We start from the raw sequence: 55,862 nt of genomic DNA on the forward strand, positions 1-55,862 counted from the left end.
GACTCGTAGGACGGCTTGCACGCGCAGACACACATGGCGGCGATCATCGCGGACATCTCGACCGCGACGACCACCCCCAGCGATCACGCCACGCAGTTGATCAATTACCCCACACTTTCTCAGGCGGCGAGCCGGACCGGCAGGTCCCGCAGGGCCTCGCGGAGGGCGGCGGCGAAGCGGGTGTACTCGGCGGTGCGGGCGGAGCCGGGGCGGTGGGCGAGGCCGATCCGGCGGCCGGGGGCGGGGTGGGCGAAGCGGACGGCGGCGAGGCGGTCGGTGCGTCCGGTCTCGACGTCGAGGGCGGTGGCGGGCAGCAGGGTGACGCCGAGGCCGCCGGCCACCAGCTGGACCAGGGTGGAGAGCCCGGCGGCCCGGGTGCTGCCGCCGGCCGGTTCGGCGCCGACCTCGCGGCAGATGTCGAGCGCCTGGTCGCGCAGGCAGTGCCCCTCCTCCAGCAGCAGCACGTCCAGGTCGAGCAGCGCGTCCCGGGGGACGTCGACCCGTCCGGCGAGGTCGTGCCCGGGCGGCACGACCAGCACGAAGTCCTCGTCGAACAGCGGGATCTCGGCCACCGGCAGCGCCCCGCCCGCGGGCAGCGCGAGCAGGAGCAGGTCGAGCCGCCCGTCGGCCAGGCCGCCGAGCAGCGAGGGGGTGCGCTCCTCGTGGACGTGCAGTTCGAGGTCGGGGTAGGCGTCGCGGACCAGCCGCAGCACGGTGGGCAGCAGGTACGGTGCGACGGTGGGGATCACCCCGAGGTGCAGCGGCCCGGTGAACGGGCGGCGGGCGGCCTCGGCCTCCTCGGTGAGCGCGTGCAGCGCGGAGAGCACCCGGCGGGAGTGCTCGGCGATCCGCTCCCCGAGCGGGGTGATCACGACCCGGCGGGTGGTGCGCTCGACGAGCTGCGCGCCGAGCGACTCCTCCAGCGCGGCGACCGCCCCGGACAGCGCGGACTGGCTGGTGCCGATCGCGGCCGCGGCGTCCCGGAAGTGCCGGTGCTCGGCGACCGCGGCGAAGGCCCGCAGCTGGGAGACGGTGGGGGTGCGGGGCGCGCTGGGCTTCACGGGGCGGTGCTTCCTGCCGGTGGACGGGGTGCTCCGTTCCAGTCTGCCGCACTGATCGGACTTGCCTATCGCGGATCGCGGCAGAACCGATTTCACTGATCAGTGGTGATGTGCGAGGCTGGGAAATGTCCGCAATCCGGACAACCCTCGTCCCAAACCTTGGAGAAGCGAACGTGCTGACGATCGGTGACAAGTTCCCCGAGTACGAACTCAACGCCTGCGTGGACCTCGACGCCGCCAACGCCTTCGCCGAGATCAACCACAAGTCCTACGAGGGCAAGTGGCGTGTCGTGTTCTTCTGGCCGATGGACTTCACGTTCGTCTGCCCGACCGAGATCGCCGCCTTCGGCAAGCTGAACGAGGAGTTCGCCGACCGCGACGCCCAGATCCTCGGCGTCTCCGGCGACTCCGAGTACGTCCACCACGCCTGGCGCAAGGACCACAAGGACCTGCGCGACCTGCCCTTCCCGATGCTCGCCGACGTCAAGCACGACCTGATGCGGGCCTGCGGCGTCGAGGGTGCGGACGGCACCGCCCAGCGCGCGGTGTTCATCGTCGACCCGAACAACGAGATCCAGTTCGTCATGGTGACCGCCGGCTCCGTCGGCCGGAACCCCAAGGAGGTGCTGCGGGTCCTCGACGCCCTGCAGACCGACGAGCTGTGCCCGTGCAACTGGAACAAGGGCGAGGACACCCTCGACGCCCAGTCCCTGCTGGCCGGCTGACCGATGGCGCTCGACGAACTCAAGGCCGCCCTGCCGGACTACGCCAAGGACCTCAAGCTCAACCTCGGCTCGGTGATCGGCAACTCCGACCTGCCCGAGCAGCAGCTCTGGGGCACCGTCCTCGCCTGCGCGATGGCCACCCGCTCCCCGATCGTGCTGCGCGAGCTGGAGCCCGAGGCCAAGGCCAACCTGAAGCCCGAGGCCTACGAGGCCGCCAAGGGCGCGGCCGCGATCATGGCGATGAACAACGTCTACTACCGGACGCTGCACCTGCTCTCCGACAAGGAGTACGGGACGATGCGGGCCGGTCTGCGGATGAACATCATCGGCAACCCGGGCGTCGACAAGGTCGACTTCGAGCTGTGGTCCTTCGCCGTCTCGGCGATCAACGGCTGCGGCCAGTGCCTCGACTCGCACGAGGGCGTGCTGCGCAAGGCGGGCGTCGAGCGCGAGGTGATCCAGGCCGCGGTGAAGATCGCCGCGACCGTCCAGGCCGTCGCCGCGGTGCTGGACGCGGAGGCGCAGCTTCCTCGCTGAGCACGCCGAACACGCCGAACGGCACGGTCCGCCCCGGGAGGGGGTTCCCTCCTCGGGCGGACCGTGCCGTTCGCGCGTGGTTGCTCGCGCAGGTGCCCGCGCCCCCGACGGGGGCGCTACTGCTTCCGGGCGGCCTCGATGGCCTGGAAGACCTCCTGGCCCGCCGCGTTGCGCTGGCGGAGGTGGCCGGTGACGGTGTTGGTGACGGCGATCAGCGGGACGGCGACGATCGCGCCGGGGATGCCGCCGAGGATGGAGCCCGCGGCGACGCCGAGCACCACGGCGAGCGGGTGGACCCGGACGGCGCGGCCGAGGATGAGGGGCTGGAGGATGTGGCCCTCCAACTGCTGGACGCCGATCAGGATGGCGAGGGCGATCAGTGCCTTCGCCGGGCCGACCGTGACGACCGCGATCAGCACCGCGATGGTGCCGGTGACCAGGGCGCCGACCAGCGGCACGAAGGCACCGAGGAAGATGATCACCGCGAGCGGGATGGCCATCGGCACGCCGAGCATGAACAGCCCGATGCCGATGCAGAGCGCGTCGATGAAGGCCACGGTGACGGTGCCGCGGACGTACGCGGTGAGGGTGGCCCAGGCCTTGGGGCCCGCGCCGGCCATCGCGTAGCGGGAGTGCCGGGGCAGTCCGCGCAGCACCCAGCTCCAGATCCGGGCGCCGTCGTAGAGCAGGAAGAAGGTGGTGAAGGCGGTGAGCACCACGCCGGTGAGCAGTTCGACGGCGATGGTGACGCCGGTGAAGCCGGCCGAGGTGAGTTCCTCGGAGTTCTTGCCGATGGCGGTGGTGATCTGGTTGGTGAAGTTGTTGAGCTGGTCCGGGGTGAGGTGGAACGGCCCGGTGAGCAGCCAGTCGCGCAACTGCCGGACGCCGCGCTGGACCTGGACGGTGACCGGGTCGAGGTTGCTGGAGACCTGCCAGAACACGAACCAGCCGACCAGGGCGATGCTGGCCAGTCCGGCCAGGAAGGTGACGACGGCGGCGACCGAGCGGGGCACGCCGTGGCGGCGCAGCCAGGAGACGGTGGGTTCGAGCAGCGCGGAGATCAGCAGGGCGGCGACGGCGGCGAAGGCGACCAGTTTCAGGGTGTCGACGACCTGGAGGACCACGTAGAGGGCGACCCCGATCAGCAGCAGCCGCCAGGTGGACTCGGCGGCGACCCGCAGGGTCCAGGGGACGGCGTCGACGGGGTTGGCGGGGCGGCCGAGCGGAGCGCTGGGGAGCGGGTGCTCGGGGGTGCCGAGCGGCAGGTCGTGCTCGGGGGCGCGCGGGGCGGGTACGGTGTCGTCGGTGCGCACGGCCCCTCCTTCCGGTGGTGCGGCTGGTGCGTCCGCCGGTCCGCCGACGCGCTCGGCGAGTTGACGGGCCGTCTGCTCGGCGGTGCGCAGGGCGGCCAGTTCGGCGGCGAGTTCGACGGCCTGTTCGTTGGCCAGGACGTGCGCCTCGGCGGAGATGGCCGCGCGGCGGCGGCGTTCGGCCGCGGCGAACAGTCCGGCGGCGACCGCCCCTATCTTGGCGAGGCCGCGCCAGCGGCCGCCGCCCGTCTCTTCCGTCACTGCCGGTCTCCCCCCGCGTCGTCTGCCCGTGCCGTCTGCTCGGGGCCGCGGATCGCGCGGCCGTCGGTGAGGAACGCTACCCGCCGACGGGGCGCCCGGTCTCGGGGGTCTCTCGGCGAACGGCCGGGACAATCCGGCAAATCACCAGCTTTCCGGAGGTTTCGTTCGGGGGGCGAGGGGAAGGGGTCTGAGCAGAACGGACCTTCTGTCGGCGGACCGGCCGGGAGCGGAGGAACCAGGACCCGCTCCGTTCCCCCGCGTCCGCACCGAGCCGTCACCGCCCGCGGCGCACTGGTCAGCGCCGCCGGGGCGGGGCGGCCCGCGCCGTGGCCGCTGCCTCGCGGCGGCAGCACGAAGGGCCCGCGCCCCGCGGGAGAGCGGGGGGCGGGCCCTTCGGTGCTTCGACGCTCCGGTGCGCGGCCGGCGGGCCTAGTACCAGCTGTGGGCCTGCCAGAACGACCAGGCGCCGCAGGGGCTGCCGTAGCGGCTGTTCATGTAGCTGAGGCCCCACTTGATCTGGGTCGCGGGGTTGGTGCGCCAGTCCGCTCCGGCCGAGGCCATCTTGGAGCCGGGCAGCGCCTGCACCAGGCCGTAGGCGCCGGAGGAGGCGTTGGTGGCGGTGTAGTCCCAACCGCTCTCGCGCTTCACGATCTGGCTGAAGCACTGGAACTGGTTGGCGTCGCCGATGATCTGGAGCGCCATGTCCTGGACGGAGCCGGGGCTGACGGTGGCCAGCACGCTGCGGGCGGCGGCGCGGTTGGCCTCCTCCTTGGCGCGCTTCTCCTCGGCCGCCTTGGCCGCCTTCTCCGCGTCGGCCTTGGCCTGGGCGTCGGCCGCGGCCTTCTGCCGGGCGGCCTCCTCGGCGGCCTTCTTGGCGGCGGCGTCGGCGGAGACCTGCTGGGCGTCGGCCTGACGGCCGATGCCGTCGCTGACGTTCTGGGCCTGCGTGCCGGTGGGAGCGTCGGCGAGCAGCGTGGCGCTCGCGACATCGACCGTCTGGACGTCGGCCTTGCCCTCACTGCCAGAGGCCGCACCCACGACGGCACCGACGGCGGTCACCGCGGTGGCGGAGGCGACAGCGACTCCCCGGACCGAGATCCGAGTCACATGGTTTCCTTCCAGCGTCGCCCGTCCTGTGACCGTACGGGCGCGTATCTGCCCCTGGCACTGGCCTCCGTCGAACGCTGGTCACGGGAGGCGCGGGCTCGCCGCCACCCGGACGGCGTCCGGGAACTGCGGCTGGAACGAGCGGCGTACGGCTCTGCGGTGTTCAGTTGTGCGCCCGCCGACCGGAGTTGCCGGGCGTGCATTGCCGTACGCGGGGCCTGACAGAACCCTCACCATGCCGCACGCGGACGTGTCTACGCAATTCCCTGTGCCGTGGCGGATCTCACAAACTTTTCGACCTGCGGCTTTGGCCCGGAGGCCGCCGAGGGGACGTCAGTTCGACTGACAGCGCAGGGGCCTGACGCTATGCGTCAGGCCCCTTTGCCCCGTTGTGTCCGGTTATGCCTAGGGCTGGATGTCCTCCAGCATCTCGGTCACCAGGGCGGCGATCGGCGAGCGCTCCGAGCGCGTGAGGGTGACGTGGGCGAACAGCGGGTGGCCCTTCAGCTTCTCGACCACGGCGACCACCCCGTCGTACCGGCCGACCCGCAGGTTGTCGCGCTGGGCGACGTCGTGGGTGAGGACCACGCGGGAGTTCTGGCCGATCCGGGAGAGCACCGTGAGCAGCACGTTGCGCTCCAGCGACTGGGCCTCGTCCACGATCACGAAGGCGTCGTGCAGCGAGCGGCCGCGGATGTGGGTGAGCGGCAGGACCTCCAGCATGCCGCGGGAGATGACCTCCTCGATCACGTCGGGCGTGGTGACGGCGGAGAGGGTGTCGAAGACCGCCTGGGCCCACGGGCCCATCTTCTCGGCCTCGCTGCCGGGCAGGTAGCCGAGCTCCTGGCCGCCGACCGCGTACAGCGGGCGGAACACCATCACCTTGCGGTGCTGGCGGCGCTCCAGGACGGCCTCCAGGCCGGCGCACAGGGCGAGCGCGGACTTGCCGGTGCCGGCCCGGCCGCCCATCGAGATGATGCCGATCTCCGGGTCGAGCAGCAGGTCGAGGGCGATCCGCTGCTCGGCGCTGCGGCCGCGCAGGCCGAACGCCTCGCGGTCGCCGCGCACCAGCTGCACCCGGCCGTCGGGGGCCACCCGGCCCAGCGCCCGGCCGCGCTCGGAGTGCAGCACCAGGCCGGTGTGCACGGGGAGCTGCTCGGCGCCCTCGATCTGCAGGGCGTGCTCCTGGCCGGCGAACAGCTGGTCCACCTGGTCGGCGGGGACGTGCAGTTCGGTCATGCCCGTCCAGCCGGAGGTGATCGCCAGCTCGGCCCGGTACTCCTCGGCCAGCAGGCCGACCGAGCTCGCCTTGATCCGCAGCGGCAGGTCCTTGGAGACCACGGTGACGTCGTAGCCCTCGGCCTGCAGGTTGCGGGCGACCGCGAGGATCCGGGTGTCCGCCTCGCCGCCGCCGACCCGGTAGCCGGCCGGGAGGATCGAGGTGTCGGAGTGGTTCAGTTCGACCCGGATGGTGCCGCCGAGCTCGCCGACCGGGATCGGCTCGTCCAGCCGGCCGTGCCGGACGCGGTAGTCGTCCAGCATCCGCAGCGCCTGACGGGCGAAGTAGCCCAGCTCCGGATGGTGCCGCTTGGCCTCCAACTCCGTCACCACGACGACCGGGAGGACCACTTCGTGCTCCTCGAAGCGCGTCATCGCGAGGGGGTCGGCCAGGAGCACGCTGGTGTCGAGGACGTACGTGCGCCGGTCAGGTGTCCGGCGGCTCTTGGAACTGACCACTAGCCCTCCAGAGCGGGTGACCCGACGTCACCCGCGGCCCACCGGTCCCCGCGGCCCCGCTGGCCGGGGGGACGGTCTGAGGGGAGTGTTCCCAGGCGAGGGGCCCCGCATTCGTGCCGGAGCGAACGGCGGGATCACAACCGGTGAACGTTTTCCCACCCGTCCCAGGGGTAGGTGGACCTGACCCGCGGTCAGCGCCCCATCCGCCGGTTGCGCTGCTGGTAGTCGCGCAGCGCGCGGAGGAAGTCGACCTTCCGGAAGGCCGGCCAGTACGCCTCGCAGAAGTAGAACTCGCTGTGCGCGGACTGCCAGAGCAGGAAACCGGACAACCGCTGCTCGCCGGAGGTGCGGATCACCAGGTCCGGGTCGGGCTGGCCCTTGGTGTACAGGTGCTCGGCGATGTGCTCGACGTCGAGGACCTCGGCCAGCTCCTCGATCGAGGTGCCGCGGCCGGCGTGCTCCTGCAGCAGCGAGCGGACGGCGTCGGCGATCTCCTGGCGGCCGCCGTACCCGATCGCGACGTTGACGGTCAGGCCGTCGACGTGCGCGGTGTCCTGGGCGGCGCGCTTGAGCAGTTCGGCGGTCCGGGCGGGCAGCAGGTCGAGGGCGCCCACCGGGTGGACCTTCCAGCGGCCCGCCTCGACCAGGCCCTGCACGGTGTCCTCGATGATGCCGAGCAGCGGGACGAGCTCCTCGGCGGGGCGGGCCAGGTTGTCGGTGGAGAGCATCCACAGGGTGACCACCCGGACGTCGGTCTCCGCGCACCAGCCCAGGAACTCGCCGATCTTGTCGGCGCCGCGCTGGTGGCCGTACGCGGTGGTGCCGCCGGTGGCCTTGGCCCAGCGCCGGTTGCCGTCCAGGATCACGCCGATGTGGTGCGGGGTGTTGGCCAGGTGCACCTCGACCCGGCGGCCGTAGAGCCGGTAGGCCCTGTCCAGCAGGGTGCGCAACCCCGGCGTCCGTTCCACCACATCGCGCAGACCCATCGTGAACGGCCTCTCCGTACTGATTGCTCCGGGTGCGAAATCCCTGCGGCAGCCTACTCCGCCCGGGTTTGCGCGCGGCAAAACCGCAGGTACCGGTCTTGTCACAGTGCGCGCACGGGACAAGCTACGGAACGGTATCCGATTCCTTAAACCGCCCCTAAACCGGATTCCGGGTCTTGACGCTTGCCATTGGTCTAGTCCAGCGTGTGGGCAGCACCACAGCGGACCCTCCCCCACAGCGGAGCCGCCGCGACCCCCACCGCGGCGGCTCTCCCCGACCTTCCCGGCGTGCCTCCCCACACCCACACCCCCACTCTCCTGCACTGGAGCCTGTCATGGCCCGTACCCTGCAGCAGCCGTCCCACCGGCGCCGCAACAAGATCCCGGCCGTCCTCGCCACCGCGACCGCGCTGGCGCTGGCGGGCACCGGCCTCGCCCTGTCGGCCGGCGGCGCGAACGCCGCGGTCGGCAACCTGGTCAACAACGGCGGCTTCGAGTCCGGCCTGTCCGGCTGGAACTGCGTCGGCACCACCTCCGCGGTCGCCACCCCGGTGCACTCGGGCACCGGCGCGCTGGCCGCCACCCCCGGCGCCTCCGACACCGCGGAGTGCACCCAGACCGTCTCGGTCCTCCCCAACACGTCCTACACGCTGAACGGCTGGGTCCAGGGCCAGTACGTCTACCTGGGCGCCCGCGGCACCGGCGGCACCGACCCGTCCACCTGGTCCGCGCAGAGCGCCTGGAACCAGCTGAACACCACCTTCACCACCGGCGCCGGCACCACCAGCGTCACGCTGTACGTGCACGGCTGGTACGGCCAGCCCACCTACTACGCGGACGACGTCCAGCTGATCGGCCCGGGCGGCACCGCCTCCCCGACCCCGTCGGCCTCCGCCACCTCGGCCTCCCCGTCGGCCTCCGCCTCGCCGACCAGGAGCGCCTCCCCCTCGGCCTCCGCCTCGCCGACCAAGAGCGCCTCCCCGTCGGCCTCGGCGTCCTCCTCGCCCAGCCCGTCCTCCTCGGCGACCACCACCACCCCGCCGAACACCGGCCTGCCGAAGCACGTCCTGACCGGCTACTGGCAGAACTTCGACAACGGCTCGACCGTGCAGAAGCTGCGCGACGTGCAGTCCGCGTACGACATCATCGCGGTCTCCTTCGCCGACGCGACCACCACCCAGGGCGCGATCTCCTTCACCCTGGACCCGGCGCTGGCCACCAAGCTCGGCGGCTACACCGACGCCGACTTCAAGGCCGACATCGCCGCCAAGCACGCGGCCGGCAAGAAGGTCGTCCTCTCCATCGGCGGCCAGAACGGCGCCATCTCGGTCGGCAACGCCACCGCCGCGACCAACTTCGCCAACTCGGCGTACGCCCTGATCCAGCAGTACGGCTTCGACGGCATCGACGTCGACCTGGAGAACGGCGTCGACCCGACCTACATGTCGCAGGCGCTGCACACCCTGCAGTCCAAGGTCGGCTCCGGCTTCGTCCTGACCATGGCGCCCGAGACCATCGGCATGTACTCCACCGCCGGTGCGTACTTCCAGCTCGCGCTGAACACCAAGGACATCCTGACCGTCGTCAACACCCAGTTCTACAACTCGGGCGGCATGAACGGCTGCGACGGCAAGGTGTACACCCAGGGCACCATCGACTTCATCACCGCGCAGGTCTGCACCCACATCCAGGGCGGCCTGCGCCCGGACCAGGTCGGCATCGGCGTCCCGGCCTCGACCAAGGCGGCGGGCGGCGGCTACGTCAACTCCACCGTGGTGAACAACGCGCTGGACTGCCTGGCCACCGGCAACCACTGCGGCAGCTTCGTCCCGCCGGCCAAGTGGCCGACCATCCGCGGCGCGATGACCTGGTCGACCAACTGGGACGCCAACAACGGCAACGACTTCTCCACCAACGTCGGCGCCTTCGCGCACGCCATGCCGTAACCGGAACCAGTGCGCCGCTCCTTGAGGGTGGGGTAGGTGCACGCACAGGGGCCCGCCGTACCGCTGGGGTACGGCGGGCCCCGCCCGTTCCCGGGCCGGTCAGCCCGCGGCGCGCTGCCGCTCCAGGTCGCCCGCGGCGCGCACCAGGGCCATCAGGCCGGCCACCGCGGCGACCAGCGCGCCGTAGTCCAGGGACGCGCTGGCCGTGGCCGGCAGCGCCTGCAGGCTCCGGTGCAGTTCCGCCACGGCCACCGCGACGCCCCCGAACGTGCAGGTCGCCGCCAGCAGCGCCGCCCCGGCCAGCCGGACGCTCGGCGCGCACGCCCGCACCAGCGACAGGACGGCCAGCGCGCCGCCGGACCACTGCACGACCCGCAGGGCCGTCACCGCGTGGCTCAGGGCACCGGTCCTGATCTCGTCGGCGCGCTCGACGAGCTGGAAGGCGGAGACCGTCTTGCCGCCGGCCCCGGCCCAGGACAGGGCGAGGGACCAGAAGACCACCACGGCGTACAGGCACACCTCCCAGGCCCGGGAGCGGGGCCGGTCGGTGGCGGGAGGGTCCTGCGGCGGCCGGGGGTCGGGATCCGGTGTCATGACTCGATGGTGGAGGCTGTTTCCCTTGGAGGACAAGGGAGTTGGCGTGCCGACCGGTCAGCCGCCGACCGCCGCCAGCACCGCCGCCAGGGTGCCCAGCAGCATCGCCGGGCCGAGCGCCAGCTCGCTGCGCCGCCCGGCCCGGCGCAGCGCCAGCAGCGCCACCGCCCACAGGGCGGCGAGCAGCCAGGTGTAGAGGAGTCCCGCGTACACCGCCCGCCAGCCCGCCAGCCCGAGGACCGCGCCCAGGCTCGGTGCCAGCTTGGCGTCGCCCAGGCCCATTGGGGCCAGCAGCGCCATCAGCAGGTAGAGCAGCCCGAGGGCGCCCGCGGCCAGCGCGCAGCGCAGCCACACCGCCGGGTCGTGGTCGGTGAGCGGCACCAGCACGGCGGTGCCGAGGAACAGCGGCCGGGTGAGGGCGTCCGGCAGCCGCTTGACCGCGGCGTCCACGAAGGCCAGCACGGTGCCGAACAGGGCCAGCCAGACCAGCAGCGGCAGCCAGCGGCCCGGTGCCCAGGCGGCCAGCACCGCGCCGAGCGCGGCGGCGGCGGCCTCGACGGTCAGCGGCGGCGGGCCGACGCGCGGCTCGCCGTGCCGCGGGCAGCGGCCGTACGGGGTGGGCAGGCAGTCGCGCCAGGGTTCGCCGGGCGGCACCGCGTACCGGGTGGCGGCCGCCCGCAGCGGCACCCCCGCGCACAGCCCGAGTGCGGCTCCGACCACTGCTGCGAGCATCCGGCCCCTCCCCTGACGGTCCGCCGCGACCCTACCGCCCGGGGCGGTTCGCCCGTCCGTGTCCAGGTGGCGAACAGCACTCGGTGATCGGCGTAACGCGCCCGTAAAGTAGGCGGGTATGCAGGTCATCCAGTCCAGCAAGCTCGCCAATGTCTGCTACGACATCCGCGGCCCGGTGCTCGACGAGGCGATGCGGCTGGAGGACCAGGGCCACCGCATCCTGAAGCTCAACACCGGCAACCCCGCCGCGTTCGGCTTCGAGGCGCCGCCAGAGATCCTCCAGGACATCCTCCGCAACCTCAACTCCGCGCACGGCTACGGCGATTCGAAGGGCCTGCTCTCGGCGCGCCGCGCCGTGGTCATGCACTACGAGGAGCGCGGCCTGCACGGCCTGACCGTCGACGACGTGTACCTCGGCAACGGCGTCTCCGAGCTGATCCAGCTCGCCATGACCGCCCTGCTCGACGACGGCGACGAGGTGCTCGTCCCGGCGCCCGACTACCCGCTGTGGACGGCCTCGGTCTCGCTGGCCGGCGGCACCGCGGTGCACTACCGCTGCGACGAGCAGTCCGAGTGGTACCCGGACCTGGCGGACATCGCGGCGAAGATCACCGACCGCACCCGGGCGATCGTGGTGATCAACCCGAACAACCCGACCGGCGCGGTGTACCCGAAGGAGCTGCTGGAGGGCCTGGTCGACCTCGCCCGCCGGCACAGGCTGGTGGTCTACGCGGACGAGATCTACGACAAGATCCTCTACGACGGGGTGGAGCACACCCCGCTGGCCACCCTGGCGCCCGACCTGTTCTGCGTGACCTTCAACGGCATGTCCAAGTCCTACCGGGTGGCGGGCTTCCGCTCCGGCTGGATGGTGCTCTCCGGCGACCGGCACCGGGCCCGCTCCTACATCGAGGGCCTCAACGTGCTCGCCTCGATGCGGCTGTGCGCCAACATGCCCGCCCAGCACGCGGTCGCCGCGGCGCTCGGCGGACGGCAGTCCATCCGGGACCTCGTGCTGCCCGGCGGCCGGCTGCTCGCCTCCCGGGACGCCGCGTACAAGCTGCTGAACGAGATCCCCGGCGTCTCCTGCGTCAAGCCCAAGGGCGCGCTGTACGCCTTCCCGCGGCTCGACCCGCAGGTCTACAAGATCAAGGACGACGCGCAGATGGTCCTGGACCTGCTGCGCGCCCAGCGGATCCTGATCGTCCAGGGCACCGGCTTCAACTGGCCCGACCCGGACCACTTCCGGCTGGTCACCCTGCCGCACCCGGAGGACATCACGGACGCGGTCACCCGGATCGGCGACTTCCTGTCCGGGTACTCCCAGCCGTAGCGGCCCCGGCCGCGCGCACGGCGACGCCCCGCACCCCTCCCGGGGTGCGGGGCGAACGTTTCGCCGGGCCCTCACCGGCCTCGGCGGGTCAGTCGCCGAGCCGCTTGACCAGCGCCCGGTACTCGTCCCACAGCTCGCTCGGGGTGTGCTCGCCGAACAGCTCCAGGTGGGCCGGGACGAGCGCGGCCTCCTGCTTCCAGATCTCCCGGTCGACCGTGAACAGCAGCTCCCGGTCGGCGTCGCTGATCTCCAGCCCGTCCAGGTCGAAGCCGTCGACCTCGGGCAGCACGCCGATCGGCGTCTCGACGCCCCCCGCGGTGCCCTCCAGGCGCTCGACGATCCACTTCAGGACGCGGCTGTTCTCGCCGTAGCCGGGCCACACGAACCGGCCGTCGGCGTTCTTCCGGAACCAGTTGACGTAGTAGATCTTCGGCAGCTTCTCGGCGTCCGCCGCGGCGCCGACCTTCAGCCAGTGCGCGAAGTAGTCGCCCATGTTGTAGCCGCAGAACGGCAGCATCGCGAACGGGTCGCGGCGCAGCTCGCCGACGGTGCCCTCGGCGGCGGCGGTCTTCTCGGAGGCGATGTTGGCGCCGAGGAAGACGCCGTGCTGCCAGTCGAAGGACTCGGTGACCAGCGGGACGGCGGTGGCCCGGCGGCCGCCGAACAGGATCGCCGAGATCGGCACGCCCGCCGGGTCCTCCCACTCCGCGGCGATGGTCGGGCACTGCGCGGCGGGGACGGCGAAGCGCGCGTTCGGGTGGGCGGCGGGGGTGCCGGAGTCCGGCGTCCAGTCGTTGCCGCGCCAGTCGGTGAGGTGCGCGGGCGGCTCCTCGGTCAGGCCCTCCCACCACACGTCGCCGTCGTCGGTGAGCGCGACGTTGGTGAAGACGGTGTTGCCCCAGAGGGTCCTGATCGCGTTGGCGTTGGTGTCCTCGCCGGTGCCGGGGGCGACGCCGAAGAAGCCCGCCTCCGGGTTGATCGCGTAGAGCCGGCCGTCGGCGCCGAACCGCATCCAGGCGATGTCGTCGCCGATGGTCTCCACCTTCCAGCCCGGGATGGTCGGCTGGAGCATCGCCAGGTTGGTCTTGCCGCAGGCGGACGGGAACGCGGCGGCGACGTACTTGACCTCGCCGGAGGGCGGGGTGAGCTTGAGGATCAGCATGTGCTCGGCCAGCCAGCCCTCGTCGCGGGCCATGGTGGAGGCGATCCGCAGCGCGTAGCACTTCTTGCCGAGCAGGGCGTTGCCGCCGTAGCCGGAACCGTAGGACCAGATCTCCCGGGTCTCCGGGAAGTGCGAGATGTACTTGGTGCTGTTGCACGGCCACGGCACGTCGTCCTGGCCCTCGGCGAGCGGGGCGCCCACGGTGTGCACGGCCTTGACGAACTCGCCGTCCTCGCCGAGCTGGTCGAGCACGGCCTGCCCCATCCGGGTCATCACGCGCATCGAGACGGCGACGTACGCGGAGTCGGTGACCTCGACGCCGTACGCGGCCAGCGGGGAGCCGACCGGGCCCATCGAGAACGGCACCACGTACATGGTGCGGCCGCGCATCGCGCCGCGGAACAGGCCGTCCTCGCCCTGGAAGACCTCGCGCATCTCGGCGGGGGCCTTCCAGTGGTTGGTCGGGCCGGCGTCCTGCTCGCGCTCGGAGCAGATGAAGGTGCGGTCCTCGACGCGGGCGACGTCGGACGGGTCGGAGGCCGCGTAGTAGGAGTTGGGTCGCTTGGTCTCGTCGAGCTTGGTGAAGGTGCCCTGGGCGACGAGCTGCTCGGCGAGGCGGTGGTACTCCTCCTCCGAGCCGTCGCACCAGACGACGCGGTCCGGCTGGGTGAGGTCGGCAATCTCGTTGACCCAGTCCACCAGGCGCTGGTGGCGGGTGGGCGCGGACTCGGCGAGCGCAGAGATCTGAGGCGGCACGATCGCTCCGTTTCACACCATCTCGGCCAGGAGACGGCTTCGCGGGGGTTGAGGGTGGTTACACGGTAGACCCGGTTCGGCACTCCTTCTTCTGCCATTTGGCGTCATTGGCGAGATCTTTACTCCAGAGTGTCCGGTTAGGTGGCTCCGTGATGCTCTGCGCATGCCCCGGAGAGACCTTGATCACGCAGGTCGACTTGTACTCCGCGTACAAGAGTGAGGATGACCACTTCCTTACGCGCCAGTAACCTACGGTTCCGTAAGATGCTGCCCATGACCGCGGAAGCGCTGGAGCTCATGAAGCCCAAGTGGCGCGGCTGGCTGCATGCCGGGATGTTCCCGGCCGCCCTGGCCGCCGGAATCGTGTTGATCTGCCTGGCCGACTCGACGGCGGCGCGGGTCGCCTGCGTCGTCTACTCGGTGAGCGCCTGGATGCTGTTCGGGGTGAGCGCGGTGTACCACCGCTTCACCTGGGGCCCGCGCGGCGAGGCGGTGCTGCGCCGGCTCGACCACGCCAACATCTTCCTGATCATCGCCGGGACGTACACCCCGTTCACCATCCTGCTGCTGGACGGCGCGCGGCAGCAGGTGCTGCTGTGGCTGGTGTGGGGCGGGGCGCTGGCCGGGATCGCCTTCCGGGTGTTCTGGGTCGGCGCACCGCGCTGGCTCTACACCCCGTGCTACGTGGCCCTCGGCTGGGCGGCGGTGTTCTTCCTGCCGGACTTCCTGCACAGGGGCGGCCCCGCCGTGGTGACGCTGATCGTCGTCGGCGGCGTGCTCTACACCGTCGGCGGCGTGGTCTACGGCCTCAAGCGCCCGAACCCGTCACCGCGCTGGTTCGGCTTCCACGAGGTGTTCCACGCCCTCACCCTGGGCGCGTTCATCGTGCAGTACGTGGGGGTCTCGCTGGTGGCGTACGCCGCCACCGCCTGACCCCCCTCAGCGGCGGACCGGCTGGACCCTGGTCTCCAGCCGCTCCCGGGCCCGACGGCAGCGCTCGCAGTGCGCCGCGTCGGGCCCTTCGCCTGCCGCGCGCTGGTGGGCCCGGCCGCGGAAGCGGTGGCCGACCCAGGCCATCACCGCCAGCACCTCGACCGCGGAGACCACCCAGACCAGGCGGGCGCCGCCGGCCAGGTACCCGGCTATGACGGCCAGCGCGGCCAGCACACCGACCACGCCGCTCCAGAACCGCGCCGCACCGTACTCCATCGGCAAACCTCCCGCCGGCCGACCGGTCTCCTGACACACCGTCAGGGAACTCCCCACCTACAGTGACATGTTCAGCACGCTCCGCGGGAGAACGGGGGATCAACAGCGCATCAACAACAGAGGCAGGAATCCCGCAGGGGGCTCTTCGCTTGACGGCAGCCATCTTTTGATAGTTACTCTCATTTGAGAGAAACTACCGGATGGAGGCTCCGCATGCCCGCGCCCCAAGCACCGCCGCCCGGCCCGCGCCGCTGGATCGCCCTGGTGGCGGTCGCGCTCAGCGTGCTCGTCATCGGCTTCGACACCACCGTGCTGAACGTCGCCCTGCCCGACCTGGCCCGGCAGTTGGAGGTCGGCACCGGGCAGCAGCAGTGGATCGTCGACGCCTACACGGTGGTGTTCGCCGCCGCCCTGCTGCCCGCCGGGCTGCTCGGCGACAGGTTCGGCCGCCGCCGCACCCTGGTGCTCGGGCTCGCCCTGTTCGGCGCCGCCTCGCTGCTCGGCACGCTCGCCTCCGGGCCCGGGTCGCTGATCGCCGCCCGGACGGTGATGGGCCTGGCCGCCGCGTTCGTGATGCCGATGTCGATGGCGGTCGTCCCGGCCGTCTTCCCGCCCGCCGAACAGCGCCGCGCCACCGCCCTGCTGACCACCATGACCGCGATCGGCGTCCCGCTCGGCCCGATCGTCGGCGGGCTGCTGCTGCGCCACTACTGGTGGGGGTCGATCTTCCTGGTCAACGTCCCGCTGGTGCTGCTCGGCACCGTCGCCTGCCTGCTGCTGCTCCCCGAGTCCGCCGACCCGGCCGCGCCCCGGCTCGACCCGCTCGCCGCACTGCTCGCCACCGGCGGCCTGTCCGCGCTGACCTGGGGCGTCATCGAGGGCGGCGACCTCGGTTGGGGCGACGCCCGGGTGCTCGGCGCGCTGGCCGGGTCGCTGCTCGCGCTGACCTGGCTGGTGCGGCGCAGTCGCCACCGGGAGCACCCGATGCTGGACCTCCGGCTGCTGGCCGAACCGGTGTTCCGGTGGTGCGCCGTCGCCGTCACCCTGGTCTCGGTCGTCCTGCTCGGCGGCTTCTTCGTGCTGCCCGCCTACTTCCAGAGCGTGCTGGGCACCGACGCGCTCGGCAGCGGGCTGCGCCTGATGCCGATGATGGGCGGCCTGCTGGTCGCCTCCCGGACCGGCGAACGGCTGGTGCGCCGCTTCGCCCCGCGCGGGGTGATCGGCGCCGGGCTGGCGCTCACCGGCCTCGCCCTGCTGCTCGGCAGCCGCACCTCCGCCGGGGACGGCTACGGCTGGACGGCGCTGTGGCTGCCGCTGTTCGGCGCCGGGCTCGGCCTGGTGCTGATCACCGCGACCGCCTCCGCGCTGCTCCTGCTGCCGCCCGCCAAGGCCGGGGTCGGCTCGGGCCTGGTCCAGACCCTCCGCCAGGTCGGCGGCGCGGTCGGCGTGGCCGTCTTCGGCGCCCTGCTCGCCACCGGGTACCGCGACCGCCTCGACACCGGCGGCACGCCCGAACCCGCCGCGCAGCTGGCCCGCGGCTCGGTGACCGCCGCCGACGCGGTCGCCGAGCGGATCGGCGACCCGGCGCTGGCCGCGTCCGCGCACGGCGCCTACCTGCACGGCATGACGCTGGTGATGCTGGTCGCCGGGGTGCTCGCGCTGCTCTCCGCCGTCCTGGTCACGGCCCGGATGCCCGGCACCGACCCGGCGGCCGCCCCCGGCCCGGGCCCCGGACCGGTGGCCGGTGCCCCGGTGCCCGGCGGTCCGACGCCCGGCGGTCCGGTGCGGCCGGTGGTCGCGGCGGCGGGTGATCCCGGAGAATCGTCGGCATGACCACCCCGCGCAGCGCCCGGCCCCGCCCGTCCGACCCCTCCCCCCGCTCGTTGGAGGAACTCGCCGGGGCCCCGCTGTCGCTGCGCGAGCGCAAGAAGCTGAGGACCCGGCAGACCCTCCGCCGGGAGGCCATGCGGCTCTTCGCCGAGCAGGGCTGGGAGGCCACCACCGTCGACCAGATCGCGGCCGCGGCGGAGGTCTCCCCGTCCACCTTCTTCCGGTACTTCCCGACCAAGGAGGACCTGCTGCTCACCGACGAGTACGACCCGCTGATGGCCGAGGCGATCCGGGCCCGCCCGGCGGACGAGCCCTTCCTGACCTCCGCCCGCGCGGTGCTGGTCGGGCTGGTCCGCCGGATGCTCAGCGAGCAGGAGCGCGCCGAGCTGTACGAGCGGATGCGGCTGGCCGCCTCCGTCCCCTCCGTCCGGGTCCGGATGCTGGAGGGCGCCGGCCAGCCGCGCGGCATGCTGCTCGACCTGCTCACCGAGCGGGCCGGCCTGGACGCCCCCACCCTCGAGGTGCGGATCACCGCCGCCGCGATCTCCGCCGCGCTCACCGAGACCTCCCTGTACTGGGCCGACCGCGGCGGCCGGGAGGACCTCGCCGACCTGCTCGACCTCGCCCTGGGGCACCTCCAGGAGCTGGACGCGCACTGACGGTCCGGCGGCTCAGTCGCCGAGCAGCACCAGCTTGCCCGCCACCCGGCCGCTGTCGCCCACCTCGTGCGCCTTCGCGGCCTCCGCCAGCGGGAACGTCCCGGCGATCTCGGCCCGCAGCAGGCCGCGCTCCGCGAGGTCCGCGACCGCGGTCATGCCCGCGTGGTCGGCCTCCACCAGCAGCATCGAGGTGCGCACCCCGAGCCGGGCCGCCTCCTCGGCCAGGCCCTCGACCGGGAACGGCAGGATCGACACCAGCAGTCCGCCCCGGCGCAGCGTGCGCAGCGAGCGCAGCTGGTACTCGCCGCCGATGGTGTCCAGCACCACGTCCACGTCGCGCACCGCCTCGGCGAAGTCGACCGCCCGGTAGTCGACCGGCTCGTCCACCCCGATCCGGCGCAGGAAGTCGTGCTTGGCCGCGCTGGCCGTCCCGATCACGTGCGCGCCGCGGGCCTTGGCGATCTGCACCGCCAGGTGCCCGACCCCACCGGCCGCGGCGTGCACCAGCACCCGGTCCCCGGCCCGGACCTGCGCGGTGTCCGCCAGCGCCTGCCAGGCCGTCAGCGCGGCCAGCGGCAGCGCGCCCGCCTGCACCACGTCCAGCGAGGCGGGGCGGCGGACGAACGCCCGGGCCGGGCCGACCGCGTACTCGGCGTGCGAGCCGACCCCGTACGGGTAGGGCAGCATGCCGAACACCTCGTCGCCCGGGGCGAACAGCGTGACGCCCAGGCCGACCGCCTCCACGGTGCCCGCCACGTCCCAGCCCAGCACGAACGGCGGTTCGCCGAGGAAGAGGCCCGCGGCCCGGTGCTTCCAGTCGGTCGGGTTCAGGCCCGCGGCGCGCACCCGGACCAGCACCTGGCTCGGGCCGGGCACCGGGCGGGGCCGCTCCACCAGGTGCAGCACCTCGGGGCCGCCGAGGACGTCCTGGCTGATCGCGCGCATGGTGGGCACCTGGTTCGTCGTGTCGTTCGTCATGCCCCCACCCTGGCGGGTGCGGGCGGCCCGCCGTGAGTGGCAAGATGGTCACCGTCCGATGGGATCCTGCCAGGAGGTCCGCCATGGCCCCCGCGTCACCGTCCGCCCCCTCGCCTGCTCCGCACCGGGTCGTGGTGCTCGCCCTCGACGGCGTGTACCCGTTCGAACTCGGCATCCCCCGGAGGGTGTTCGGCAGCTTCGCCGACCGCTACGAGCTGACCACCTGCACCGTCGACGGCCGCCCCGTCCGGACCGACGCCGACTTCGCCGTCACCCCCGACCACGGGCCGGAGGTCCTGGCCGACGCCGACACCGTGGTGATCCCGCCGTTCGGTCCCGTCCCGACCACCCCCGAACCCGACCCCGCCGTCAGCGCCGCGCTCGCCCTGGTCCGGCCCGGCACCCGGCTGATCTCCATCTGCACCGGCGCCTTCGTGCTCGCCGCCGCCGGACTCCTCGACGACCGGCCCGCCACCACCCACTGGGCCCTCGCCGAACACTTCCGCACCCTCTTCCCGCGGGTCCGGCTCGACCCCGACGTGCTGTTCGTCGACGACGGCGACGTCCTCACCTCCGCGGGCGCGGCCGCCGGGGTCGACCTCTTCCTGCACGTCCTGCGCGGCGACCACGGCACCGCCGCCGCCAACCACGCGGCCCGGATCTGCGTCGTCCCGCCGTGGCGCGACGGCGGCCAGGCCCAGTACATCCAGCAGCCCGTGCCCAGCACCGGCAGCACCGGCACCGCCCCCACCCGCGAATGGGCCCTCACCCGGCTCCACGAGCCGCTCAGCCTCGCCGAACTCGCCGCCCACGCGAACATGAGCACCCGCACCTTCGCCCGCCGCTTCCAGGAGGAGACCGGCCAGAGCCCCGGCCGCTGGCTCACCCAGCAGCGCATCGAACTGGCCCGCCACCTGCTCGAAGCCACCGACCTCAGCATCGACCGGATCGCCACCCGCGTCGGCTTCGCCAACCCCGTCTCGCTCCGCCAGCACCTGCACTCCGCGATCGGCGTCTCCCCCCTCGCCTACCGCCGCACCTTCGCGGGCGCCTCCTCCTGACCCTGTCGGAGGCCCCGTCGGGGGCCGGGGAACGGCGGCTCCGAGCTGCCGGCGGCCGGAGCCCGTCGGAGGGTCCGTGCTGCTTCGGGCCGAACCGGGAGCCCGGGACCACCGCAAGCCCGTCCCCGGACCTGCGGCAGCCCCGGGCTCCCGGTTCCGCGCTAGTACGCGATGCGAGCCTTCCGCCGCCGCAGCCCGACCGCCGTCCCGGCCAGCGCGGTCAGCCCGACCGCACCGCCCGCGGCGAGCAGCGGCGCACCGTCGCGGCCCGTCCCCGTCGAAGCGGCCGCCGTCTCGAAGCCGCCCGCCTTGCCGGAGGCGTCGTACGCGGAGCCGGGCAGCTTGTCCCCGTAGCGCTGGTGGACGAGTTGCTGGTACGCGGCGACGGTGGTGCCGCGGTCGCCGACCGAGCGGCGGGCGTCCTCGTCGAGCGGCAGCACGCGGCCGCCCTTGACCTCGTACCAGGCGTCGATCTGCGGTTCGCGGAAGGCGGTGCCGCCGTCCGCCGCGGCCCGGGCCGCGTAGTCGGTCTCGTCGCCGCCGGAGGCGATGTTGACGACCCGCCAGCTGCCGCCCTGCCGGGCGGTCCAGACCGAGGCGCGCTGCCCGTCCGCGGCGACGGCGGCGGTCGCGGTGAACTCGACCTCGGCGACCGGGGTTCCGGCCCGTCCGGCGACGAAGGCCGCGGAGAGGGTGTAGACGGGCACGGTGTCGCCGGTGAGGCGGGGGGCGGCCGCGGTCGCGGCCTTCGCCTCCTCGGCCGCGCTGATCCCGAGCTGCTGGGTGGGCGGCACTCCCCTGCGGGCGAAGAAGTGCCCCAACTGGTCCAGTACGGCGGGCTGTTGGGTCGCGCTGCGGGCGGCGGCGAGCTCGCCGGAGCCGAGCGCGGCGGGGGTGTCGGCGGCGTGCGCCGCCGGGGCGAGGGCGACGGCGGCGAGGGCGACGGCCGCCAGGGCGGTCGCGGTGCGGGTGGTCGCGGTGCGGGTGGCGTGGACGCGGTGGCTGCTCATGGTGTGGCTCCTCACGCGCCGATCCGGTACAGGGAGTGGGTCCAGGAGAAGGACCCGTTGCTCACGTAGTAGGCGTAGTCGCCCCAGTTGTAGCGGTAGTTGGACGGCCACGGGTCGCCCCAGTACAGCCAGTTGCTGTTGACGTCGTAGCCGTACAGGACGTTCATGTGGCCGCCGCCGGAGCTCCACTGGATCCGGGTCTCGACCGGGCGCCCGGCGTCGATCTCGGTCTGCACCGTGGAGTAGCGCAGGTAGCCGTTGACGTACGAGCCGGTGCTGATGCCGATCCGGTACAGCGCGTTCTGCACCTCGGCCAGGCTGGCCTGGCTGTTGGGGCAGGTGGAGTTGACGGAGCGGCCGAACGCCAGGTTGCAGAACTGGTTCTGGCTGTAGGTGTAGCCGTAGTAGGTGGCGATGGTGTTGCCGCCGGCCGCCCAGCACCAGTTGCTCTGCTGCTGGGCCTGCATGGTGATGTCGAGGATCCGCGAGGTGCCGGCCAGCGCGGGGGCCTGGGCGGCGGCGGGAACGGCGGCGGTCGTGGCCGTGGGGGCGGTGGCCGCTCGGGCGGGGGTGGTGGCGGCCACGCTCAGCACCGGGGCGAGGGTGCCCAGGGCGAGTGCGGCGACCGTCCGGCGCAGCCGGATCGGGAGCTGTGGCATGGGGGTCGGCCTCCTGGCAGGGGCGAGGAGCGGATGTGGGGGCGGCGCGTCCGGACGGCGCGGGAAGAGCATCCGGCCGGGCCGGTGCGCAGGTCAACGGCCGTTCCCCGTACGGCAGTCGGGGTGTGAACGGGCCCGGCGGCGGTGTGAACGCGGCCGCCCTGGGCAGCGCGGATATCGCCCGGACCGATGACAGGACGGCCCGGAGGTGTGAATATTCACGGTCAATCCGCGGTCAATCCACGGTCGATCGAGAAGGTGGCCATGCAGCAGCCGTCCGCGCCGTCCGACCTGACCCTCGCCCTGCGCACCGGGCCGTTCCACCTCGCCCTGCGGGCCGCCATCACCGCCCGCGGCCTCGCCCTGCACCGGCTGCGCGAGCGGCTGGCGCAGCGCGGCGTGCAGGTCGGGGTGACCAGCCTCAGCTACTGGCAGCAGGGGCTGCGGCGCCCCGAGCGGGCCGAGTCGCTGCGCGCCGTCGCGGTGCTGGAGGAGGTGCTGGAGCTGCCGGAGCACTCGCTGACCCGGCTGCTCGGCCCGCGCCGCAGCGCCCCCGAGCCCGCCCCGGCGGGTCCGGCGGTCCGCCCGTACCGGGACCTGATCAGCCCGGCCGAGGCGGTCGACGGGCTGCTCGCCGTGCTGTCCGGGCCGCCCGACACCGGGCTGCACACCATCACCCACATCGAGCGGATCCGGGTCGGTGCGGACCGGCGGCTGGTGCGCCGCGACTCCCAGCACGTGCTGCGGGCGCACCGCGACGGCATCGACCGCTACCTGGCCATCTACCAGGGCGATCCGGGCTGCGACATCGAACGGGTCCGGGTCCGGGCCGAGGAGAACTGCCGGCCCGGCCGGATCCGCCGCGACCCGGCCGCGAACCTGCTGGTCGCCGAGCTCCTGCTGGACCGCCGCCTGCGCACCGGCGACACCCACCTGCTCGGCTACGGCTTCGACGAGGCCCCGTCCGCCGGGCCCAGCCGCGAGTACGTCCGCGGCTTCAACGCGGGTGCCGGGCAGTACGTCCTGCAGGTCACCTTCGACCCGGGCGCGCTGCCCGTCCGCTGCGACCGCTTCACCCGGCGCACGCCGGACCAGTCCGCGCTGGAGAGCGAGGAGTTGACCCTGGACGGCCACCACTGCGCGCACCTGGTGGCCGCCGACCTGCCGCCCTGCCTGCTCGGCCTGCGCTGGGACTGGGAGTGACTCCCCCTCCCGCCCGCTCAGTCGAGGACGACGTGCACCGCGTCGCCGACCGGCAGGTAGCCGATGCGCCGGTAGATCGCGTTGCTGACGGGGTTGGCGAGGTCGGTGTAGAGCAGCACCTCGGCCGCGCCGCCCGCCCGTGCGTGCGCGGAGGCCGCCGCCGTCAGGGCGCTCGCGTAGCCGCGGCCGCGCAGCTCCGGCGGGGTGTAGACCGGGCCGATCCGGGACATCCCGGCGACGGCCGGGCTCGCCCCGGCGAGGGAGGTGACGCGGGCGTCCTCGGCCTCCCAGAGCAGCAGGGTGCCCGCGGCGATCCGCCGGTCGGCGTCGGCCTGCAGGTCGCCGGGGACGTTCACCTGCGCCTCGGCGGCGAACGCGGCGAGCCACCGGGCGACCAGCTCCCGCTCGGCCGGGGCGGCGAGCCGGGCCCGCCCGGCCGGAGGGGTCGGCGGTGGCGTCAACTCGCCGAGCCGGTACAGCCGTTCGTTGGTCGCGACGGCCCAGCCGCGGCCGGTGAGCCGCTCCAGCTCCCGGGCGAAGGCGAACACCTCCGCCCGCCCGCCGCCCGCGTCGCCCGGCTGCTGGTCGCCGTCCGCGAGCAGCCGGGCGAGTGCCTCGGCCGCGGCGGTGGTCATCCGCCCCAGGCGCTGCCCGTACGGCGGGGTGCGCAGGGTGACGCCGGTGACGGCACCGTCCGGCTCCCGCCACCAGCCGTAGCGCGGCGGGGCCTCGCCGTAGACCTGCGGGCCGTCCCGGTCGATGCGGTCGACGATGGTGAGCAGCACGGTGTTCTCGGCGGGGTGGGCCGCCAGGAACGGCCCGGCGGCGGTGCGGAATTCGTCCAGCGACGTGGTGAGTGTCCAGCCCATGCCGCATCCTCTCCCGCCCGCCGCGGCGGTGACCACCGGTTATCCGGCGGGCCGTCCTCCTCGCTCAGTCGCGCCTCCTCCCTCAGTCGCGCAGCCGCTCGGCCAGTTCCACCGGGTCCGCGGTCGGGCGCTCGCAGACGAAGTGCCGGCACACGTACGCGGCGGGGCGGCCGTCCAGCAGCGGGCGGTCGGCCAGCAGCGGCACCTCGGCGTCGCCGGGCTCGCCGACGGCGACCACCGCGCCGGGGGCGGTGGAGCGCAGAGCGGCCAGGTGCAGCGCGGCCCGGGCCGGGTCGTCGGCGGGGCCGACCACGGCGACCTCGCGGGGGCCGTCGAGCAGCGCCTCGGCGGCGGCCAGGCCCCAGCCGATGAACCGGGGGGCGCGGGTGCCGAGGGTGGAGACGATGCCGAGCGCCCGCTCGGCGGCGGTGCGGTGCCGGGCCGAGCCGGTGTACGCGGCGTACGTCAGCAGGGCCGCGGCGGCGGCGGTCCACCCGGACGGGGTGGCGTTGTCGGTGGGGTCCTGCGGGCGGCGGATCAGCTGCTCGGCGTCGTCCGCGGTGTCGTACAGCGCGCCGGAGGCCTCGTCCGTGAAGTGCAGCAGCACCACGTCGAGCAGTTCCCCGGCCAGTTGCAGCCAGGAGGTGTCGCCGCCGACCGCGTACAGCGCGAGGAAGCCCTCCGCGGTGTCCGCGTAGTCCTCCAGCACCCCGGCGTTGGCCCCCGCCCGGCCGTCCCGGGAGGTGCGCAGCAGCCGCCCGTCCGCGGTCAGGTGGACGGCGATCAGCAGGTCGGCGGCCCGCTCGGCGGCCTCGACCAGGTCCGGCCGCTCCAGCAGCGCACCGGCCTCGGCGAGCGCGGCGACCGCCAGCCCGTTCCAGGCCGCCACCACCTTGTCGTCCCGCGCGGGCGCCGGGCGGTCGGCCCGCGCCTCGAACAGCTTCGCCCGGATCCGCGCGTACGCCTCCCCGTCCTGCGGGTCGGTCGGCAGCTGCAGCACCGAACTGCCGTGCTCGAACGTCCCGGTGACGTCGAACAGCTGCACCGCGAGGGCGGCGTCCGCCTCCCCCAGCACCTCCGCCAGCTGCCCGGGCGTCCACGCGTAGTACGCGCCCTCGGCGTTCCTCCCGCTCGCCGGGTCCGGCGAGTCGGCGTCCAGCGCGGAGGCGAACCCGCCCTCGGGGGTGCGCAGTTCGCGCAGCAGGAAGTCCGCGGTCTCCAGCGCGACGCGGCGCGCCCGCTCCTCGCCGGTGGCCCGCCACAGGTGCAGGTACACCCGCAGCAGCAGCGCGTTGTCGTAGAGCATCTTCTCGAAGTGCGGGACCGTCCAGGTCGCGTCCACCGCGTACCGGGCGAAGCCGCCGCCCAGCTGGTCGTAGATCCCGCCGCGCGCCATCGCCTCGCAGGTGCGCTCCACCATCTCCAGCGCCGCCGCGGACCCGGTCCGGGCGTGGTGCCGCAGCAGGAACTCCAGCACCATCGACGGCGGGAACTTCGGCGCCCCGCCGAACCCGCCCCGCCGCTCGTCGAACGACCGCGTCAACTCCACGACCGCCGCGTGCAGTTCGGCCTCACCCGGCGCCTTCCCCACCCCGCTGCCCACCGCGTACACCGAGGCCCGCTCCGCGAGGTCGCGCCCGATCCGCGCCGCGACCTCCGCCACCTCCTCGCGCCGCCCCGTCCACGCCTTGTCCACGCCCTCCAGCACCTGCCGGAACGAGGGCATGCCGTGCCGCGGCTCCGGCGGGAAGTACGTTCCGAAGTAGAACGGCTCCTTCCCCGGCGTCAGGAACACCGTCATCGGCCACCCGCCCTGCCCCGTGGCCGCCTGCACCGCCTCCATGTACACCGCGTCGACGTCCGGCCGCTCCTCCCGGTCGACCTTCACCGCCACGAACCGCCCGTTCAGGAACTCCGCCGTCGCCTCGTCCTCGAACGACTCGTGCGCCATCACGTGGCACCAGTGGCACGCCGCGTACCCCACGCTCAACAGCACCGGCACCCCCCGCCGCTCCGCCTCCGCGAACGCCTCGGGACCCCACTCCCACCAGTCGACGGGGTTGTCGGCGTGCTGCAACAGGTACGGGGAGGTCGCGTCCGCGAGGCGATTCGGCATGCCCTCATCCTCGCCCACCCGGGCCCCGGATCCACCGCCGAACACGGATCCGGTGCCCACCGGCCCCGCCCGCCGGCCGACTCGACCGGCAGTCCGCCCGAACCGCACTGGTGCGTGTCACGATGCGGCCGGAGCCGACGGGCCGGGTGCGGCGGTCGTGAGGCCGGTGGTGGTCCGGGGCGGTCGCGACCGCCCGGCGGGTCAGTCGTCCTTGGGGTCCGGCTGCTCGGTGAAGTCGATCTTCTTGAAGCGGGCGTTCATCGACTTCAGGAGGAACCAGGTGGCGATGCCGAGGGCCGCGAAGACCACGAAGCCGAGGAGACCGGGGGTGACCTTGGTCTCGTCGAGGGCCAGGGCGCCGGCGAGCTGGACGGGGTTCACGGGGCTGCTCATTCCTCCATGGTGACCCGACCTTAGGACGGCCGGGTCACCGGGGGGTGGTACGGGGTGGGGCGAAGCGGGACGAAGGGCTACTTGCGCAGGCCCGCGAACAGGTCGTCCTCCGGCAGGTCGGTGTCGACCAGGGACTTGGCGAGCTCGTAGTCCTCGGTCGGCCAGACCTGGCGCTGGATCTCGATCGGGACGCGGAACCACGGCCCGTCCGGGTCGATCTGGGTGGCGTGCGCGATCAGGGCCTTGTCGCGGACCTCGAAGAAGTCGGCGCACTCGACCCGGGTGGTGATCTCCCGCTCGGCCCGGCCGGACTTCTCCCAGCCCTCGATCCACTCGCCGTACGGGGAGTCGTGCCCGTTCTCGCTGAGGTAGGCGTGCAGGGCGCGGATCCGCCCCATCGGGAAGCCGTGGTTGTAGTACAGCTTGGACGGCTGCCAGGGCTCGCCCGCCTCGGGGTACGCCGCGGGGTCGGCGGCGGCGTCGAAGGCCACCATGGTGATCTTGTGGGTCATGATGTGGTCGGGGTGCGGGTAGCCGCCGTTCTCGTCGTACGTGGTGATCACGTGCGGACGGAACTCGCGAATCAGCTTGACCAGGGCCCCGGCCGCGACCTCGACGTCCTCCAGGGCGAAGCAGCCCTCGGGCAGCGGGGGCAGCGGGTCGCCCTCCGGCAGGCCGGAGTCGACGTAGCCGAGCCAGGCCTGCTGGACGCCGAGGATCTCCCGGGCGGCGTCCATCTCCTTGCGGCGGACCTCGTGGATGTTCTCCTCGACCCAGGGATCGCCCTGGAGCTTGGGGTTGAGGATCGAGCCGCGCTCGCCCCCCGTGCACGTGGCGACCAGGACCTCCACCCCCTGGGACACGTACATCGCCATGGTGGCGGCGCCCTTGCTGGACTCGTCGTCCGGGTGCGCGTGCACCGCCATCAAACGCAACTGCTCGCTCAACGCCTGGTCCCCTTCAGGTACGGGTATGTCCGGTTCGTCGGGTTCGGCTCCCCCGCCTCCTCCGGCGCGGTCGTGCCCCTCCTATAGTGACGGACTGGAGGGCCCGTCCATTCCCACCGAGGGACGAACGCCGCTCCGCGAAAGGACCGAGCCCGCCATGGACCACAGCCCTACGCCCGAGACGCGCACCGTCGCCGCCGCGGCCCCGCCGGCCGACCGCTACGGCCGGGGCGGCGACCGGGCCGCCGACCGCAAGCTGCGGGTGGCCGCGGCGGTGTGCGGGGTGCTGTTCCTCGGGCTGGTCGCCTGGCTGGGCGGCTCGTACCTGCTGCGGGAGACCCGGCTGAACGGTACGGTGCCGACCTTCCAGACGGTGTCGGACACCGAGGTGCAGCTGCAGCTGTCGGTGCGCAAGAGCGACGGCACCTCCGGGGTGTGCACGGTGCGCTCGCAGGGGACGGACGGCGCGGTGGTGGGCCAGTCGGACTTCCGGGTCCCGGCCGCGGGCAGCAGCTACGTCGAGGTGGTCACGCTGCGGACCACGGCCCGCGGCACCACCGCGGAGCTGCTCGGCTGCACCCCCGACAAGGAGTAACGCGCCCGCCCGCCGCCTCGCTCACCCTTTCGGAGGGCGTCCCGCCCGGGGAGCGCCGCGGGCCGCCCGCAGACCTCCCGTCCGCGCCCGGAACTTGTTAGGCTCGTGATTTCGCCCCTTCCGCGCCGGCCGGCTCGGGAGCGGGCGTTGCTTTGCATCTGCCCAGAAAATCGACCCACCGCCGCCGGTCCACCCCCGGGGCGGCGCCAGCACCGACGAGGAGCACCCTGTGACCCAGACCAACGATGACGTGACCTGGCTCACTCAGGACCACTACAACAAGCTCAAGGCCGAGCTTGACCACCTTACGGGGCCCTGGCGGATCGAGATCGCCCAGAAGATCGAGGCCGCGCGCGAGGAGGGCGACCTCAAGGAGAACGCGGGCTACCACGCGGCCAAGGACGAGCAGGGCAAGACCGAGGCCCGGATCCGCCAGCTGACCCAGCTGCTGGAGCGGGCGAAGGTCGGCGAGGCTCCGGCCGACTCCGGCGTGGTGGCCCCCGGCATGCTGGTGAAGGTCGCCTTCGACGGCGACCCGGACGACACCATGGAGTTCCTGCTGGCCTCCCGCGAGGTCACCGACGGCGACATCGACGTCTACTCCCCGCAGTCGCCGCTGGGCCGGGCCATCATCGGCAAGTCGGTCGGCCAGGACGCCCAGTACGAGCTGCCGAACGGCAAGAAGGCCGGCGTGAAGATCGTCGACGCCAAGCCGTTCTCCGGCTGACCCTCGCACGCGCGACGACGGCCGCTCCCCCGGGTGGGGGGAGCGGCCGTCGTCGCGTGCGGGGCGGCCGTCGTCGCGTGCGGAGCGGCGGTCAGCCCGCCGCGCGGCGGTACTTGCGCACCGCCAGCCAGGAGAAGACCGCCATGATGACGACCGACCAGACCACCGACACCAGCGCGGCGTGCTGCATCGGCCAGGAGTCCGGCACCGGGCCGAGCTGGTTGCCGAACAGGCTGCGGCAGGCCTGCACGGTGGCGGAGAACGGGTTCCAGTAGGCGACCGGCTGCAGCCAGTCCGGCATCGAGCTGACCGGCACGAAGGCGTTGGAGACGAAGGTCAGCGGGAACAGCCAGATCAGGCCGGCCGAGGTGGCCGCCTCGGGGCTGCGCACCGACAGGCCGATCAGCGCGCCGATCCAGGAGAAGGCGTAGCCGAGCAGCAGCAGCAGGCCGAACGCGGCGAGCATGTCGAGCACGCCGTTGTGGATCCGCCAGCCGACCAGCAGCGCGACCAGCGAGAGCACGACCAGGATGAACGCGGTCTGCACCAGGTCGGCCAGGGTGCGCCCGGTGAGCACCGCGGCCCGGGACATCGGCAGCGAGCGGAACCGGTCGACCAGGCCCTTGGTCATGTCCTCCGCGATGCCGGCCGAGGCGCCGGCCACCGCGAAGGTGACAGTCTGCGCGAAGATGCCGGCCATCAGGTACTCGATGTACGTCTGGTGGCTGGGCTGGGCGCCGGGGATCGCGATCGCGCCGCCCATGACGTACGAGAACAGCAGCACGAACATGACCGGCTGCATGAGCCCGAAGACCACGATCTCGGGGATCCGGGTCATCCGGCGCAGGTTGCGCTTGGCGACCACCCAGGAGTCGTGGGCGGTGGCGGCGACGCCGCGCCGCGGGGTGACGGGGGCGCCGCCGATGGCGCCCCGGGTGTCGGCGAGTGTCATCTCAGGCGTCCTTCCCCTGGCCGCGGCGGCCCTTCCCGGCCTTCGCCGGTGCGCCGTCCTCCTCGTCCCCGTCCGCCCCGCCCTCGGTGACGTGGCCGGTGAGGGAGAGGAAGACGTCGTCCAGGGTCGGGCGGCGCAGGCCGATGTCGTCGATCTCGATGGAGCGGGCGTCCAGTTCGCGGATGGCGTCGGCCAGCACGCGGGCGCCGCCGCTGACCGGGACGGTGATCCGGCGGGTGTTCTTCTCCACCACCGGGTCGCCCTTGGCGTACGGGGTGAGCGCGGCGACGGCCTCGGGGACGAGGTCGGCGGCGCGGACGACCACCTCGATCCGCTCGCCGCCGATCTGGCGCTTGAGCTCGTCGGCGGTGCCGCGGGCGATCACCTTGCCGTGGTCGACCACCGCGATGTCGTGGGCGAGGCGGTCGGCCTCCTCCAGGTACTGGGTGGTGAGCAGCAGGGTGGTGCCCTGGTCGACCAGGGTCTCGATGACCTCCCAGAGGGCGATCCGGTTGCGCGGGTCGAGGCCGGTGGTGGGTTCGTCGAGGAACATCACCGGGGGCCGGACGACCAGCGCGGCGGCCAGGTCGAGGCGGCGGCGCATGCCGCCGGAGTAGGTCTTGGCGGTGCGGTCCATCGCCTCGGAGAGGTTGAACCACTCCAGCAGCTCCAGGGCCCGCCTCTTCGCGTCGCGGGCGCTCATCTGGTAGAGCTCGCCGACCATCTGGAGGTTCTCGCGGCCGGTGAGGTACTCGTCGACGGCCGCGTACTGGCCGGAGAGGCCGATCAGGCTGCGCACCTTGTTGGGGTGCTTGAGGACGTCGACCCCGGCCACGGTGGCCCGGCCGGAGTCCGGTTGGAGCAGGGTGGTCAGCACCCGGACGGTGGTGGTCTTGCCCGCGCCGTTGGGGCCGAGCAGCCCGAGCACGGTGCCCTCCGGCACGTCCAGGCTCACGCCGTCCAGGGCGCGGACGTCACCGAAGGTCTTGACCAGGTTCTCGGCTTCGATGGCTGCCGCCATGGGCCTGCCTCATCTCCTGATGCGAGTCGGTTATGCGGGGGAATCATCCGATTTGTTACCCGAGCCCACCTGCGGCGAAGCTCGCGATACATCGCAAGATGCTGTCACTCGCGATATATCGCGTCAAGCGCTGCAGGTGAGGCGGGTCACAGCATGCCGGACACCACTGACAACCCCCGCCGGCCCCGGCCCGGCCTCAGCGGCTGACCACGTACCCGGCCTCGCGCAGCTCCCCGATCACCGCCGCGCAGTGCTCGGGCCCCTTGGTCTCCAGGTGCAGGTCCACCTCGACCTCGGTCAGGCCCAGCTGCGGGTCGATCCGCACGTGCGCGACGTCCAGCACGTTGGCGTCCACCCTGCCCAGCACGGACAGCAGGTCGGCCAGCGCGCCCGGCCGGTCGAACAGCCGCACCCGCAGCGACAGGTAGCGGCCCGCCGCGGCCAGGCCGTGCCGCAGCACCCGCTGCATCAGCTGCGGGTCGATGTTGCCGCCGGAGAGCACCGCCACCACCGGCCCCTCGAACCGGCCCGGCTCGGCGAGCAGCGCGGCGATCGGCGCCGCCCCGGCGGGCTCGACCACCAGCTTGAGCCGCTCCAGGCCGACCAGCAGCGAGCGGGAGAGCGCGTCCTCGGAGACCGTCACCACGCCGTCCGCGAGCGCGTTCACCACCTCGAACGGGATGTCCCCGGGGCGGCCGACCATGATGCCGTCCGCCATGGTCGCGTACCGCTCCAGCGTGACCGGGCGCCCCGCCGCCAGCGACAGCGGGTACGCGGCCGCCGCCGCGGCCTGCACCCCGACCACCTTGACGTCCGGGCGCAGCGCCTTGACCGCGATCGCCACGCCCGCCAGCAGCCCGCCGCCGCCGGTGCCGACCAGCACGGTGCGCACCTCGGGGCACTGCTCCAGGATCTCCAGCCCCAGGGTGGCCTGACCGGTGATCACGTCCCAGTGGTCGAAGGGGTGGATGAACGCCGCACCGGTCGTCTCGGCGTACGCGTGGGCGGCCTGCAGCGCCTGGTCGACGTTGGCGCCGTGCAGCCGGACCTCGGCCCCGTACTCGCGGGTGGCGGCGACCTTCGGCAGCGGTGCGCCCACCGGCATGAACACGGTCGAGCGCACCCCCAGCAGCGCGGCGGCCAGCGCCACGCCCTGCGCGTGGTTGCCCGCGCTGGCGGCGACCACCCCGGCGGCCCGCTCGACCGGGGACAGCCCGGCGATCCGCACGTACGCGCCGCGCAGCTTGAACGAGCCGGTGCGCTGCAGGTTCTCGCACTTGAGGTGGACGGGCGTCCCGGCCACCGCGGAGAGGTGGCGGCTGGTCTGCATGGGGGTGACCCGGGCCACCCCGGCCAGCATCTTCTGCGCGCCCCGGACGTCGTCCACCGTGATCGGCCACCTGTGCATGGCAGTCAGCCTAGGGCGCGCACTGTTCCGGTGTTCGCCCGGCGCGCGTACGCTGCTGGTCACGAGTCGCCCGCACCCCCGTGAGCCGCGATGAGCCAGCCTGCACCCGATCCCTCCGCCGACCCCGACGGCTTCGACCCCGAACGTCAACTCCCTTACCAGGTCGCGGTGTTCGCGCGGCGGATCAGTGTCGCCGGGGAGCTCGACCGGGCCGCGTTCCTGCTGCTGGAGCAGCTGGCCGCCACCGGCCCGGCGAACGTGAAGACGCTGGCCGCGGAGCTCGGGGTGGACTCCTCGACGGTGACCCGGCAGGCCGCGCCGCTGCTGCGCGAGCGGCTGGTGGCGCGGCTGCCCTACCCGGCGGACCGGCGGGCGGTGCGGCTGGCGCTGACGCCGCTGGGGGCCGGGCGGCTGGCCCAGGTCCGCCAGCGGCGGCGGGAGTTGATCGCCGAGCTGACGGCGGGGTGGACGGCCGGGGAGCGGGCGGTGTTCTGCGCGCTGCTGACCCGGTTCAACGACGGTCTGCTGGACCGCCGTTGAACCGGCGGCGGGCGGCGGCCGGTCAGCCGAGCGCCTGCTCCAGGTCGGCGAGCAGGTCGGTGGCGGACTCGATGCCGACCGAGATCCGCACCAGGTCGGCGGGCACCTCCAGCGGGGAGCCGGCCGCGGAGGCGTGGGTCATCCGCCCGGGGTGCTCGATCAGCGACTCGACGCCGCCCAACGACTCGCCCAGGGTGAAGAGCTCGGCCCGGTTGCAGACCTCGACGGCGGCCTGCTCGCCGCCCGCGACGCGGAAGGACACCATGCCGCCGAAGGCCTTCATCTGCTTGGCGGCGACGTCGTGCCCGGGGTGGGTGGGCAGGCCCGGGTAGAGCACCTGCGTCACCTTCGGGTGGTTCGACAGCAGTTCGGCGACCTTCTCGGCGTTCTCCGAGTGCCGGTCCATCCGGACGCCGAGCGTCTTGATGCCGCGCAGCACCAGCCAGGCGTCGAACGGCCCGGCGACCGCGCCCATCGCGTTCTGGTGGTAGGCGACCTCCTCGGCCAGGCCGGGGTCGGCGACCACCAGGGCGCCGCCGACCACGTCGGAGTGCCCGCCCATGTACTTGGTGGTGGAGTGCACCACCACGTCGGCGCCGAAGGAGATCGGCTGCTGCAGGTAGGGGCTGGCGAAGGTGTTGTCGACGACCAGCTTCGCCCCGGCGGCGTGCGCGATCTCCGCGACGGCGGCGAGGTCGGTGATGCCGAGCAGCGGGTTGGAGGGGGTCTCCACCCACACCGCGCGGGTGGTCGGGCGGATCGCCTCGCGGACCTTCTCGGGGTGGTGGGTGTCGGCGACGGAGAACTCGACGCCCCAGCGGGTCAGCACCTTGGCGAACAGCCGGAAGGTGCCGCCGTACGCGTCGTTCGGGATGACGATGTGGTCGCCGGGCTTGAGCAGGGTGCGCAGCAGGGTGTCCTCGGCGGCCAGCCCGGAGGCGAAGGCGAGGCCGCGTGCGCCGCCCTCGATCGCGGCCAGGCACTCCTCCAGCGCGGTGCGGGTGGGGTTGGCGGAGCGGCTGTACTCGTAGCCCTCGCGCAGTCCGCCGACGCCGTCCTGCTTGTAGGTGGACACCTGGTAGATCGGCGTCACGACTGCCCCGGTCCGGGGGTCCGCTTCCTGGCCCGCGTGGATGGCGAGGGTCTCGAAGCCGTGGGAAAGCTGGTGCTCGGTCATGCAGCCGAGCCTAGTGCGGCGGAGGGGGCCCGGGTGGCCCGCGGGGCGGCGTTTCCGTGACCCGAAAGACCTCGCTGCGGAACAGGTCGCACCAGTACGATCAGCCGTCCCGTACACATGATCGATGCTGGGGGAACCCGGAATGTCCACGGAGCGCACCGGTATGCGCACCTCCACCCGGGCGCTGGTCGCCGTCGCCCTGCTGGCCGGGTTCTACCTGCTCGCGGCGGCCGTCGTGGTCGGCCTGGTCTGGCTGAACGTCGAACTGGTCGTCAACTCCGACCGCCTCCACGGCGGCATGGTCAAGCTGTGGCTGCTGAGCGCCGCCATCGCCTACCCGGTGCTGCGGGTGGTGTTCCTGACCCGCCGCCCGCGCTCCGACCACCGCGAGGGGCTGGTGCTGACCCGCGAGCAGCAGCCCGAGCTGTGGGCCCGGGTGGACCGGATCACCGAGGCCACCGGCGTCCGCGGCCCCGCCGAGATCCGGCTGGTCCCGAACGTCAACGCGTACGTCTCCGAGGAGACCCGGCTGCTCGGCCTCGTCCCCGGCCCGCGCCGCCTCGCGGTCGGCGCCCCGCTGCTGATGGGCCTCACCGAGGCCGAGCTGGACTCGGTGCTCGCCCACGAGTTCGGCCACTACGCCAACAACGACGTCCGCCTCGGCGCCGTCACCGTGGCCGGCCACAACGCCCTGGTGCACTCCATCGCCACCCTGCACCGGCGCGCCGACCAGCACCGGGCCCAGAAGGCCGCCGAGATCGCCGAGGACAACGCCTACCGGGCCGCCAGGGGCCGCGGCGCCCGCGACGAGGACCCGGGCAACGGCGGCGTCGAACGCGTCCTGGCCAAGCTGTTCACCCAGTACGCCAAGCTGTACTTCCGGGTCACCGAATCGGTGCGCCGCCAGCAGGAGTTCGCCGCCGACCGGCACGCCGCCGAGATCGCCGGCCGGGACGCCACCGGCGCCGCGCTGCGCCGCGTCCCGGCGCTCGGCGCCGCCCAGGGCTTCTACCTGGACCGCTACGCCACCATGGGCTGGTCGGCCGGCCTGCTGCCGCTGCCCGGCCAGTTCTACGGCGGCCTCGCGCACCTGCTGGCCGACCCGGAGCGGCGCGAGGAGCTCGCGAGGATGGGCCTCGACCTGCCCGAGAAGGAGGCCGGCCCGTACGACTCGCACCCGCCGATCCGGCAGCGGGTCGCCGCGGTGGAGGCGCTGCCCGACACCCCCGGCCTGCCGGGCCTCGGCTCGGAGCGGCCCGCGCTGGGCCTGCTGCGCGACGCCGAGCGCCTGCTCGCCGAGCTGGAGATGCTCGAACTCGTCCCCGAGGCCGCCACCAAGCGCCGCGTCGACTGGCCGGACCTGGTCCACGAGACCCTGCTGGCGCACGCCCGCGAGCAGGCCCAGCCGATCCTGCGGGCGCTGACCGGCATCGGCCTGCACGGCACCGTGGAGGCCATGCTGGACGCCCTGGAGGCGGGCCGCGGGCCGGAGATCGCCGCGCAGCTGCCGCAGAGCGAGCAGGCCGCGCAGGCCACCGGCCGGGCCGCCCGGGAGTTCCACCGCGGCCTGCTGCGCGAGGCGCTGGAGTCGCTGACCGTCCTGGCCCTGACCACCGACCGGCGCGCCCGCTGGGAGCTGTCCTGGAGCCGCCCGGCCGCCCTGGTGCTGCCCGGCGACGCCGCCGAGCGGCTGCCCGGCGCGCTGGACGCCGCGGTCGCCGCCGACCCCGACACCGCCCCGCTGCGCACCCTGCTGGCCGAGGCCGCGGCCCCCGTGCCCGCCTCGTCCTGACGACCCACCACCCCCTGGAGAACCGCCCCCGATGGCCCGCCTGATCGTCATCATCCCGCTCCTGCTGCTGGTCGGCTTCAAGCTGGCCACCTGGCTGATGAAGCGCCGCACCGCCACCGTGGAGGCCGCCAACGCGGCCGCCCGGGCCGAGATCGCCCGGATCGAGGAGGCCACCCGGCCCACCATCGTCCCGTCCGAGCACGGCCTGGTCGCCCGCGCCGAACTGGTCGTCGACAACGGCCGGTTGACCGGCCCCGAGCTGGACGCCGCGCTGGCCGCCGCCACCGCGGGCGACTGGCGCCCGGCCGCCGAGCTGTTCGCCGCCGCCTCCGGCGACCGGGACCGCCGCTGGGGCCTGGTCGGCCGCTTCGGCGAGAACGCCGCCGAGGACGACGCCTGGCTGAGGGCCTGGCGCGCCGAGCGCCCCGAGGACGCGGACGCCGCGCTGATCACCCTCGACGCGACGATCGAGCTGGCCTGGAAGGTGCGCACCTCCAAGCGCGCCAGCGACGTCACCCGCGAGCAGTTCGACGTCTTCCACAAGATCCTCGGCGACGCGGTCGAGGCCGCCGCCGAGGCCGTCCGGCTGGCCGACCCGCAGGACCCGCTGCCGTTCGTCGGGCAGATCCCGATCGCGATGGGCCTGAGCTGGCCGCGCGAGCGCTTCCGCGCGTTGTGGACGGAGATCACCGACCGCGACCCGCACCACTGGTCGGCGCACGTCAGCGCGCTGCAGTACTGGTGCGCCAAGTGGAGCGGCGGCCGCGGCGACCACACCCACCTGCACGCCTTCGCGGACGCCGCGATCGCCGCCGCCCCGGCCGGCAGCCTGCTGACCGTGCTCAAGCTGCAGGCGTACTGGGAGCAGTTCGCCTACGACAAGGAGTACGCGTACGACGCCCCCGAGGTGCGCGCCGCGGCGGACGCGGTGCGGGCCGACCTCGCCGCCGCCGACCCGGCCAACCGCCGCCTGACCTACGTCCGCGGCTGGCTGGCGTACATGGACTACCGGGCCGACCGGCCCGCCGAGGCGGTCGAGCAGTTCCGGGCGCTGGGGACGGCCGTGCCCGACCCGTGGGCCTCCTACTTCAACGACCCGATCGGCTCCTTCGTCGGCCACCGCGCGGGCGCCGTGCTCGAACTGCTGGCGGCCCGGGAGACCGCGGCGCAGGGGGCGGCGGTCCCGGCCGCCGGGTGACCGTCCCGCGTCGCGCCCGCCCGGCCAGGTGCCGAGGATGGAAGGGTCAGCCGCGCCCCGTCGCCGAGCCCGGCGGCGGGGCGCGGGTCGTTCTCGGCCGGAGGTGAGCGGTGATGGCCGGGTTGGTGCGGATGAGTCTGGACGAACCGGAGGAGGTCCGCCCGTTCGAGGGCGGCAAGGGGCAGCTGGCCCTGGTGAACCTGGCGGCCGGCGGCGTCGGCCGGGCGGTGTTCGAGCCGGGCTGGCGCTGGTCGGAGCACGTGAGGCCGATCGTCGGCACGGACAGCTGCCAGGCCTCGCACGCCGGGTACGTGATCTCCGGTCGGCTGCGGGTGGAGATGGACGACGGCGAGGCCGCGGAGTTCGGCGAGGGCGACTTCATGCTCTGCCCGCCCGGCCACGACGCCTGGGTGGTCGGCGACGTGCCCTGCGTGATGCTCGACTGGCAGGGCTACGCCGACTACGCGAAGCCGAAGGGCTGAGCCCGCTCAGCCCCGTCGCACCTCGTGCAGGAAGCAGCCGAACTCGACGGCCCGCACGTGCAGCACCGCGGTCGCCGGGTCCGCCAGCAACTCGGCGGCGATCCACGGGAGTTCGTCCGGCGCGCCGAGCTTCCCGCCGAGGATCCGGCCGTCCGCGGAGTAGGCCCGCAGCACCCGCGGCCCGCCGTGGAAGCCCTCCGGCCAGCCGCCGGGGTGCCCCGCGCACGGCTCGGCGTGCACGAACACCGGCCCGGTCTCCAGGTAGGGCCCGGGGTCGCAGCCGGTCTCGGCGGCCCAGCGCAGCAGCGGCGCGTACGACAGCAGGACGATCCGCTCGCCGGGCCTGGCCCTGGTCAGGCAGCAGCGCAGCGGCTGGCCGCCCGGCCCGGCGTCGAAGGCCTCCCGGGCCCGCCCGGCGTCGTCGACCCGGCGCAGTGCGGCGAGCACCGGGCCGGGCACCGCCCGGACGTCCAGCGCGGTGGCGGTGGCAGCAGTGTTCTCCATGCCCCCAGCCTGCGCCGGGGCGCCCGTCCGGTCCGGCGGCTTCCGGACGTCGCGCTGCGCGGCGCCCCGCGGCCCCGGAACGCGGCGCGGCCCGCCGCAGCGTGCTGCTGCGACGGGCCGCGCCGCGTTCCCGCGGTGGTGCCGGGTCAGGTGAGCTCGGGGCCCAGGGCCTTGATCTGGGCGAAGCCCAAGCCCTCCCGGTTGAGCTCCTCGGCGGTCTTCCGGTCGATGCCGAGGGCTTCCAGCTGGGCGTACTCGGACGCGGTCAGCGGCAGCGCCGGGGCGTAGGAGTCGATGCCGGAGCCGCCGGTGGAGAAGTCGCCGTCGTCCTCGAAGTCGCTGCCCTCGTCCATCGCGGCGAGCATGTCCTGGAACTTGCCCAGGTCGAGGTCGACGGCGTCGGCCGGGGCGGTGACGGCCTGGCCCTCGCCGGAGATGCCGATCCGCAGCGGGAGGTGGGTGGCCCAGCCGTCCTGGTCGGCGAACTGGGCCAGGTCGAAGGTGATCGCCTGGGCCCGGCCGTCCTTGAGCTGCACGTCGGCGTGGAAGTTCCGGTTCGGCACGCCGTCGAGCGCCCGGTCACCGGGGAGGTTCCGCGCCGAGCGGCCGGGGAGGTCCTCGGCGACCTTGCTGAACGACTCGTACAGGCTCTTGACCAGCGGACGGGCGGGCGCGGACACCCGGATCACGTCGGTGTCGCCGGTCTTGCCGAGGTCCTTCAGCGTGACGTTGTCGGAGATCGCGCCCTTCACCGAGTCGCAGAAGTGCTGCAGCACGGACGGGTCGAGCCCGGGCGCGCCCGCGTTGGCCCCCGCGCCGAGCCCGGCGCCCGACATCTGCCCGGACAGCTCCTTGAAGTCGTCCAGGCCGACCGCGATCCACTTGCCGTCGACCAGGTCCTTGAGCGGGGCGGCCTCGGCCGGGATGTCCGCCAGGCCCCGGTCGATCTCGCCCGGGTCCTCGCCGGACAGTTCGGCGATGCCGCGGACGTCGGCCTTGACGTACGCCTTGTCGCCGACGATGCGGACGTCGGCGTAGCTCTTGCCGTTCTTCTTGCTGTTCAGCGCGTAGCCGACCGCGGCGCCCCCGGTGCCGCCCCCGGTCCCGCCCGCGGCGCTGCAGCCGGAGTCGAAGCCCTTGAGGTCCTTGAGCGGCTTGTCGTAGCTGACCGCGACGGAGATCGACAGGTCGGAGAGGAGGTCGGCCTCCTTCTTCTCGATCGGCGAGTCGACCGCCTCGCCGAAGGCGACCAGGTCGGCGGAGCTCGCGTCGAGGGAGAGGTCGATCCGGATCGTCCGGGAGTCGCCGAGCTTGTCGAACGCGCTGCTGAGCTTCTCGCCGGCGTTCAGCTGCTTGACGGTGCTGCAGGCGACGAGACCGCCGCCGAGGAGGGCTGCCCCGGCGGTGACGGCTATCCCTGCGCGGACGGAGCGGCGGATGGCGGTGTTGATGGCTTGGCTCCTGCTACTGGAGACGGTTCGGGCCCGGTCGGCCCTGCCGCGGAGGCAAGCTCAGCACAGTGATGCGTCCCCCCGCACGCGAATATTTTTACCATCCGTTTAGGACGTTCTCAGGAGACCCCCACCTCCGTGCCCGAACCGTATCCGTCGCGTGTCCGCCGCGCGGCCCGGCGCCCGACGTCGCGTCAGACGGCGCTCCCGGCGACCCAGTCCGACCAGCTCATGTTCCAGCCGTTCAGGCCGTTGGACGGACTGACCGTCCGGTCACCGGAGTTGATCACCTCGACCACGTCGCCGACCATCGAGCTCGCGTAGAACTTCGCCGCGTCGGTGCTCGGGTCGTTGCCGCCCTGCACGTCCTGCAGCGCGATGCAGCCGTGGCTGGTGTTGTCGTTGCCGAACTGCGAGGCGGGCGACCAGTAGTTGCCGTGGATGAAGGTGCCCGAGGTGGTCAGCCGCTGGGCGTGCGGCACGTCCGGGATGTCGTACTCGCTGCCCAGGCCGACCGTGCTGGAGTTCATCCGGGTCTGCTGGTACTTCTCCGAGATCACCAGCTTGCCGCCCCAGGTGCGGTGGTCGGGCGCGCCGCCGATCACCGGGTAGGTCGCGGTGACCTTGCCGTCGGTGCGGACGGTGAGGGTGTCGGCGGTCAGGTCGGCGGTGGAGACCTGGCTGCGGCCGACGGTGAAGGTGACGTCCTTGGACTGCGTCCCGTACACGCCCTTGGCCCCGGCCACGTCCTTGAGCCGCAGCCTGAGGGTGACCTTGGTGCCCTTCGCCCAGTACTCCTGCGGGCGGAAGTCGAGCCGGGTGGAGTCGAACCAGTGCCCGACGACCTCCACCGGCGGGTCGGCGACCACGGTGATCGCCTGCTGGACGGCCCTGCGGTCGGTGATCGCCTTGTTGAAGTTGATCGACACCGGCATGCCGACGCCGACGGTGGTGCCGTCCTCGGGGGTGAAGTAGCCGACGAAGGTGTTGGCCGGGGAGGCGGTGGAGAAGCTCGCGTTGGCGTCGGCCGGGCGCTGGTCGCCGTCCACGGCGGAGGCGGCGACGGTGTACCGGGTGCCGCTGGAGAGCTTGGCGGTGGAGGTCCAGCTGGCCTTGTCGGCGGAGAGCTGCCCGGCTATCGGCTTCCCGGTGCCGTCGGTGACGGTGACCGAGACCAGGGTGCCGTCCTGCACGGTGACGGTGACCGGCTGGGTGAACGACGCGGCGGTGGTGCCGTCGGCGGGTGTGACGGTGATCTGCGCGACCGAGGCCTTGGGGCTGGTCGACGGGCTGCCGGAGGCTTCGCCCCCGGCCGGGGCCGAGCCGGAGGTGCCCGTGGCGGCGGGCTTCCCGCCGCCGTCGCCCGAGCAGGCGGCGAGCAGCAGCACGGGAGCGCCCAGCAGCCCGGAGAGCACGCCGCGCCGGCTCCAGTTGCCGCCGCGCGGCCGGTCCTGCTTCTCCGCTGCGGTCACGTCCACGCTCCTCGTCCCAAGATCACTCATTTATGTGCAGATCGTACGAGAGTACCCAAGTGACCCGTAGAACGGACAAAAGCCCGGTCCGGGGGTACCGGACCGGGCTCGTGGACGGGGGGAGGGGCGGCGTCACTGCACCTCGTACTCGTCCCAGCTCTCGTCGTCGGGGTCGTACTCGGTGCTGGCGGACTCCCAGGTCGCGGAGGCGAGCTCCACCCCGGGGATGTCGCCGAGCAGCGAGACCGGGTCGACGAAGTGGGCGAGCGAACCGGTCGGGTCCACCTCGATCGCCTCGACGGCCTGGGCCCGCTCGTCGTCCTCCAGGTACTCGTCCGAGGCGACCTGGGTGAGCGCGGCGGCCTTCAGGGCCCCCTCGTCGGTGATCTCGGCGATCAGCTCGATGGTGAGGCGAACGTAGCGCGGTGCGTCCTGCTCGGGCAGGTCGGTGCTGGTCATGACAGCGAGCCTAGGGCCTCGCACACCCTTCCGGGAAAGCGGCCGCCCCCGCGGCCGGGCGCCGGGGCCCGGACACGAGGAAGGGCCGGCCCGGGCGAACCCGGACCGGCCCTGCCTCCTCCGCTCGGACTCCCCCACCCGGGAGCTCGCGGAGCCGCGCCTCGCGGCGCGATATCTTCCGTGGGAACCGCCGCACCCTGATGACAGGGGCGGGACGACGGCGCCTCCCACGGACCGGACACGGTGGGCCGGGTCAGGGCCGACCGGTCGTGTCCTTGGTGACCCCGGAGGCTGGGGAGCCGCTCCCTTCCTCCGCTGTCACCGCTCTCGGCTTCTTGCCGTGCTTCAAAGATGCCCTGCCCGTGTTAACCGGGTGATGCGCTGTTGTGACGTCCGAGTACCAACTGTCCCGGCCGCCGCCTTTCCCCCGAACGGCGCACGCCCCCGGCGCGGAAGGGCCCCTGAGAAGCCGTCAGTGACCGGCCCGGGCGGTCAGGAACGCCAGCAGGTCCTGCCTGGTCACGATGCCCTGCGGCTTGCCCTCGACCAGCACCACCACCGCGTCGGCCTTCTCCAGCACCGCCATCAGGTTGGTCACCGTCTCGCCCGAACCCACCACCGGCAGCGGCTTCGACATCACCTTGTCCAGGGTGTCGGTCAGCTGGATCCGCCCGTTGAACAGGCCCTCCAGCAGCTCGCGCTCCACCACCGAGCCGACCACCTCGCCCGCCATGATGTCCGGGTGCCCGGCGCCCTGGGAGACCACCGGCATCTGCGAGACCCCGAAGTCCTGCAGCACCCGGACCGCCTCGGCGACCGTCTCACCGGGGTGCATGTGCACGAACTGCGGGATGCCCTCGTGCTCGATCGCGTCCTTGCGGGCCAGCACCTCGCCGATGTGCGCCTCGTCGGTGGCGGCCGGCAGGAAGCCGTAGTCCGCCATCCAGTCGTCGTTGAAGATCTTCGACAGGTAGCCGCGGCCGCCGTCCGGCAGCAGCACCACCACCACGTCGTCCGGCCCCAGCTCCCGCGCCACCTCCAGCGCCGCCACCACGGCCATCCCGCAGGAGCCGCCGACCAGCAGGCCCTCCTCCTTGGCCAGCCGCCGGGTCATCTGGAACGAGTCCTTGTCCGAGACCGCCACGATCCGGTCCGCGACCTGCCGGTCGTACGCGGTCGGCCAGAAGTCCTCGCCGACGCCCTCCACCAGGTACGGCCGCCCGGTGCCGCCCGAGTACACCGACCCCTCCGGGTCCGCCCCGATCACCTGCACCTTCCCGCCGGAGACCTCCTTCAGGTAGTTGCCCGTCCCGGAGATCGTCCCGCCGGTGCCGACGCCCGCCACGAAGTGGGTGATCCGCCCCTCGGTCTGCGCCCACAGCTCCGGGCCGGTCGAGTGGTAGTGCGAGGCCGGGTTCTCCGGGTTGGAGTACTGGTCCGGCTTCCACGCGTTCGGGGTCTCCCGGACCAGCCGGTCCGAGACGTTGTAGTACGAGTCCGGGTGCTCGGGCGCGACCGCGGTCGGGCAGACCACCACCTCCGCCCCGTACGCCCGCAGCGTGTTGATCTTGTCCGTCGACACCTTGTCCGGGCAGACGAAGATGCACTTGTAGCCCTTCTGCTGGGCCACGATCGCCAGCCCCACCCCGGTGTTGCCGCTGGTGGGCTCGACGATCGTCCCGCCGGGCTTGAGCGCGCCGGAAGCCTCCGCCGCCTCGATCATCCGCATCGCGATCCGGTCCTTCACCGAACCGCCCGGATTGAAGTACTCGACCTTGGCCAGCACGGTGGCGCTGATCCCCTCGGCGACCTTGTTGAGCTTCACCAACGGGGTGTCGCCGACCAGCTCGATGATCGAATTGTGGTACCGCACGGGGGTCCTCCCGGTCCGTGGCATCACTGTTGTGCCGAAACCCCCACCCTAGGCCCCGCCCCGCACCACACCCCCCACGACGGAACCGAAACCACCACCACCCCAGACAACGCCCCGGACCCGCCCCAGGCAATCCCACTCCCCCAGCGCCCCCGGGGAGCCCCCGGCCCCGCCACAGGCGATCCCCGCAGCCCCCAGGCCCGCCGCACGCGGCCCCGCCCCCTGGGGGGCCTGCCGCAGGCAATCCCGCTCCCCCAGAGCCCCCCGGGCCCGCCGCAGGCGGCCCCCGCAGCCCTCGGATCCGCCGCAGGCGATCCCGCTCCCCGCCCAGGCCCGCCGCAGGCGGCCCCTCTACCGGCCCCCAGATCCGCCGCAGGCGCGGTCCCCGGCCCCCGGCCCCCAAGCCCGCCGCAGGCGATCTCGTCCCACCTCGCCGCCCGCCCGCACAGGCGCTCCCTCCCCCAGGCCCCCGCGCTCCCGGCTCCCGGCTCCCGGTCCGGCGGGTGGGTGGTTCTGGATGGGCGGGCCGGTACGGCGGGGCGCGCGGGGGGTACGAGTGGGAGTACCGGTGTGCGGAGTGGAGAGGGGGTTGCCGATGACCGGCTCGCAGGCGTCGAGGGCCCGGGTGGCGCGGCGGATCGCCACGGCGGCGGCGTACGGGGGTGGTGGGCTGGGGCTGCTGGGGGTGGGGCTGGCGGGGGTGCTGTTGACGGAGAGCCGGATGGCGATCCGGGCGATCGGGGTGCTGGAGGGCGATCCGCCGCGGGCGGACGGCCTGTACGGCGAGGGGTTCGCCGATCCGGCGGACCGGCGGCGGCCGCTGGTGCTGGCGTTCCTGGGCGACTCGACGGCGGCGGGCCTGGGGGTGCAGCGGGCGCAGGAGACCCCGGGCGCACTGCTCGCCTCGGGGCTGGCCTCGGTCGCGGAGCGCCGGGTCCAGTTGGTGAACGTGGCGAAGTCGGGGGCGCGCTCCTCGGACCTGGCCCGTCAGCTGGCGCTGGTCTCGGCGCTGCCGCACCGGCCCGACGTCGCGGTGGTGATGATCGGCGCGAACGACGTGACCCGGCACGCCCCGGCGGCCCGCAGCGTGCGGGAGCTGGGCGAGGCGGTGGGCGCACTGGTCTCGGCGGGGTGCCACGTGGTGGTGGGCACGTGCCCCGACCTGGGGACGATCAAGCCGGTGCGGCCGCCACTGCGGTGGGTGGCGCGGCGGTTGAGCCGACAGCTCGCGGCGGCGCAGACGATCGCGGTGGTGGAGGCGGGCGGGCGGACGGTCTCGCTGGGTTCGCTGCTGGGCCCGGAGTTCGCGACGCGCCCGGAGCTGTTCGCCGCGGACCGCTACCACCCGTCGGCGCAGGGGTACGCGACGGCGTCGATGGCGCTGCTGCCCTCGTTGTGCGCGGCGCTGGGGCTGTGGCCGCAGGAGTCGCCGGAGGCGGGCGGCGCGGTGGAGCCGCAGGCGGTGCTGCCGGTGGCGGTGGCGGCCGCCGCGGCGGCTGGTCGTTCGGGTACGGAGGTGACGGCGGCGGGCCCGGCGAACGGCACCTGGCGCTGGGCGACGCTGAAGCAGCGCTTCCGCCTGGCCCTCCCGCACGGCGCGGACGCGGAACCGGACGCGGAGCCGGGAGGGGAGTCGACCGGGGCGGGCCCGACGGAGCTGGCCGGCGGTGGCGGCCCGCGGGCGATCACGTCGGCGAACTCACATCCGGAGGCGGATGACGCCGGGGCTACCAAGCGGTAACTTTCCCCGGAGATCCACCGGATCGCACCCCGAGGTCACTCAGCGAGGAGCCCGCCATGCCCGAAGCCGTCATCGTCAGCGCCGCCCGTTCGCCGATCGGCCGGGCGTTCAAGGGGTCGCTGAAGGACCTCCGCCCGGACGACCTGACCGCGCAGGTGATCGGCGCCGCGCTGGCGAAGGTCCCGCAGCTGGACCCGCGGCAGATCGACGACCTGATGCTGGGCTGCGGCCTGCCGGGCGGCGAGCAGGGCCACAACCTGGCCCGGATCGTGGCCGTCCAGATGGGCATGGACTACCTGCCGGGCGCGACGATCACCCGCTACTGCTCCTCGTCCCTGCAGACGACCCGGATGGCGCTGCACGCGATCAGGGCGGGCGAGGGCGACGTCTTCGTCTCGGCGGGCGTCGAGACCGTCTCCCGCTCGGTCAACGGCACCTCGGACGGCATGCCGGGCACCACGAACCCGCTGTTCGACGAGGCGCAGGCGCGCACCAAGCACCGCGCCGAGACCGGCGGCGGCGAGTGGCACGACCCGCGCGAGGACGGCCTGCTGCCGGACGCGTACATCGCGATGGGGCAGACCGCGGAGAACCTGGCCGCGCTGAAGGGGATCACCCGGGCCGAGCAGGACGAGTTCGGCGTGCGCTCGCAGAACCTGGCGGAGGCGGCGATCGCGGCCGGTTTCTGGCAGCGCGAGATCACCCCGGTGACGCTGCCGGACGGCACGGTGGTGAGCGCGGACGACGGCCCGCGCGCGGGCGTGACGCTGGAGGCGGTCTCCGGGCTGAAGCCGGTGTTCCGCCCCGACGGTACCGTCACGGCTGGTAACTGCTGCCCGCTGAACGACGGCGCGGCCGCGCTGGTGGTCATGTCGGACACCAAGGCGCGCGAGCTGGGCATCACGCCGCTGGCCCGGGTGGTGTCCACCGGCGTCTCCGCGCTCTCCCCGGAGATCATGGGCTACGGCCCGGTGGAGGCGTCGAAGCAGGCGCTGCGGCGGGCCGGCCTGTCGATCGGCGACATCGACCTGGTGGAGATCAACGAGGCGTTCGCGGCCCAGGTCATCCCGTCCTACCGGGACCTCGGCGTGGACCTGGACCGGCTGAACGTGAACGGCGGCGCGATCGCGGTCGGGCACCCGTTCGGCATGACCGGCGCCCGGATCACCACCACGCTGATCAACTCCCTCCAGTGGCACGACAAGCAGTTCGGCCTGGAGACCATGTGCGTGGGCGGCGGGCAGGGCATGGCGATGGTGATCGAGCGCCTGAGCTGACCCGGAGGGGGCCGCTGTGGCGCGCGTCTCATCCATTCGGAGTGACACTGCGTAATTGAGGGCCGGATCACACCGCGGGTGTGGTCCGGCCCGTTTTTCGTCGTTCCGCGACCGAATGATCGACGCACCGGATTGGATCAACTCCGCAGCGTAGAAAGGTATTACCTAACAATTTGAGGACAAGTAGGAAAGTCACAGACAAATCCGACATCAGCCACTGCAGTAACGGCCGCCGATACGGCAGTGTGGAGGCGTAACCCCGTTCCGCTCCTCGTTGGGAGTACGTTCCGTGAGCGCCGTCTACCTCCCCCTGCTGCTGGTACTGATCGTCCTGACCGCCGCCGTCCTGCTCCACCTCCGCGCACTGGCACGGAAGTTGGACGCGCGGCAGTCCGCCCCGCAGGTGGACGAGGCACTGATACGCCGCGCCGTCGCGGAGGCGCTGGCCGCCGACCGGGAGCGGGAGATCACCGAGGCCCGGGCGTTCTGGGCCGAGCAGGAGGCCCGCGCCGCCGAGGACTCCCCGCTGTTCGACACCCCGTTCACCACCATCGGGGAGGACTGGCCGATCTTCTTCCCGCGCCCGACCGGCCCGCAGGACGCCGCCGACAACAACGGCGTGATGGACCCGGAGTTCGGCGAGGCACTGCGCCACGCGCTGGAGGACCTGATCAAGGACGACCCGGCGGACGGCACCCCGGCCGGCGGCGCCCGCGCCGCGCACCCCGCGCAGGGGCACCCCGCGCAGGGCGGCGGTCTGCCCGCCCCCGGCGACAACGGCGACGTGAAGGCCCGCCGGGAGGCCGACCTGCTGGCCACCGGCCTGGAGGCCGGGCTGCTGGACGCCGAGACCGAGCCCGCCGCCGCGCCCGACCCGCGCCGCCACCCCTCGCACCCGGACTTCGTGCCCAGCCCGACCCCGTCCCGCGAGTGGACCGACGACCGGCTGGCCGCGCTCGCCGAGGAGCGGATCGCGCTGACCGACGTCCGCCCCGGCCCGCTCGGCACCCTGGACGTGTACGCCTTCGCCGACGGCACCACGCTGTGCGTCGCGCCCGGCGACCGGGAGGCCGCGTACCGGCTGATCGACGCCGTCCGGGCCGGTGAGGACGTCCGGCTGCTCGGCGGTTCCCGGTTCTCCGGCTCGTACTCGCTGACCTTCTCCACCGACGACGAGACGGTCTACGTGCTCGCGGACCGGGTGGTCGCCTCGATCTGACGGCCGCCCGCCCGCGCCCGCACCGACGGGGCGCCGACCGCCCGGCAAGGGGTTGCCCGGGCCGGCTCGGCGCCCCGTCGCCGTCCGGGGGGTTGACGGTCCGTCAGGCGGTGGCCAGGTCGGTGGCCTCGACGTCGGCGAGCGCGGCGGCCAGGACGTCCGGGTGCCCGTCGCCCGCGGCGAGCGCCAGGTCGTGCCCGGTGACGGCGAGTTGGTCGCCCACCGCGAAGGCCCCGCAGTCCGGGACCTCCAGCGCGGGCAGCCCCTCCAGGGCCCGCCCGGCGTCCGCCAGCCGCCGGGCCAGCGCGAGCACCGCGGCGGCCCGCGACGGGTGCCCGGGGACGGTGCCCAGCAGGCGGCTCTGCGGCATCGCCCGGAAGCGGTCGGCGAGCCGGTCGACGGCGGCGGTCAGCCGCGCGGCGGCGGCGGGGAGTTGCTCGGACATGGCCCCGAGCCTAGAGGGCCCGGCCGACCACTCCGAACGCGGCGGGCCCCGGAGGAACGTTCCTCCGGGGCCCGCCGCTTCAGCTACCGGGTGCCGGTCAGTCGTCGCCGCGCAGGATGGCGATCAGGCGCAGCATCTCCATGTAGATCCACACCAGCGACAGCGTCAGGCCGAAGGCGGCCCGCCAGGCCTCCTTCTCGGGGGCGCCGTGGCGGATGCCCTCCTCGATCTCGGCGTAGTCGAGGGTGAGGAAGAACGCGCCGAGGGCGATGCCGACCAGGCCGACCAGGATGCCGAGCGGGCCGGAGCGCAGGCCGAAGTCGGCGCCGAAGAGCATCGCCACCGTGTTGACCAGCATCAGCAGGACGAAGCCGATGGCGATCGAGATGCCGATCCGGGTGTACCGGGGGGTGACCCGGATCCGGCCGCTCTTGTAGGCGAACAGCGTCGCCGCGAACACCGCGGAGGTGCCCAGCACGGCCTGGATCGCGATGCCCGGCCAGAGCGTCTCGAAGGCCTTGCTGATCGCGCCGAGGAAGAAGCCCTCCAGCGCCGCGTAGGCCAGGATCAGGCCCGGGTTGACGCTGCGCTTGAGGCTGATCACGAAGCCGATGACCATCGCGACCAGGGCCGCGCCGATCGCCGGGGCGAAGTTGTCCATCGGCACGGTGAACCACGCCACCGCACCGAAGGCGACCAGGGTCAGCAGCGTCATGGCCGTCCGGGCGACCACGTCGTCCATGGTCATCCGGCCGGTCTGCAGCGGGCCGGCGGACGGCGCCTCGTACATCACGGCGAGCTGCTCGTCGGTCAGCGGCTGCTGCCCCGCGTACGGGTTGCCGTACGCCTGCTGGCCCGGCTGGGCGGCCGTCTGCGTGCCGAACCCCGCGTACTGGTCGTTGCGGGTGAAGGACCCCTCCCGCGAGAAGACCGGGTTCCTGCTTCTCATCACATTCCTTCCGGGGCGGCACGGCACCACCCACACAGAGCACAAGAGTAATGGTTTGGCAAAGTATTCCGCGTCGGTCGTGAGGATGATCCCGTGTCGCCTGCGCGGAGGGCCACCCAGGGGGCAGGGTGGGTGGCGCACCTGATGCATACCCAGAAAGGCGGCCCCATGGCCGAGGAGCTGTACGCCACCCTGAAGACCAACAAGGGCGACATCGAGATCCGGCTGCTGCCGAACCACGCCCCCAAGACGGTCAAGAACTTCGTGGAGCTGGCGACGGGTGAGCGCCAGTGGATCGACCCGAACACCGGGCAGCCCAGCAACGCCCCGCTGTACGACGGCACGGTCTTCCACCGGGTGATCAGCGGGTTCATGATCCAGGGCGGCGACCCGCTGGGCAACGGCACCGGCGGCCCCGGCTACAAGTTCGCCGACGAGTTCCACCCGGACCTCGCCTTCACCAAGCCGTACCTGCTGGCGATGGCCAACGCGGGCCCGGGCACCAACGGTTCGCAGTTCTTCATCACGGTCGGCCCGACCACCTGGCTGACCGGCAAGCACACCATCTTCGGCGAGGTGACCGACGCGGCCAGCCAGCGCGTGGTGGACGCGATCGTGAACGTCGAGACCGGCCGCAACGACCGTCCGCTGGAGGACGTGGTGATCGAGAAGGTCGTCGTCGAGACCCGCTGACGGTCCGTCGGCGCGCCCGGCGCGCGGGAGCCGCCCGCCCCTCGTCGGAGGGGCGGGCGGCTCCACGTGCGTCGTGACGCCGGTGCGTCAGTCGGTCTTGATGCTGCTCAGGATGTCCATCCGGGCGGCCCGGCGGGCCGGCCAGAGGGCGGCGACCATGCCGACCAGGGCGGCGAGGCCGAGGAAGAGGAGCACGCTGCCGTACGGGATCACGGTGGTCAGTCCCTTCAGTTCGGAGGCCAGGATCCGTAGGGCGGACCAGGCCAGGAAGCAGCCGAGCAGGACGCCGATCACGGCGCCGAACAGCGAGATCACCACCGACTCCAGGCGGATCATCCGCTTGATGCCGCGCCGCTCCAGGCCGATCGCCCGCAGCATGCCGATCTCCCGCTTGCGTTCGAACACCGACATGGCGAGCGTGTTGATCACGCCGAGGACGGCGACCACCACCGCCATGCCGAGCAGGCCGTACATCAGGTTCAGCATGGTCGAGATGATCCGGCTGAAGTCGTCGACCATGTCCTGCATGGTCCGGACCTCCATCACCGGGTTGCGGCCGGTGGCGTCCTTGATCGACTGCTTCAGGGCGGAGGTCGGGCCGTCGACGCCCTTGACCAGGATCTGCTGGACCAGCGGGTGCGGGTCGTTGGCCTCGATCAGCCGGTTGGGGGCCACGATCGGGGAGACGCCCTCGGTGGCCTCGAAGACGCCGCCGACGGTGAGCGTCACGGGCGCGCCCTCGGCCGCGGTGGCCCGCAGGGTGGAGCCGACCGACAGCTGGTGCTTGGTGGCGAAGTCCTGGTTGACCAGCACCTGGTCCTGGCCGAGGGCCGCGGTGGAGCCGGACCTCATCGTCAGGTCGATCAACTGGTCGAAGGCGGCGGCGTCGTAGCCCTCGATGGCGCGGTCCTTGCCGACGCCCTCGATGTCCCACCAGACGTTGTCGACCTGGCTGACCGCCTTCACCCCGTCCGCCTTCGCCACCAGCCCGGTCAGGTCGGTGGACAGCTGGCGGCCGTTGGCCATGTTGACCGCGTAGTCGGCCTTCATCGTGTCGCCGACCATCGAAGTGACGGCGCTGGTGACCGAGTTGCCGATCACGGTCAGCGCGGTGACCAGGGTCAGGCCGATGGTCAGCGCGGCCGCGGTGCTGGCGGTGCGGCGCGGGTTGCGCACCGCGTTCAGCCGGGCCAGCTTGCCCGGGGTGCCGAACACCCCGGCCAGCGCCGGGCCGACCAGTGCGATCACCGGGCGCGACAGCAGCGGCAGCAGGACGAACACGCCGATCAGGGCGAGCGGGGCGCCGAACTCCAGCAGGTGCTGGGCGTTCGAGCCGGTGCCGTTCGCACCGGCCAGGATCAGGCCCAGGCCGGCGCCGGCCAGCACCGCGCCGATCGAGTTGCGGATCACCAGGCCGCGCTGGGTGGTCGGCTGCTCGCCGCTGCTCATCGCCGCCACCGGGGGGATCCGGGAGGCCCGGACGGCGGGCAGCAGCGCCGACAGCACGGTGACCAGCACGCCGACCACCAGGGTGCCGACGACCGTCACCGGGGCGACCACCAGCGAGCCGGTCGGCATGCCCTCGTCGAAGGAGTGCACCAGCGACTGCAGGCCCGCGCCGATGCCGACGCCCGCGAGCAGGCCGCCGACCGAGGCGACCACGCCGATCGCGAGCGCCTCGACCAGCACCGACAGGGTGACCTGGCCGCGGCCGGCGCCGACCGCCCGCAGCAGCGCCAGCTCCTTGATCCGCTGGGCGATCAGCATGGTGAAGGTGTTGACGATGATGAAGATGCCGACGAACAGCGAGATCCCGGCGAACACCAGCAGCATGGTCTTCATGCCGCTGACCGAGTCGGCGACCATCCTGGTCTGCTCGTCCTTGAGCTCCTGGCCGGTCTGCAGCTCGACGCCCTCGGCGGGGGCCTTCGCCCGGGCCTGGTCGAGCAGTTGGGCCTCGCTGGTGCCGGGCTTGGCGGTCAGCACCACCGAGCTGAACCGGCCGGGCTCCAGCAGCTCCTGCTGGGCGGTGGCGGTGTCCATCAGGGCCAGCGTGCCGCCGGAGGTGACCTGCGGGTCGTCGGTGGTGAAGACGCCGGTGAGCACCGCGTCCCGGGCGGCGCCGTTCCCGGCCACCCGGACGGTGTCGCCGACGTGGTAGCCCGCCTTGTCGGCGGCCTGCCGGTTCAGCGCGACCTCGCCCGCGGCGCGCGGGCCGCGGCCCTCGGCCATCGGGTAGCGGGGGTCGGCGCCGGAGGCGTCCGGGACGAAGTTGGCGCCGCGGGAGCTCCACGCCTTGCCGATCAGGTCGCCCTTCTTGTCGGCGACGGCGGTGAACCCGGAGACCACGCCGCGGGCCCGCTCGGTGCCGGGCAGCGCGGCCAGCTCCTTGACGGTGTCGGCGGTCAGCACGGCCCGGTCCCCGCGCGGGGCGTCGCTGTCGACGGGGCCGCCGCCGTCCCCGCCGGTGGCGGAGACCAGCACCGAGACGTCCGAGAAGCTGGTGGAGTAGCTGTTGCGCATGGCCCGGCCCATGGTGTCGGAGAACACCAGGGTGCCGGCCACGAAGGCCGTGCCGAGCAGCACGGCCAGGGCCGTCATCAGGAGTCGGCCCTTGTGGGCCAGCACGTTGCGCAGTGCGGTGCGATACATGGGGTCAGTCCTGGGGAGGTCGGTGCGGGCGGGGTCGACGGGGGCGTCGGGCCGTCAGCTGGTGCGGCCCTTGGCGTCGAAGCGGCGCATCCGGTCCAGGACGGAGTCGGCGGTGGGGTGGTGCAGTTCGTCGACGATCCGGCCGTCGGCCAGGAACACCACCCGGTCCGCGTACGAGGCGGCGACCGGGTCGTGCGTCACCATCACCACGGTCTGGCCGAGTTCGCGCACCGAGTTGCGCAGGAAGGAGAGGATCTCGGCGCCGGAGCGGGAGTCCAGGTTGCCGGTGGGCTCGTCGGCGAAGATGATCTCCGGCTTGGAGGCCAGCGCCCGGGCGCACGCCACCCGCTGCTGCTGGCCGCCGGAGAGCTGGGCGGGCCGGTGCGAGAGGCGGCCGGAGAGGCCGACGGTCTCCACCACCCGGTCCAGCCAGGCCCGGTCGACCTTGCGGCCGGCGATGTCCATCGGCAGCGTGATGTTCTCCAGCGCGGTCAGCGTGGGCAGCAGGTTGAACGCCTGGAAGATGAAGCCGATCTTGTCGCGGCGCAGCCTGGTCAGCTGCTTGTCCTTCAGCCCGACCAGTTCGGTGTCGCCGATCGTCGCCGACCCGGAGGAGACCGCGTCCAGCCCGGCCATGCAGTGCATCAGCGTGGACTTGCCGGAACCGGACGGGCCCATGATCGCGGTGAACTCGCCCTGCCCGAAGGCGACCGAGACGTCGTCCAGCGCCACGACGCGGGTCTCGCCCTCGCCGTAGACCTTGTTCAGACCGGTGGCGCGGGCCGCGGCCACACCGGTGTGGGCTGCGTACGCGGTCGAGGTGCTCACGGTGGGGACTCCTGTCCGGGAGGGGCGGGTTTCGTCACGGGGCGGTCGGCCCGCAGGCTCCTTCGACCGCTACTCCATCCTCCCGGCGGCCCCCGCCGCCCACGTCGCCCCGGCGAACGGTTGGCCCACCGCCCCCAGGCGTACGGCCCGCCGCCGCCGTCTCCTCCTGCGGTATGACCCCTCCCCCGAGGGCCCCGGTGGCCGAGAAACGACCAAGTGTGGCCGAAACGCCAGACGCTTCGTCAGATGGCATGGAAGCATGACAACTTCCGTGCCGGGAAATATGCGAAACCGTCGCCCGTCCGACTAGGCTCAGTGCCTGAGTCAGCCGCGCTCCCTGGCCCAGATGGTGGAACGCAGACACGGGCAGCTTAAAACTGCTTGGCCGCGAGGCCGTGCCGGTTCGAGTCCGGCTCTGGGCACTCTCCTGCCCACTCTCCGTAACCCTTGGTGACCCGGCGGACACGACTCCGCCGAGGAATTGAACATCTCGTTCACAACGAATCATTGACCAGGTTGCGTTCAGGGAGCATCCTGGGTCCATGGCCGACACCCCGCCCCCGCCGCCCGCCGGCACCGACCCGTTCGCCCCGCCCGACCCCGCCGCCGCCCGCTCCCAGCGGGTGTACGCCTCGCTGTTCCGGATCGCCGAGCGGCACGCCGCCACCGACGGGCAGCGGCAGCGGCAGACCAACCCCGCGATGCTCGCCCCGCACGAGGCGGTGCGGTTGGTCGCCTTCCTGCTCAGCGGGGCGGCCCTGGCCGAGGAGGGCGAGCCGGAGGTCGACCGGGCCGACGTGCTGGCCGCGCTGACCCTGCTGCCCCTGGTGCGGGCCGAACTCGACGAGCTGGAGGCCGGGTTGCTCACCATGGCCCGCGGGCGCGGGATGACCTGGCAGGAGATCGCCTTCGGACTGGGCCTGGGCACGCCGCAGGCCGCCCGCCAGCGGCACGAGCGGCTGACCGACCGCACCGCCCCCGCCGAGCCCTCCTGACGCCCCGCCGGGGAGGCGACCGCCCCCGGAACGCCCGAAGGCCCCCACCCGGTGGAGGGTGGGGGCCTTCGTCAACTTCCTGCTGTACTCCGCCCGGTGGCGGGGCCGGCTGAGCACCACGGAGGTCGTGGTCCGGCGGCGCTGCCGGGCGGAGGGCCTCCGACTCGTACCCGACCTGTGTCGGGTCTGGTCGCTCTTCGCTCGCGACTCACTTGCTCGCGGCGAGCTCCTTCTCCGGCGCGGCCGCGGCGGCCGGCTTCGGCGCGGGGGCGGTCGCCTCCTGGAAGGCGTCGAAGGGCTTCTCCATCTCGGAGAGGCCGACCGTCTCGCGCTTGAGGAACATCGCCAGGGTCCAGTCGGTGAAGACCCGGATCTTGCGGTTCATGGTCGGGACCATCGCGCCGTGGTAGCCGCGGTGGAACCACCAGGCCAGGCGGCCCTTGAGCTTGATCTTGCCGAACAGGATCGCCACGCCCTTGTGCAGGCCGAGGCCGGCCACCGCGCCGAGGTTCTTGTGCTTGTACTCGGCCTGCGGGAAGCCGCGCATGCCCGCGATGACGTTGTCACCGAGGACGGCGGCCTGGCGGACGGCGTGCTGCGCGTTCGGCGGGCACCAGGCGCCCTCACCGGCGGCCAGGTCGGGCACCTGGGCGTTGTCGCCCGCGGCCCACACGTAGTCGAAGCCCTGCACCTGGAGGGTCGCCGCGGTGTCCACGTGGCCGCGCGGGCCGAGCGGGAGGCCGAAGCGGTTGACCACCGGGTTGGGCTTGACGCCCGCGGTCCACACGATGGTGGAGGCGTCGAACTCCATGCCGTTCTTCAGCACCACGTGCTGGTCGACGCAGGACTCCATCGAGGTCTCGATGTAGACCTCGATGTCGCGCTCCTCCAGGCGGCCCTTGGTCCACAGACCGAGGTCCGGGCCCATCTCGGGGAGGATGCGGTTGGCCGCCTCCACCACCACGAAGCGCATGTCGGAACGGCTGACGGTCTTGTAGATCTTGGCGGCGTCGCGCGCCATGTCCTCGATCTCGGCGACGGTCTCGATGCCGGCGAAGCCACCGCCGATGACCACGAAGGTCAGGGCCTTGCGCCGGACGTCCTCGTCCGTGGTGGACTCGGCCTTGTCGAGCTGCGCCATGACGTGGTTGCGGAGGCTGATCGCCTCCTCGACCGTCTTCATGCCGATGCCGTGCTCCGCCAGACCCGGGATCGGGAAGGTGCGGGACACCGAGCCGGTCGCGACGACCAGGTACTCGAAGGGCAGTTCGTAGGACTCGCCGGCTGCGGGCTGGATGGTGGCGACCTTGCGGGCGTGGTCCACCTCGGTCACGTGACCGGTGAGCACCTCCGCCTTCTTGAGGGCGCTGCGCAGCGGCGCGACGAGGTTGCGAGGGGCGACGTTGCCGCCGGCCGCCTCGGGGAGGAAGGGCAGGTACGTCATGTACGACCGCGGGTCGACGACCGTGACGGTCGCTTCGCCGTAACGCATCTTCTTGAGGATGCGCATCGCGGCATACAGGCCGACGTAACCACCGCCGACAATGAGGATGCGAGGACGCTCCGTGGTGCTCATATCCGAAAGTATCCACCCCCGCCTGACGGGCCATTCGTGAGGCCCGTCACAAGCCCCTGGACACCTGGTGATACACTGCGCGCCCGCACTTCCGCCCCGACGGGGCCTCCCCGCCCCTGCCGGCCACCCGCGGCGGGCGGGCCGGGCCGCAGTGCCGCGCTGAGCAGCAACGATCCCGGCGCCGCACGGGTTCCCGAGCGGGGTTTCGATTTCTCCGGGATGAACGGCAGGTTGCCTGCGATCCCACGAGCGACCCGCCGACAGCGCCTTCGGTCCACATTTCGGTCGCCGCAGTGGCTCGGAGTGGGTCGAAAGGCTGGATTGCCATGTGAAGAAATTCACGAAGGTTCTCGCCGCGACACGCCGGAAGGCCCCCGGAACGGCCCGCGGGGGTCTCCCGCACGCCCTCCGGGGGCCTTCCGACGGCCTCCGACGGCCTCTCGACGGCTCGGTGGATCAGGCGATCGACCAGGCGATCCCGTCCAGGATGTCGTGCTCGGAGACCAGCAGTTCGGCGGCCCCGGTGCGCTCCATGACCTCCAGCAGGACGAGCGCGCCCGCGGCGATCACGTCCACCCGGCCGGGGTGCATGACCGGCACGGCGGCCCGCTCGGCGTGCGAGGAGTGCAGCAGCCAGCGGGCGACCTCCCGCACC

At 73.1% G+C, this 55,862-nt stretch carries 52 protein-coding genes and 1 tRNA gene (1 of these 53 running past the window's edge); 22 read left to right on the forward strand and 31 right to left on the reverse strand.

Annotation, left to right across the window (positions count from 1 at the left end; all coding sequences use genetic code 11):
• Positions 1-119: 119 nt before the first annotated feature.
• The gene (locus tag QSK52_RS33990) at positions 120-1,061 is read right to left on the reverse strand and encodes a LysR substrate-binding domain-containing protein (protein WP_285740104.1); all 942 of its coding nucleotides are present in this window, start codon (positions 1,059-1,061) and stop codon (positions 120-122) included.
• A 173-nt stretch (positions 1,062-1,234) separates the two neighbouring features.
• Here QSK52_RS33990 and QSK52_RS33995 point away from each other — a divergent pair, with 173 nt between their 5' ends.
• A complete protein-coding gene (locus QSK52_RS33995; RefSeq protein WP_285740105.1) occupies positions 1,235-1,786 on the forward strand; it encodes a peroxiredoxin in 552 nt (183 codons plus the stop codon).
• 3 nt (positions 1,787-1,789) lie between these two features.
• The gene (locus tag QSK52_RS34000; protein WP_285740106.1) at positions 1,790-2,323 is read left to right on the forward strand and encodes an alkyl hydroperoxide reductase; all 534 of its coding nucleotides are present in this window, start codon (positions 1,790-1,792) and stop codon (positions 2,321-2,323) included.
• A 116-nt stretch (positions 2,324-2,439) separates the two neighbouring features.
• On the opposite strand, the gene QSK52_RS34005 is transcribed toward QSK52_RS34000, so the two are convergent.
• From QSK52_RS34005 to QSK52_RS34020, 4 genes are all read right to left on the reverse strand, one after another.
• Positions 2,440-3,894, reverse strand: coding sequence for an AI-2E family transporter (locus QSK52_RS34005; RefSeq protein ID WP_285740107.1), 1,455 nt, complete (start codon positions 3,892-3,894; stop codon positions 2,440-2,442).
• A gap of 429 nt (positions 3,895-4,323) precedes the next feature.
• Positions 4,324-5,001, reverse strand: a complete 678-nt coding sequence (locus QSK52_RS34010) for a transglycosylase SLT domain-containing protein (RefSeq protein ID WP_285740108.1) — start codon at positions 4,999-5,001, stop codon at positions 4,324-4,326.
• Between the two features lie 405 nt (positions 5,002-5,406).
• Positions 5,407-6,738, reverse strand: a complete 1,332-nt coding sequence (locus tag QSK52_RS34015) for a PhoH family protein (protein WP_285740109.1) — start codon at positions 6,736-6,738, stop codon at positions 5,407-5,409.
• Between the two features lie 191 nt (positions 6,739-6,929).
• Positions 6,930-7,724 carry an isoprenyl transferase gene (locus QSK52_RS34020; protein WP_285740110.1) on the reverse strand — a complete coding sequence of 265 codons (795 nt, stop codon included), beginning with the start codon at positions 7,722-7,724 and terminating at the stop codon, positions 6,930-6,932.
• A gap of 335 nt (positions 7,725-8,059) precedes the next feature.
• Between QSK52_RS34020 and QSK52_RS34025 the strand changes: the two genes are divergently transcribed.
• Entirely contained in the window at positions 8,060-9,670 is a 1,611-nt protein-coding gene (locus QSK52_RS34025) for a chitinase (protein ID WP_285740111.1), read from the forward strand.
• 99 nt (positions 9,671-9,769) lie between these two features.
• On the opposite strand, the gene QSK52_RS34030 is transcribed toward QSK52_RS34025, so the two are convergent.
• A complete protein-coding gene (locus tag QSK52_RS34030) occupies positions 9,770-10,264 on the reverse strand; it encodes a hypothetical protein (protein ID WP_285740112.1) in 495 nt (164 codons plus the stop codon).
• A gap of 57 nt (positions 10,265-10,321) precedes the next feature.
• Positions 10,322-10,996: a prepilin peptidase gene (locus QSK52_RS34035; RefSeq protein ID WP_285740113.1), complete on the reverse strand. Its 675-nt coding sequence runs from the start codon at positions 10,994-10,996 to the stop codon at positions 10,322-10,324.
• Between the two features lie 118 nt (positions 10,997-11,114).
• On the opposite strand from QSK52_RS34035, the gene QSK52_RS34040 reads away from it, so the two are divergent.
• Complete coding sequence (locus QSK52_RS34040) at positions 11,115-12,329, forward strand: pyridoxal phosphate-dependent aminotransferase (protein WP_285740114.1); 1,215 nt, start codon at positions 11,115-11,117, stop codon at positions 12,327-12,329.
• A gap of 88 nt (positions 12,330-12,417) precedes the next feature.
• Here the strand turns inward: QSK52_RS34040 and QSK52_RS34045 are convergent, their stop codons facing one another.
• Entirely contained in the window at positions 12,418-14,247 is a 1,830-nt protein-coding gene (locus QSK52_RS34045) for a phosphoenolpyruvate carboxykinase (GTP) (RefSeq protein ID WP_285740115.1), read from the reverse strand.
• Between the two features lie 264 nt (positions 14,248-14,511).
• Here QSK52_RS34045 and trhA point away from each other — a divergent pair, with 264 nt between their 5' ends.
• The gene (gene trhA, locus QSK52_RS34050; protein ID WP_285740116.1) at positions 14,512-15,180 is read left to right on the forward strand and encodes a PAQR family membrane homeostasis protein TrhA; all 669 of its coding nucleotides are present in this window, start codon (positions 14,512-14,514) and stop codon (positions 15,178-15,180) included.
• Positions 15,181-15,186: 6 nt separating this feature from the next.
• Here the strand turns inward: trhA and QSK52_RS34055 are convergent, their stop codons facing one another.
• Positions 15,187-15,456, reverse strand: coding sequence for a hypothetical protein (locus tag QSK52_RS34055; RefSeq protein WP_285740117.1), 270 nt, complete (start codon positions 15,454-15,456; stop codon positions 15,187-15,189).
• Positions 15,457-15,669: 213 nt separating this feature from the next.
• Here QSK52_RS34055 and QSK52_RS34060 point away from each other — a divergent pair, with 213 nt between their 5' ends.
• Positions 15,670-17,289, forward strand: coding sequence for an MFS transporter (locus QSK52_RS34060; protein ID WP_285740118.1), 1,620 nt, complete (start codon positions 15,670-15,672; stop codon positions 17,287-17,289).
• Positions 17,286-17,945 (forward strand): TetR family transcriptional regulator, encoded by a 660-nt coding sequence (locus tag QSK52_RS34065; protein ID WP_285740119.1) that lies wholly within the window; start codon positions 17,286-17,288, stop codon positions 17,943-17,945. Before QSK52_RS34060 ends, QSK52_RS34065 begins: the two co-directional genes overlap by 4 nt.
• 12 nt (positions 17,946-17,957) lie before the next feature.
• Here the strand turns inward: QSK52_RS34065 and QSK52_RS34070 are convergent, their stop codons facing one another.
• Positions 17,958-18,923: an NADP-dependent oxidoreductase gene (locus QSK52_RS34070; protein WP_285740120.1), complete on the reverse strand. Its 966-nt coding sequence runs from the start codon at positions 18,921-18,923 to the stop codon at positions 17,958-17,960.
• An 83-nt stretch (positions 18,924-19,006) separates the two neighbouring features.
• Between QSK52_RS34070 and QSK52_RS34075 the strand changes: the two genes are divergently transcribed.
• Positions 19,007-19,984: a GlxA family transcriptional regulator gene (locus QSK52_RS34075; protein ID WP_285740121.1), complete on the forward strand. Its 978-nt coding sequence runs from the start codon at positions 19,007-19,009 to the stop codon at positions 19,982-19,984.
• 161 nt (positions 19,985-20,145) lie between these two features.
• On the opposite strand, the gene QSK52_RS34080 is transcribed toward QSK52_RS34075, so the two are convergent.
• Both QSK52_RS34080 and QSK52_RS34085 read right to left on the reverse strand, forming a co-directional pair.
• Positions 20,146-20,994: a hypothetical protein gene (locus QSK52_RS34080; RefSeq protein ID WP_285740122.1), complete on the reverse strand. Its 849-nt coding sequence runs from the start codon at positions 20,992-20,994 to the stop codon at positions 20,146-20,148.
• Positions 20,995-21,005: 11 nt separating this feature from the next.
• Complete coding sequence (locus tag QSK52_RS34085; protein WP_285740123.1) at positions 21,006-21,653, reverse strand: papain-like cysteine protease family protein; 648 nt, start codon at positions 21,651-21,653, stop codon at positions 21,006-21,008.
• Positions 21,654-21,917: 264 nt separating this feature from the next.
• Between QSK52_RS34085 and QSK52_RS34090 the strand changes: the two genes are divergently transcribed.
• On the forward strand, positions 21,918-22,856 hold the full coding sequence (locus QSK52_RS34090; RefSeq protein ID WP_285740124.1) for a hypothetical protein: 939 nt from the start codon (positions 21,918-21,920) through the stop codon (positions 22,854-22,856).
• A gap of 17 nt (positions 22,857-22,873) precedes the next feature.
• Here QSK52_RS34090 and QSK52_RS34095 read toward each other — a convergent pair whose 3' ends face one another.
• The 4 genes from QSK52_RS34095 to mca all read right to left on the reverse strand — a co-directional run bounded on the left by QSK52_RS34095 (position 22,874) and on the right by mca (position 27,181).
• A complete protein-coding gene (locus tag QSK52_RS34095; RefSeq protein ID WP_285740125.1) occupies positions 22,874-23,725 on the reverse strand; it encodes a GNAT family N-acetyltransferase in 852 nt (283 codons plus the stop codon).
• 82 nt (positions 23,726-23,807) lie between these two features.
• On the reverse strand, positions 23,808-25,841 hold the full coding sequence (locus tag QSK52_RS34100; protein ID WP_285740126.1) for a thioredoxin domain-containing protein: 2,034 nt from the start codon (positions 25,839-25,841) through the stop codon (positions 23,808-23,810).
• A gap of 201 nt (positions 25,842-26,042) precedes the next feature.
• Positions 26,043-26,234, reverse strand: a complete 192-nt coding sequence (locus QSK52_RS34105) for a hypothetical protein (RefSeq protein WP_285740127.1) — start codon at positions 26,232-26,234, stop codon at positions 26,043-26,045.
• Positions 26,235-26,311: 77 nt separating this feature from the next.
• Positions 26,312-27,181: a mycothiol conjugate amidase Mca gene (gene mca, locus QSK52_RS34110; RefSeq protein ID WP_285740128.1), complete on the reverse strand. Its 870-nt coding sequence runs from the start codon at positions 27,179-27,181 to the stop codon at positions 26,312-26,314.
• A gap of 157 nt (positions 27,182-27,338) precedes the next feature.
• On the opposite strand from mca, the gene QSK52_RS34115 reads away from it, so the two are divergent.
• Both QSK52_RS34115 and greA read left to right on the forward strand, forming a co-directional pair.
• Positions 27,339-27,776 carry a DUF4307 domain-containing protein gene (locus QSK52_RS34115; protein WP_285740129.1) on the forward strand — a complete coding sequence of 146 codons (438 nt, stop codon included), beginning with the start codon at positions 27,339-27,341 and terminating at the stop codon, positions 27,774-27,776.
• Positions 27,777-28,005: 229 nt separating this feature from the next.
• The gene (gene greA, locus QSK52_RS34120) at positions 28,006-28,503 is read left to right on the forward strand and encodes a transcription elongation factor GreA (protein ID WP_285740130.1); all 498 of its coding nucleotides are present in this window, start codon (positions 28,006-28,008) and stop codon (positions 28,501-28,503) included.
• Between the two features lie 91 nt (positions 28,504-28,594).
• On the opposite strand, the gene QSK52_RS34125 is transcribed toward greA, so the two are convergent.
• From QSK52_RS34125 to ilvA, 3 genes are all read right to left on the reverse strand, one after another.
• On the reverse strand, positions 28,595-29,455 hold the full coding sequence (locus QSK52_RS34125; RefSeq protein ID WP_285740131.1) for an ABC transporter permease: 861 nt from the start codon (positions 29,453-29,455) through the stop codon (positions 28,595-28,597).
• A gap of 1 nt (position 29,456) precedes the next feature.
• Positions 29,457-30,476: an ATP-binding cassette domain-containing protein gene (locus QSK52_RS34130; protein ID WP_285740132.1), complete on the reverse strand. Its 1,020-nt coding sequence runs from the start codon at positions 30,474-30,476 to the stop codon at positions 29,457-29,459.
• Positions 30,477-30,672: 196 nt separating this feature from the next.
• Positions 30,673-31,884 carry a threonine ammonia-lyase gene (gene ilvA / locus QSK52_RS34135; RefSeq protein ID WP_285740133.1) on the reverse strand — a complete coding sequence of 404 codons (1,212 nt, stop codon included), beginning with the start codon at positions 31,882-31,884 and terminating at the stop codon, positions 30,673-30,675.
• A 90-nt stretch (positions 31,885-31,974) separates the two neighbouring features.
• Here ilvA and QSK52_RS34140 point away from each other — a divergent pair, with 90 nt between their 5' ends.
• Complete coding sequence (locus QSK52_RS34140; protein ID WP_285740134.1) at positions 31,975-32,424, forward strand: MarR family winged helix-turn-helix transcriptional regulator; 450 nt, start codon at positions 31,975-31,977, stop codon at positions 32,422-32,424.
• Between the two features lie 22 nt (positions 32,425-32,446).
• On the opposite strand, the gene QSK52_RS34145 is transcribed toward QSK52_RS34140, so the two are convergent.
• Positions 32,447-33,601: a cystathionine gamma-synthase gene (locus QSK52_RS34145; RefSeq protein ID WP_285740135.1), complete on the reverse strand. Its 1,155-nt coding sequence runs from the start codon at positions 33,599-33,601 to the stop codon at positions 32,447-32,449.
• 163 nt (positions 33,602-33,764) lie between these two features.
• Here QSK52_RS34145 and QSK52_RS34150 point away from each other — a divergent pair, with 163 nt between their 5' ends.
• The 3 genes from QSK52_RS34150 to QSK52_RS34160 all read left to right on the forward strand — a co-directional run bounded on the left by QSK52_RS34150 (position 33,765) and on the right by QSK52_RS34160 (position 37,073).
• Positions 33,765-35,393: a M48 family metallopeptidase gene (locus tag QSK52_RS34150; RefSeq protein ID WP_285740136.1), complete on the forward strand. Its 1,629-nt coding sequence runs from the start codon at positions 33,765-33,767 to the stop codon at positions 35,391-35,393.
• A gap of 31 nt (positions 35,394-35,424) precedes the next feature.
• Positions 35,425-36,591 carry a DUF4034 domain-containing protein gene (locus QSK52_RS34155; RefSeq protein ID WP_285740137.1) on the forward strand — a complete coding sequence of 389 codons (1,167 nt, stop codon included), beginning with the start codon at positions 35,425-35,427 and terminating at the stop codon, positions 36,589-36,591.
• 113 nt (positions 36,592-36,704) lie between these two features.
• The gene (locus QSK52_RS34160; protein WP_285740138.1) at positions 36,705-37,073 is read left to right on the forward strand and encodes a cupin domain-containing protein; all 369 of its coding nucleotides are present in this window, start codon (positions 36,705-36,707) and stop codon (positions 37,071-37,073) included.
• 6 nt (positions 37,074-37,079) lie between these two features.
• Here QSK52_RS34160 and QSK52_RS34165 read toward each other — a convergent pair whose 3' ends face one another.
• Entirely contained in the window at positions 37,080-37,577 is a 498-nt protein-coding gene (locus QSK52_RS34165; RefSeq protein ID WP_285740139.1) for a DUF1203 domain-containing protein, read from the reverse strand.
• A gap of 146 nt (positions 37,578-37,723) precedes the next feature.
• Complete coding sequence (locus QSK52_RS34170; RefSeq protein ID WP_285740140.1) at positions 37,724-38,353, reverse strand: hypothetical protein; 630 nt, start codon at positions 38,351-38,353, stop codon at positions 37,724-37,726.
• Here QSK52_RS34170 and QSK52_RS34175 point away from each other — a divergent pair.
• Positions 38,342-39,100 carry a hypothetical protein gene (locus tag QSK52_RS34175; protein WP_285740141.1) on the forward strand — a complete coding sequence of 253 codons (759 nt, stop codon included), beginning with the start codon at positions 38,342-38,344 and terminating at the stop codon, positions 39,098-39,100. The two genes, QSK52_RS34170 and QSK52_RS34175, sit on opposite strands and share 12 nt — an antisense overlap.
• A gap of 122 nt (positions 39,101-39,222) precedes the next feature.
• Here QSK52_RS34175 and QSK52_RS34180 read toward each other — a convergent pair whose 3' ends face one another.
• The 3 genes from QSK52_RS34180 to QSK52_RS34190 all read right to left on the reverse strand — a co-directional run bounded on the left by QSK52_RS34180 (position 39,223) and on the right by QSK52_RS34190 (position 42,832).
• Entirely contained in the window at positions 39,223-40,506 is a 1,284-nt protein-coding gene (locus tag QSK52_RS34180) for a L,D-transpeptidase (RefSeq protein WP_285740142.1), read from the reverse strand.
• 126 nt (positions 40,507-40,632) lie between these two features.
• On the reverse strand, positions 40,633-40,959 hold the full coding sequence (locus QSK52_RS34185; protein WP_285740143.1) for a hypothetical protein: 327 nt from the start codon (positions 40,957-40,959) through the stop codon (positions 40,633-40,635).
• Between the two features lie 472 nt (positions 40,960-41,431).
• Positions 41,432-42,832 (reverse strand): cystathionine beta-synthase, encoded by a 1,401-nt coding sequence (locus QSK52_RS34190; protein ID WP_285740144.1) that lies wholly within the window; start codon positions 42,830-42,832, stop codon positions 41,432-41,434.
• A 595-nt stretch (positions 42,833-43,427) separates the two neighbouring features.
• Between QSK52_RS34190 and QSK52_RS34195 the strand changes: the two genes are divergently transcribed.
• The 3 genes from QSK52_RS34195 to QSK52_RS34205 all read left to right on the forward strand — a co-directional run bounded on the left by QSK52_RS34195 (position 43,428) and on the right by QSK52_RS34205 (position 47,069).
• The gene (locus QSK52_RS34195) at positions 43,428-44,573 is read left to right on the forward strand and encodes an SGNH/GDSL hydrolase family protein (protein ID WP_285740145.1); all 1,146 of its coding nucleotides are present in this window, start codon (positions 43,428-43,430) and stop codon (positions 44,571-44,573) included.
• A 56-nt stretch (positions 44,574-44,629) separates the two neighbouring features.
• Positions 44,630-45,850: an acetyl-CoA C-acetyltransferase gene (locus QSK52_RS34200; protein ID WP_285740146.1), complete on the forward strand. Its 1,221-nt coding sequence runs from the start codon at positions 44,630-44,632 to the stop codon at positions 45,848-45,850.
• A gap of 289 nt (positions 45,851-46,139) precedes the next feature.
• Positions 46,140-47,069, forward strand: coding sequence for a hypothetical protein (locus tag QSK52_RS34205; protein ID WP_285740147.1), 930 nt, complete (start codon positions 46,140-46,142; stop codon positions 47,067-47,069).
• A 103-nt stretch (positions 47,070-47,172) separates the two neighbouring features.
• Here QSK52_RS34205 and QSK52_RS34210 read toward each other — a convergent pair whose 3' ends face one another.
• Both QSK52_RS34210 and QSK52_RS34215 read right to left on the reverse strand, forming a co-directional pair.
• Positions 47,173-47,514 (reverse strand): hypothetical protein, encoded by a 342-nt coding sequence (locus QSK52_RS34210; RefSeq protein ID WP_285740148.1) that lies wholly within the window; start codon positions 47,512-47,514, stop codon positions 47,173-47,175.
• 97 nt (positions 47,515-47,611) lie between these two features.
• On the reverse strand, positions 47,612-48,463 hold the full coding sequence (locus tag QSK52_RS34215; RefSeq protein WP_285740149.1) for a Bax inhibitor-1/YccA family protein: 852 nt from the start codon (positions 48,461-48,463) through the stop codon (positions 47,612-47,614).
• Between the two features lie 168 nt (positions 48,464-48,631).
• Here QSK52_RS34215 and QSK52_RS34220 point away from each other — a divergent pair, with 168 nt between their 5' ends.
• Entirely contained in the window at positions 48,632-49,156 is a 525-nt protein-coding gene (locus QSK52_RS34220) for a peptidylprolyl isomerase (protein ID WP_285740150.1), read from the forward strand.
• Between the two features lie 87 nt (positions 49,157-49,243).
• Here QSK52_RS34220 and QSK52_RS34225 read toward each other — a convergent pair whose 3' ends face one another.
• Both QSK52_RS34225 and QSK52_RS34230 read right to left on the reverse strand, forming a co-directional pair.
• Entirely contained in the window at positions 49,244-51,808 is a 2,565-nt protein-coding gene (locus QSK52_RS34225; RefSeq protein ID WP_285740151.1) for an ABC transporter permease, read from the reverse strand.
• 54 nt (positions 51,809-51,862) lie between these two features.
• Complete coding sequence (locus QSK52_RS34230; protein ID WP_285740152.1) at positions 51,863-52,636, reverse strand: ABC transporter ATP-binding protein; 774 nt, start codon at positions 52,634-52,636, stop codon at positions 51,863-51,865.
• A 340-nt stretch (positions 52,637-52,976) separates the two neighbouring features.
• On the opposite strand from QSK52_RS34230, the gene QSK52_RS34235 reads away from it, so the two are divergent.
• Both QSK52_RS34235 and QSK52_RS34240 read left to right on the forward strand, forming a co-directional pair.
• Positions 52,977-53,058, forward strand: a tRNA-Leu gene (locus QSK52_RS34235).
• Positions 53,059-53,178: 120 nt separating this feature from the next.
• Positions 53,179-53,631 carry a DNA-binding protein gene (locus QSK52_RS34240; protein WP_285740153.1) on the forward strand — a complete coding sequence of 151 codons (453 nt, stop codon included), beginning with the start codon at positions 53,179-53,181 and terminating at the stop codon, positions 53,629-53,631.
• 208 nt (positions 53,632-53,839) lie between these two features.
• Here QSK52_RS34240 and QSK52_RS34245 read toward each other — a convergent pair whose 3' ends face one another.
• Complete coding sequence (locus QSK52_RS34245; RefSeq protein WP_285740154.1) at positions 53,840-55,207, reverse strand: NAD(P)/FAD-dependent oxidoreductase; 1,368 nt, start codon at positions 55,205-55,207, stop codon at positions 53,840-53,842.
• A 456-nt stretch (positions 55,208-55,663) separates the two neighbouring features.
• Positions 55,664-55,862: the 3' portion of a Ppx/GppA phosphatase family protein gene (locus QSK52_RS34250; RefSeq protein ID WP_285740155.1), read on the reverse strand. The gene runs 737 nt beyond the window's last position; 199 of the gene's 936 nt are visible here — the last part of the coding sequence; the start codon falls outside the window, past its right edge; its stop codon occupies positions 55,664-55,666.

It is taken from the genome of Kitasatospora phosalacinea (assembly GCF_030268885.1).
GTDB classification, from domain to species: Bacteria; Actinomycetota; Actinomycetes; order Streptomycetales; family Streptomycetaceae; genus Kitasatospora; species Kitasatospora phosalacinea_C.

Bases quoted from the DNA above. Each gene is read 5' to 3' on its own strand.
- QSK52_RS34165 (WP_285740139.1), bottom strand. From the start codon at position 37,577: ATGGAGAACACTGCTGCCACCGCCACCGCGCTGGACGTCCGGGCGGTG.
- QSK52_RS34060 (WP_285740118.1), top strand. From the start codon at position 15,670: ATGCCCGCGCCCCAAGCACCGCCGCCCGGCCCGCGCCGCTGGATCGCC.
- QSK52_RS34185 (WP_285740143.1), bottom strand. From the start codon at position 40,959: ATGACCAGCACCGACCTGCCCGAGCAGGACGCACCGCGCTACGTTCGC.
- QSK52_RS34020 (WP_285740110.1), bottom strand. From the start codon at position 7,724: ATGGGTCTGCGCGATGTGGTGGAACGGACGCCGGGGTTGCGCACCCTG.
- QSK52_RS34070 (WP_285740120.1), bottom strand. From the start codon at position 18,923: ATGACGAACGACACGACGAACCAGGTGCCCACCATGCGCGCGATCAGC.
- QSK52_RS34195 (WP_285740145.1), top strand. From the start codon at position 43,428: ATGACCGGCTCGCAGGCGTCGAGGGCCCGGGTGGCGCGGCGGATCGCC.
- QSK52_RS34065 (WP_285740119.1), top strand. From the start codon at position 17,286: ATGACCACCCCGCGCAGCGCCCGGCCCCGCCCGTCCGACCCCTCCCCC.
- QSK52_RS34030 (WP_285740112.1), bottom strand. From the start codon at position 10,264: ATGACACCGGATCCCGACCCCCGGCCGCCGCAGGACCCTCCCGCCACC.
- QSK52_RS34115 (WP_285740129.1), top strand. From the start codon at position 27,339: ATGGACCACAGCCCTACGCCCGAGACGCGCACCGTCGCCGCCGCGGCC.
- QSK52_RS34210 (WP_285740148.1), bottom strand. From the start codon at position 47,514: ATGTCCGAGCAACTCCCCGCCGCCGCCGCGCGGCTGACCGCCGCCGTC.
- QSK52_RS34130 (WP_285740132.1), bottom strand. From the start codon at position 30,476: ATGGCGGCAGCCATCGAAGCCGAGAACCTGGTCAAGACCTTCGGTGAC.
- QSK52_RS34025 (WP_285740111.1), top strand. From the start codon at position 8,060: ATGGCCCGTACCCTGCAGCAGCCGTCCCACCGGCGCCGCAACAAGATC.
- QSK52_RS34225 (WP_285740151.1), bottom strand. From the start codon at position 51,808: ATGTATCGCACCGCACTGCGCAACGTGCTGGCCCACAAGGGCCGACTC.
- QSK52_RS34220 (WP_285740150.1), top strand. From the start codon at position 48,632: ATGGCCGAGGAGCTGTACGCCACCCTGAAGACCAACAAGGGCGACATC.
- QSK52_RS34160 (WP_285740138.1), top strand. From the start codon at position 36,705: ATGGCCGGGTTGGTGCGGATGAGTCTGGACGAACCGGAGGAGGTCCGC.
- QSK52_RS34040 (WP_285740114.1), top strand. From the start codon at position 11,115: ATGCAGGTCATCCAGTCCAGCAAGCTCGCCAATGTCTGCTACGACATC.
- QSK52_RS34000 (WP_285740106.1), top strand. From the start codon at position 1,790: ATGGCGCTCGACGAACTCAAGGCCGCCCTGCCGGACTACGCCAAGGAC.
- QSK52_RS34150 (WP_285740136.1), top strand. From the start codon at position 33,765: ATGCGCACCTCCACCCGGGCGCTGGTCGCCGTCGCCCTGCTGGCCGGG.
- QSK52_RS34090 (WP_285740124.1), top strand. From the start codon at position 21,918: ATGCAGCAGCCGTCCGCGCCGTCCGACCTGACCCTCGCCCTGCGCACC.
- trhA (WP_285740116.1), top strand. From the start codon at position 14,512: ATGCTGCCCATGACCGCGGAAGCGCTGGAGCTCATGAAGCCCAAGTGG.
- QSK52_RS34075 (WP_285740121.1), top strand. From the start codon at position 19,007: ATGGCCCCCGCGTCACCGTCCGCCCCCTCGCCTGCTCCGCACCGGGTC.
- QSK52_RS34145 (WP_285740135.1), bottom strand. From the start codon at position 33,601: ATGACCGAGCACCAGCTTTCCCACGGCTTCGAGACCCTCGCCATCCAC.
- QSK52_RS34245 (WP_285740154.1), bottom strand. From the start codon at position 55,207: ATGAGCACCACGGAGCGTCCTCGCATCCTCATTGTCGGCGGTGGTTAC.
- QSK52_RS34035 (WP_285740113.1), bottom strand. From the start codon at position 10,996: ATGCTCGCAGCAGTGGTCGGAGCCGCACTCGGGCTGTGCGCGGGGGTG.
- QSK52_RS34200 (WP_285740146.1), top strand. From the start codon at position 44,630: ATGCCCGAAGCCGTCATCGTCAGCGCCGCCCGTTCGCCGATCGGCCGG.
- QSK52_RS34055 (WP_285740117.1), bottom strand. From the start codon at position 15,456: ATGGAGTACGGTGCGGCGCGGTTCTGGAGCGGCGTGGTCGGTGTGCTG.
- QSK52_RS34095 (WP_285740125.1), bottom strand. From the start codon at position 23,725: ATGGGCTGGACACTCACCACGTCGCTGGACGAATTCCGCACCGCCGCC.
- QSK52_RS34105 (WP_285740127.1), bottom strand. From the start codon at position 26,234: ATGAGCAGCCCCGTGAACCCCGTCCAGCTCGCCGGCGCCCTGGCCCTC.
- QSK52_RS34085 (WP_285740123.1), bottom strand. From the start codon at position 21,653: ATGCCACAGCTCCCGATCCGGCTGCGCCGGACGGTCGCCGCACTCGCC.
- ilvA (WP_285740133.1), bottom strand. From the start codon at position 31,884: ATGCACAGGTGGCCGATCACGGTGGACGACGTCCGGGGCGCGCAGAAG.
- QSK52_RS34155 (WP_285740137.1), top strand. From the start codon at position 35,425: ATGGCCCGCCTGATCGTCATCATCCCGCTCCTGCTGCTGGTCGGCTTC.
- QSK52_RS34080 (WP_285740122.1), bottom strand. From the start codon at position 20,994: ATGAGCAGCCACCGCGTCCACGCCACCCGCACCGCGACCACCCGCACC.
- QSK52_RS34240 (WP_285740153.1), top strand. From the start codon at position 53,179: ATGGCCGACACCCCGCCCCCGCCGCCCGCCGGCACCGACCCGTTCGCC.
- QSK52_RS34140 (WP_285740134.1), top strand. From the start codon at position 31,975: ATGAGCCAGCCTGCACCCGATCCCTCCGCCGACCCCGACGGCTTCGAC.
- QSK52_RS34125 (WP_285740131.1), bottom strand. From the start codon at position 29,455: ATGACACTCGCCGACACCCGGGGCGCCATCGGCGGCGCCCCCGTCACC.
- QSK52_RS34100 (WP_285740126.1), bottom strand. From the start codon at position 25,841: ATGCCGAATCGCCTCGCGGACGCGACCTCCCCGTACCTGTTGCAGCAC.
- QSK52_RS34215 (WP_285740149.1), bottom strand. From the start codon at position 48,463: ATGAGAAGCAGGAACCCGGTCTTCTCGCGGGAGGGGTCCTTCACCCGC.